The following is a 56760-nucleotide window of genomic DNA, read 5'->3' as shown; positions in this document are numbered from 1 at the left end:
CCCCGCCCGGCGGGTGTCGGAGGGCGTGGGGCCACCCCTGGTCGGGACCGCCCCCAGCACCTACTACAGTTTGTAGTGTTGAACGTAGCGGTGCAGATGAGGAGCGTTCGGTCGTGTCCGGTCAGAGAACGTGCGGGTGCGGGATGAGCAGGCGCCGCCTGCTCGGGACGGCGGGGGCGGCCGCGGCCGTCACGGCCGGTGCCGCGGCCTGCGGTGAGCCGCCCAAGCCGCAGGACGTGCGGCGCGGCCATGTGGTCGGACAGACCACGGACGTCCCGGTGGGCGGTGGCGCGGTCTTCAGTGACAGCAAGCTCGTCGTCACCCAGCCCGAGGAGGGCGACTACCGCGCCTTCAGCGCGGCGTGCACGCACGGCGGCTGCACGGTCCAGGAGGTCACCGAGGTCATCGGCTGCCTGTGCCACGGAAGCCAGTTCGACCTGGTCACCGGGGAGGCGGTCGTGGGCCCGGCCACCGAGCCGCTGGAGCCGTTCACCGTCACCGTCGAGGGCACCGACATCATCCTCGACTAGGGCCCGTTCCTGGCGACGGTCACCGGCGGGGGTTGTCGTTCGGGTGCCCGGACACGGTCCGCAGCCAAGCCAAGGACCCAGAGAACACAGCCCGGGGCGCGCGACGAGCGGTGCCCGGCAGCGCCGCGGGGCCCGGAACACGGACGTGTTCCGGGCCCCGCGGCGCTCGGATCAGCTCTCCTCGGCCTCTTTGTGCTCCACCAGGGCCCTCTCGGCCCTGCGGGCGCTCCCCGGACGGCGGAAGGCCGAGGTGGGGAACCGGGCCGCGTAGTCGGCGTCGTCCCCGCCGGTGACGAACTCGGTGCGCTTTCGGGGCAGGGACTCGGGGTAGTGCTCGACCAGCCAGGCGGCCAGGTGCTCGCGGATCTCGCACGCGATGTTCCACTGGTCGCCGGTGTCGGCGGCGGTGGCGACCACCCGGACCACCACCAGGCCGTCGTCGAGGATGTCCACGACCTGGCAGGACCAGCTGCGGCCGTCCCAGTGCTTGCTGGCGGTGATGAGGCGGCCCGCCTCCTCGCGCAGGGCCTCGACCGGGACCTCCCAGTCCAGCGGCAGCATCACCTTCGCCATGATCTGCGTGCCCTGCTTCGTCCAGTTCTCGAAGACCATGGTGGTGAAGTTGGCGACCGGAACCACCAGGCGGCGCTCGTCCCAGATCTTCACCGTGACGTTGACCAGGGTCAGTTCCTCCACCCGGCCCCACTCGCCCTCGATGACGACGACGTCGCCGATGCGCAGGGAGTCGCTGAAGGCCAGCTGGAGGCCGGCGAACAGGTTGGCCAGGGTGGACTGGGCGGCCACACCGGCGACGATACCGATGATGCCCGCGGAGGCCAGCAGACCGGCGCCGAGCGCGCGCACCTCGTCGAAGGTGAACAGGATCGCGGAGATCGCCAGGACCACGATGATCGAGGTGACCACCCGGCGCAGCAGCCGCACCTGGGTCTGGATGCGCCGGGCGCGGCGGTCGGCGTCGCCGTTGGAGTTCGACAGGCGGGCCAGGATCATGTCCGTCGCGGCGTAGGCCAGACTTATTCCCAGACCGGTCAGCGACGCGATCATGAGGATGACCATCGCGTGCTCGATGGTCCGGTACGTGCTCCATCCGACGTCGCTGGGTGTCGGCAGCGCCAGGTTGGCGCCCACGACCGCGGCGGCGGCGTAGGCGGTGAAGGCCGAGCGCGCCACCAGGAATCGGGCGTGCGGCCAGATCCGGCCCAGCTGGTGGTTGAGCAGCCAGTGGACCACGAAGACCAGCAGCAGGGCGATCGCGACGGCGACACCGATCGCGATCCATTGGCCAGCTGACACGGTGGAGGCCCCCTCATCGTCCAGGTTGGGAAGTTCGTCGATACCCGCCCAACCTAGAGCATCCTGATATCCACTCGTGACGTTTGACCGGTGTGACGTGGGCGGCGCGAGTGGCCGGATGTCCTTCGTACCGACCAGAATGGGGGTATGGCTGCGACTCCTCACCTGCGCCCCGCCCCCGGATCGATCCCGCGCGACCCCGGTGTCTACCGGTTCCGTGACGCCTCGGGGCAGGTCATCTACGTCGGCAAGGCCAAGAACCTGCGCTCGCGCCTGTCCTCGTACTTCCGTGACTTCGCCGGGCTGCACCCGCGCACCCAGCAGATGGTCTCCACCGCGGCCGACGTCGACTGGACGGTCGTGGGCACCGAGGTGGAGGCACTCCAGCTGGAGTACTCCTGGATCAAGCAGTACGACCCCCGCTTCAACGTCAAGTACCGCGACGACAAGAGCTACCCCTACCTCGCGGTCACCCTGAACGAGGAGATCCCCCGCGTCCAGGTGATGCGGGGCGCCAAGCGGAAGGGCGTGCGCTACTTCGGTCCCTACTCCCACGCCTGGGCCATCCGGGAGACCGTCGACCTGCTGCTCCGGGTCTTTCCGGTGCGGACCTGCTCGGCGGGGGTCTTCCGGGGCGCGCGCAACAGCGGCCGCCCCTGCCTGCTCGGCTACATCGGCAAGTGCGTGGCCCCGTGCGTGGGCAGGGCCACCCCCGAGGAGCACCGGGCGCTGGTGGACGACCTCTGCTCCTTCCTGGCCGGGGACACCGGGCGGTTCATCCGCGAACTGGAGGCGCGGATGGGCGAGGCGGCCCAGGAGATGGAGTACGAGCGCGCCGCCCGCATCCGCGACGACATCGAGGCCCTGCGCGCCGCCCTGGAGAAGCAGGCCGTGGTGCTGCCCGACTCCACCGACTGCGACGTCATCGCGATGGCCGACGACCAGTTGGAGGCGGCCGTGCAGATCTTCCACGTGCGCGGCGGACGGATCCGGGGGCGCCGGGGGTACGTGGTCGACAAGGTCACCGACGCCGGTCCCGCCGAACTGATGGAGACGTTCCTCGGCCAGCTCTACGGCGACGCCGGGGAGGCCGCGGACGGCGAGGCCGAGACGGCGGGCCCGGTCCCGCGCGAGGTCCTGGTCTCCGACGCTCCCGTGGACGCCTCCGCCGTCGCCTCCTGGCTCGCGGAGCGCCGGGGCTCGGCCGTCACCGTGCGCGTGCCCCGGCGCGGTGACAAGAAGGACCTCATGGAGACCGTGGCCAAGAACGCCCGCGAGGCGCTGGCCCGCCACAAGACCCACCGCGCCGGCGACCTGAGCACCCGCAGCCGGGCCCTCAACGAGATCCAGGAGGCCCTGGACCTGCCCGAGGCGCCGCTGCGGATCGAGTGCTACGACATCTCCAACCTCCAGGGCGAGCACGTGGTGGCGTCCATGGTGGTGTTCGAGGACGGTCTGGCCCGCAAGTCCGAATACCGCCGGTTCGGTATCCGCGGATCCGGGGCGGGCGGTGCCGAACAGCACGACGTCGCCGCCATGTACGAGGTGATCAGGCGCAGGTTCACCCGCTACCTTGAGGAGAGCGCCCGCGCCGGTGAGGTCGCCCGGATGGGGGAGACCGGTGACCCCGGTGACCGCTCCGCCGGGGACGTGCCCGCTCCCGGCAGGTTCGCCTACCCCCCTAACCTGGTGGTGGTCGACGGGGCCCGACCGCAGGCCGAGGCGGCGCGTCGGGCGTTGGACGAACTCGGGATCGAGGACGTCGCCGTGTGCGGTCTGGCCAAGCGCCTGGAGGAGGTGTGGCTGCCCGACGACGAGGACCCGGTGATCCTGCCCCGCACGAGCGAGGGCCTGTACATGCTCCAGCGGGTGCGCGACGAGGCGCACCGCTTCGCCATCGCCTACCACCGCCAGCGGCGCGCCAAGGCGCTCACGGGCAGCAGACTGGACGACCTGCCGGGCCTGGGCCCGACCCGCAGGTCGGCGCTGATCAAGGAGTTCGGGTCGGTCAGGCGCCTGGCCTCGGCCACGGCGGAGGAGATCGCGGCGGTCCCGGGCATCGGCCCCAAACTGGCCGAGGCCGTCCACGCCCACCTGTCCGGCGGGACCGCCGGTCCGGGCCGCAACGACGACGGGGCACCAGCACAGCAAGGCACCGACGGGGGAGGAGACACATGACGGTCGAACTGGGTGGCGAGCTGCCACCGGAGGTGGTCATCGTCACCGGTATGTCCGGGGCGGGACGGAGTACGGCGGCCAGGGCGCTGGAGGACCTGGGCTGGTTCGTGGTGGACAACCTGCCCCCCGGGCTGCTGCCGACCATGATCGAACTGGCCGGCCGCACCCACGGCGCGGTTCCCCGGGTCGCGGTGGTCGTGGACGTGCGGTCGCTGGCCTTCACCGAGGACCTGCTGTCCACCGTCGAGGAGCTGCGCAAGCGCGACATGACCGCGCGCGTGCTGTTCCTGGAGGCGGGCGACGACGCCCTGGTCCGCCGCTTCGAGGGGGTGCGCCGCCGCCACCCCCTCCAGGGCGACGGCCTGCTGACCGACGGCATCACCCGTGAGCGTGAGACCCTGCGGGCGATCCGGGGGGAGGCCGATCTGGTCATCGACACCTCCCAGCTCAACGTGCACCAGCTCAAGGCGCGCGTGCTCGGGTTCTTCGGTGAGGACGGCGAGGGCCGCGTCCGGGCCAACGTGGTCTCGTTCGGCTTCAAGCACGGTCTGCCGGTCGACGCCGACCTGGTCCTGGACTGCCGTTTCCTGCCCAATCCGCACTGGGTGCCCGACCTGCGGCCGATGAACGGCCGGGACGCGCCGGTGCGTGACTACGTCCTGTCCCAGGACGGGGCCAAGGAGATGCTGGAGGCCTACGCCGAGGTGCTCAAGCTGACCATCGAGGGCTACCAGCGCGAGGGCAAGCACTACATGACCCTCGCGGTCGGCTGCACGGGCGGTAAGCACCGCAGTGTCGCCATGGCCGAGCAGTTCGGCGACCGGCTCCGCGCCCAGGGCGTCGACGTGCACGTCGTCCACCGGGACGTGGGCCGAGAGTGATCCTCGGGCGTCGTCCCGCCCCCGTGCGCGCAGTGGGCGGAATCGCCAAGTGCGGTGTCTTCGCTTAGATTGGCCCGGTCACCGCCGGTACCGGTCTCCCGACCGGTACCCGGCGGTCCTGGGCGCGGATCGACCGCCTGTCCGCCGTACCCGGCGGAGCGGTCGCGGACGCCAGCCGTACACGGGACGAGGGGCAGGCCACAGCCATCATGTCGAACAGCACGGTGCCGTACGGTGACGGGAGCCGCCCACCCCGGGTGGTCGCCCTGGGCGGCGGGCACGGCCTGCACGCGTCCCTCTCGGCGCTGCGCCGGGTGACCACCGACGTCACCGCGATCGTCACCGTCGCCGACGACGGCGGGTCCAGCGGTCGGCTCCGCCGCGAGCTGGGTGTGCTGCCCCCCGGGGACCTGCGGATGGCGCTGGCCGCGCTGTGCGGTGACGACGAGTGGGGGCACACCTGGAGCCAGGTGATCCAGCACCGGTTCCGCTCCGAGGGTGAACTGCACGGTCACGCCGTCGGGAACCTGCTCATCGTCGCCCTGTGGGAGCTGCTGGGGGACTCGGTGGCGGGCCTGGACTGGGTGGGTCAGCTGTTGGGTGCGCACGGTCGCGTGCTGCCGATGTCGTCGGTGCCGCTGGACATCGCGGCCGAGGTCGCCGGGATCGACCCCGACCGGCCCGAGGCGCTGACGACGGTGCGCGGTCAGGTGGCCTGTGCGAGCACCGACGGCCGGGTGCGGTCGATCTCCCTGATCCCGGAGTCCCCGCCCGCCAGCCCTCAGGCGGTCAAGGCGGTGCGCGAGGCCGACTGGGTGGTCTTCGGCCCCGGGTCGTGGTTCACGAGTGTCCTGCCGCACCTGCTGGTCCCCGACCTGGCACACGCCCTGGTCACCACCCGTGCGCGGCGCGTGGTGGCGCTCAACCTGTCGCCGCAGCGGGGCGAGACCGACGGTTTCCGGCCCGAGACCTACCTGGAGGTCCTGCACGAGCACGCCCCCAAACTCGGGGTGGACGTGGTGCTGGCCGACCGGGGCACGGTGGAGGAGATCGAGCCGCTGGAGAGGGTGGTGCGGGGGCTCGGCGGCCGTCTGGAGCTGGACGACCTGGGCCGTGACGACGGTTCGCCCCGCCATGACCCCGAGCACCTGGCGACGGCCTTCGAACGGATCCTCGCCGACTGAACGCGTGAGCGGGGCGCGGTCGGGGAAGATCCGCGGCATGGCTGGTCACGGTGTCCACGTGGAGCGGGTGTACGACGTGGTGCGCGCGCGTGAGGGTCCGGGGCGGACGCGGCCGCCCCGGGGTCGGCTCTTCCTCGTGGACCGGTTGTGGCCGCGCGGTGTGTCCCGGGCCTCCCTGGAGGGCGTCGAGTGGTTGCGTGAGGCGGCGCCCAGCTCCGAGCTCAGATCGTGGTTCGGCCACGATCCCGAGCGGTTCCCCGGTTTCGCCGAACGCTACCGCGCCGAGCTGGAGGCCCGTCCGGAGGCGCTGGCGCCGGTGCTGGCGGCGGCGCGGCGCGGTCCGGTCACCCTCCTGTACGCGGCCCGGGACACGGCGCACAACCACGCGCTCGTCCTGCGCGACCATCTGGAGGAGCGGTTGTCGGAGGAGGCCGGGGGCGGTTGACCGCGTACCGGCACCAAACGCGGCGGGTCCGTGACCGGGGTGTGGGGCGGCTCGCCTCCGGGGCGGGCACGGCCTGCCGGGGGCCGAGGGCACCCGCACCCGCTCCCGCGCCGCGCGCGGGACCCGGCGCCCCCGGGCCCGTCCGGTGCCGAGGTCCCAGGACCCGGGTGTCCGCGGGACGTTCGGGCGGTCTGGGCCGGGAATCCCCATATATTTCGTGATGGGAAGTGGACTCGCCGGTGAATCCCCTCCCCTCGGGGCGGGGAGCGGTCAAGTAGTCTGCCTCGAAGGAAACCGAGCGTGGCGGGGCCGCGTCGGTGCACACCGGTGCCCGGTGCGCGTCACCGGGACGGGCCAGTAGTTCGAGGGGGAGGATCGCGGCGATGGCGATGACCGGCGTGGTGAAGGATGAGTTGAGCCGTCTGGCCATTCTCAAGCCATGCTGCCGCAAGGCGGAGGTGTCCACCATCCTGCGGTTCACCGGGGGGCTGCACCTGGTGGGAGGGCGGATCGTGATCGAGGCCGAACTCGACACGGGTGCCGCGGCGCGTCGTCTGCGCAAGGACATCTCCGAGGTCTTCGGGCACGAGTCCGAGGTGGTCGTTCTGTCCCCGAGCGGTCTGCGCAAGGGCAACCGGTACGTGGTCCGGGTGATCAAGGACGGTGAGTCCCTGGCACGCCAGACCGGGCTGGTGGACAACAACGGCCGTCCGGTGCGCGGATTGCCCCGGCACGTGGTCGCCGGCGGGGCCTGCGACGCCGAGTCGGCCTGGCGGGGCGCGTTCATCGCGCACGGGTCGCTGACCGAACCGGGGCGGTCGATGTCGCTGGAGGTGACCTGCCCCGGGCCGGAGGCGGCACTGGCGCTGGTGGGGGCGGCGCGCCGGCTCAAGGTGCACGCCAAGGCGCGCGAGGTGCGCGGTGTGGACCGCGTCGTGGTGCGCGACGGTGACTCCATCGGTGCCCTGCTGACGCTGCTGGGCGCCCACCAGAGCGTGTTGGCCTGGGAGGAGCGCCGGATGCGTCGTGAGGTGCGGGCCACCGCCAACCGGCTCGCCAACTTCGACGACGCCAACCTGCGCCGCAGCGCCCGTGCGGCGGTGGCGGCGGGTGCCCGTGTGGAGCGGGCCCTGGAGATCCTGGGGGAGGACGCCCCCGAGCACCTGGTGGCCGCGGGGAAGCTGCGCCTGGCGCACAAGCAGGCGTCCCTGGAGGAGTTGGGCCAGCTGTCGGCTCCGCCGCTGACCAAGGACGCCATCGCCGGGCGTATCCGCAGGCTGCTCGCCATGGCCGACAAGCGGGCCAGCGATCTGGGCATCGAGGGGACCGAGGCGAACCTCACTCCGGACATGCTCGTCCCGTGAGCGGCCGGCGCGGTGTGACGACGGTGTGAACGCGAGTTCGTCCGCGGCCTGCCGGATGTTCGGCTTTGTTAACTGCGGAAACCCTCGGATAACTTCCAACAATGGTATAGACCTCTTCGTCGGTCGGTGTCAGTATGGTCGCGAATCCACGAGGGCTGCCGGGGCGGCGAACCAAGGGCCCGTCGCTGTGGGCCGTCGGCGCTCCGCTAGGCTCTCTGACAACACCTGGCGCGTGTTAACCCTGTTCAATGCGGTTGCTCCGGGCCTCCAACCGGGGCGGACGCCGTGGGTGAGGACGAATGCCCGGGTGGAAATGATGTGCGACATATGAGGAGATTGGTTCCGTGACCATCCGTGTAGGCGTCAACGGCTTCGGTCGGATCGGCCGCAATTTCTGGCGCGCGGTCGCCGCTGGCGGCAGCGACATCGAAATCGTCGCGGTCAACGACCTCACCGACGTCAAGACGCTCGCGCACCTGCTCAAGTACGACACGGTGCTCGGCACCCTCGACGGTGACATCGAGGTCGGCGAGGACGTCATCCGCGTCGGCGACAAGACCATCAAGGTCCTGGCCGAGCGCGACCCGGCCCAGCTGCCCTGGTCCGACCTGAACGTGGACGTGGTCATCGAGTCCACCGGCCGCTTCACCAAGGCCGAGGACGCCAGCAAGCACATCAGCGCCGGCGCCAAGAAGGTCATCATCTCCGCCCCGGCCAAGGGCGAGGACATCACCGTCGTCATGGGCGTCAACGACGACAAGTACGACGCCGCCCAGCACAACGTCATCTCCAACGCCTCGTGCACCACCAACTGCGTGGCGCCGATGGCCAAGGTGCTCATGGACGCCTTCGGCATCCAGCAGGGCCTGATGACCACGGTGCACGCCTACACCAACGACCAGGTCATCCTGGACTTCCCGCACTCGGACCTGCGTCGCGCCCGCGCCGCCGCGCAGAACATCATCCCGACCACGACCGGTGCCGCCAAGGCCACCGCCCTGGTCATCCCCGAGCTGCAGGGCAAGCTGGACGGCATGGCCATGCGCGTCCCCGTGCCGGACGGCTCCGTGACCGACCTGGTCGTCACTCTGGACCGCGAGGTCACCAAGGACGAGGTCAACGCCGCGTTCAAGGCCGCCGCCGAGGGTCCGCTCAAGGACGTCCTGGTCTACACCGAGGACCCGATCGTCTCCTCCGACATCGTCGGCACCTCGCCCTCCTGCACCTTCGACTCCAGCCTGACCATGGCGTTCGGCAACCAGGTCAAGGTCGTCGGCTGGTACGACAACGAGTGGGGCTACTCCAACCGCCTGGTCGACCTGGCCAAGCTGGTCGGTTCCAACCTGTAACCACCGGGCACGGGGCTCGCGCCCTCGCCCCGCGGCACCCCTTCGCCACCGCGAGGGGGTGCCGCTGCCTGAGCACCCACCCGATCCCCGCCCGGTGCGACGCCCGGGCTGACCCGACCACCGAGGAGACCAGCATGCGGACGATCGACGACCTCGACGTCTCCGGCAAGCGCGTGTTCGTCCGGGCCGATCTCAACGTGCCCCTGGACGGCGAGCGGATCACCGACGACGGCCGTATCCGGGCGGCCCTGCCCACCATCGAGAAGCTGCGCGAGCGCGGCGCGCGCGTCATCGTCGCCGCACACCTGGGCCGCCCCAAGGGCGCCCCGGACCCGCGCTTCTCCCTCCGCCCCGTCGCCGTCCGGCTCGGTGAGCTGCTCGGTACGGAGGTGGCCTTCGCCGCCGACACCGCCGGTGACTCGGCCCGGGCCACCTGCGCGGCGCTGGCCGACGGCCAGGTCGCCCTGCTGGAGAACGTGCGCTTCGAGCCCGGCGAGACCAGCAAGGACGACGCCGAGCGCGGGGAGCTCGCGGACCGCTTCGCCCAGCTGGCGGACCTGTACGTCGGCGACGCCTTCGGCGCCGTGCACCGCAGGCACGCCAGCGTCTTCGACCTGCCCGGCAAGCTTCCGCACGCCGTCGGCGGCCTCGTGCTGACCGAGGTGGAGGTCCTGCGCAAGCTGACCGCCGACCCGGCGCGCCCCTACGCCGTGGCGCTCGGCGGCTCCAAGGTCTCCGACAAGCTCGGCGTCATCGACAACCTCCTCGGTACCGCCGACCGCCTGCTCATCGGCGGCGGCATGGTGTTCACCTTCCTCAAGGCCAAGGGCTACGAGGTGGGCTCCAGCCTGCTGGAGGCCGACCAGCTCGACACCGTGCGCGGATACCTGGAGCGCGCCGAGCGCGAGGGCGTGGAGATCGTCCTTCCGGTGGACGTCGTGGCCGCGGAGAAGTTCGCCGCCGACGCCCCCCACGCGGCGGTGGACGTGGACGCGATCCCGGCCGACCGGATGGGTCTGGACATCGGTCCCAGGAGCCAGGCGCTGTTCGCGCAGAAGATCGCCGACACCCGCACGGTGTTCTGGAACGGCCCCATGGGCGTGTTCGAGATGGAGCCGTACGCGGGCGGCACCCGCGCGCTGGCCCAGGCGCTGATCGACTCCGACGCCTTCACCGTGGTCGGCGGCGGCGACTCGGCCGCTGCGGTGCGCGCGCTGGGCTTCGAGGAGTCGGCCTTCGGACACATCTCCACCGGCGGCGGTGCCAGCCTGGAGTACCTGGAGGGCAAGGACCTGCCCGGTATCGACGCCCTCGCCTGAGCGTCCTCCTCCGGTGGCCCCCGGTACGGGCCCGTGCCCCGGGGGTTGCCGTTCGGGAGTCGGCAGGGGGCCGCACGACGAGTCGAGCCCCGGGCGAGGACGAGGACGGAGCACCCCTGCCCCTCCGGGCGCCCGAACACGGTCCGAAGCCAAGCGGAGGACCAGAACAAGCACAGCCTAGACGGGAAGTGACGACATGTCCCAGCGCCTGCCGCTCATCGCGGGCAACTGGAAGATGAACAACAACCACCTGGAGGCCATCGCCCTCGTCCAGAAGCTGGCCTTCGCCCTGAAGGACAAGGACTACGACAGGGTCGAGGTCGTGGTCCTGCCGCCGTTCACCGACCTGCGCAGCGTGCAGACGCTCGTGGACGGGGACAAGCTGCGGATCGGCTTCGGCGCCCAGGACATCTCCGCCCACGACAAGGGCGCCTACACTGGGGAGGTGTCCGGCGCGATGCTCGCCAAGCTGGAGTGCTCCTACGTGCTGGTCGGCCACTCCGAGCGCCGTGAGTACCACCACGAGGACGACGCCCTGGTCAACACCAAGGTCAAGGCCGCCTTCAAGAACGACATCGTCCCGCTGCTCTGTGTGGGCGAGGGCCTGGAGGTCCGCAGGGAGGGCCGTCAGGTCGAGCACGTCCTGGCCCAGTTGGACGGTGCGCTCAAGGAGGTCACCGCGGAGCAGGCCGCCAGGATCGTGGTGGCCTACGAGCCGGTGTGGGCGATCGGTACCGGGGAGGTGGCCACCCCCGAGGACGCCCAGGAGGTGTGCGCGGCCATCCGCGTGCGCCTGGCCGAGCTGTACTCCCAGGAGGTCGCGGACGCGGTGCGCGTGCTCTACGGCGGCTCCGTCAAGGGCGACAACGCCCCGGGCATCATGGCCCAGACCGACGTGGACGGCGCCCTGGTCGGCGGTGCCTGCCTGAAGGCCGACGAGTTCGTCAAGGTGATTCGTTACGGCGACCAGTAGGCGCCGGACGTCTCGCGTCCACCCCGTCCACCGTGTCGTTTCGTCCAGGTTCGGTGGACGGGGTGTCCGACGGGGGCTCCCGTCGGGCTAGACTTCGCTGAGGGGATCTGCGTGTATCGCGCAAGTCCCCACCCGTGCCGCCGGCGGCACGGTAAAATCCGAAATCGTCCCGGTCTCCTCCTTCCATGATCCGACCGGTCGGCCAGGTGCCGCGGCGCCGTCGCCGGTACGGGTGGGAAACGGGGGCCGTGGTGTCCATCCCCCCGCTTCGGGGTCGAGCTACGGGTGAGCGTGTGACTCTCGGTCTGTCCATCTTCGTGATGGTTCTCAGTGTGCTGCTGATCTTCCTGGTGCTGCTGCACAAGGGTAAGGGCGGCGGTCTGTCCGACATGTTCGGCGGCGGGGTCACGTCCTCGCTCGGCGGTTCGTCGGTGGTCGAACGCAACCTCGACCGCATGACGGTGGCCGTCGGCATCGTGTGGATCCTTTCCGTCGTCGTCCTCGGCATCCTGTACGGCCGGGCCTAACAGGCGCCCCAGAGGCTTCCCCCGTCCACAGTCACGCTCGCCTGAGTCACCGGTGAGCGCGTTCGCCGAAGGAGTTTTTCGTGGGTAGTGGCAGTGCCATCCGTGGCAGCCGAGTCGGAGCCGGCCCGATGGGCGAGGCGGAGCGCGGCGAGGCAGCCCCGCGGGTCCGGGTTCCGTTCTACTGTGCGAACCTGCACGAGGTCGTGCCCAGCTTCGCGAGCGAGGCAGCCGTCCCCGACGAGTGGGACTGCCCACGCTGCGGTTTCCCCGCGGGCAAGGACAAGGCCAACCCGCCCTCGCCGCCGCGCACCGAGCCCTACAAGACCCACCTGGCCTACGTCAAGGAGCGGCGTAGCGAGGAGGAGGGCAAGCTCATCCTCGACGAGGCGCTCGCCAAGCTGCGTGCCGACCGCGCCGCGGTCGAGGCCCACATGAGGGCCTCCCAGAACTAGGCCGTTCCCGCTCCGGTCCCCGTTCTCGTCGGGCGTCCGGACGGTGGTCCCGTGAGGTCACCCCAGCCGTGACCCTGCCCGAGGGGCCCGTCGCCGTCGCGACGGGCCCCTCGCGGTGTTCGGAGGCGGGCGCGTCTGTGTCGGAGGCGGCGGCTGCGGTGGCGCGGAATGACGTGGTGATCACCCTTCGTGCCGACGTTTCCATCGTGGAATGGCATCGTCCAGCGTGGATGTGAAGGATGGTTGGACTTTCTCATTCCCGGGACTCGTGTGGTTACTGGGAATTACAGTGATCGCCACGCATCCCCAACAGCCCCTCCTGAGGAGATGGTGTCGATGTCAGCATGTCCGACCGGCGGCGAGCACGACTGGATTCTCGGTGACGACCGCAAGTTCCAGTGCGCCAAGTGCGGAGCTCAGAGCGCGCGCAGGTTCTGAGATCCCGGTCCGGGCTGCACCGTGCCCCGTGCGGCCAGCTCCCCACGGTCCAGGGCACGCCAGGTCACCGGTTCGCCCAGGGTCTCGGCCACCCCCTTGGCCCAGCGCTCCAACGGTGCGAACTGGTCGGGCCCCTCCCGCAGGACGGTCCGTCCCTGGTAGGCCACGCCGTCCAGGCAGATGACCTGTCCGTTGGCCCGCAGTTCGGTGTCGTACTCGCGTGCGTTGCGTCTCATGGGGCGAACCCTAGTCCGGGTGTCGCGCCGCCGCCCGGGCTTCGCGTGGATTCCGGTCCGCGTGCGCCCGTGGCGTGTGCGGTCCCGGCGCACCGGGTACCCCGGAGAGTTGGGAGAATGGGGGTCATGGCTTCCCCCGAACCTCCCGACGCCTCCGCACCGGCCCAGGGTGTGCCCTCGGACCTGACCCAGCCGCCCCCAGGGGTGTCGCACCTGCGGCGCTACGTCAGCCTGCGCGGCCCCAACGCCCGGATGTGGATGGCGGTGGCGTACTTCTCCGCGGCCCTGACGCTGGGCTTCCTCGTCGTGGTCGGCTCGCTCGTCTGGACCCTGGTGTCGGGGGACCCGCCGATCGGTGCGGTGGTGCTGTGGGGTACGGCCGCCGTGGTGATGGCCTTCGTCGGCCCCGGCAGCAACGTCGTCGTCGTGCGCGGGCTGCCGCAGCGCATCACCCGCCAGGGCATCAGCGCCGACAGCGACGGGGTGACCGTCCTCCAGGAGCGCCGGTGGTGGTTCCCCGGGGAGGGGACGTTCATCGCCTGGCCGGAGATCCGGCGGATCCGCGAGGTGCACGTCGGGGGCCGCAGGCTGACCTATTTCATCGAGTTCGTCCTCGACACCCACCGCACCGACCCCGAGCTGCCCAGCTGGGCGGAGACCGCCGAGAGCCTGGGGCTGGAGGAGGCCGACGCGCCCACGCAGTTCTACGTCCAGGTCCCCGAGGACGTCAAGGAGCGGATCCTGCGCATGGTCGAGCGCACGGCGCCGCTGCCCTCGGTCGTGCTGCGCAGCGAACCGCTACGGTGAGGCGCGCCGCCCGTCCAGCCTCCGGGTCAGGTCGGCGGCCGCGTCGCGCACCCGCGCGGCGAGCGCCTGGGGGGTGACCGGGCGGGCGCTGGGCACGGTCAGGCTGATCGCGGCCGCGGGCCGGCCGTTGTGGTCGGTGGCCGCCGCCGCCACGGACACGAAACCCTCGGTGACCTGGCCGTCCTCGATGGACCACCCCTGCCTGAGCTCCTCGGCCAGGACGCGGCGCAGTTCGGACGGTGTGGCGGGGCCGCGTCCCGTGCGGTCGGTGAAGGCCGCCGCGTCGGGGTACAGGGCGCGCACCTGGGCGCGGGGGAGCAGGGCGAGCATGGCCCGGCCCGAGGCGGTCAGGTGCGCGGGCAGGCGCACCCCGACCCCGGTGATGAGCGTGGGCGCGTGCGGGGGCTGCTCCTTGAGCAGGTACAGGGTGTCGGCGCCGTGCAGGATGCCCAGGTGGGCGGTGGCTCCCGTGGCCTCGGTCAGCTGGTGCAGCAGCGGCCGGGTCAGCCGTTCGAGCCCGTCGTGGCGCAGGTAGGCCGAGCCGATCTCGAACGCGGCCACGCCCAGTCCCCAGCGGCGCTCCTCGGGCAGGTGGGTCACGAAGCCCTCCTCCGCCATGGCCTCCAGCAGCTGGTAGACGCTGGAGCGGGGCAGGTCGAGCTCGGCGGCGGCGGTCGAGGCCGACACGGGGCCGGGCCGCGAGGCCAGGTAGCGCAGCAGCCGCAGGGCGCGGGTGGCCGCCGGTACGAGACTCATGCCCCGATTGTCCCACCGTCCCGTCATTCTCCTGGTGCGGTCGCTGGGACGACGGCGACGGAGCGCACGCGAACCAGACCGGTCGGCTCCGGCCCACGACAGGTTCGTCCCATGGGTGCCATTCGGATCGCGGGCGTTGCGGGCGAGGTCGGAGACATGCTCACCGCTGAGACCCGACGGGCGGGGCGGTCGCGCGAGGGTTGCGTGCTCGCCACGGGGTCGCCGTCATGACTCGGCGAGGCGTGAGAACACCAGGACGTCGGTTCGGCCGGAGGAGAACGTGAGGAACGAGCGGAGTCGGCCCTCCCGTTCGAATCCGCACCGGGTCAGGACGCTGACCGAGGGGCCGTTGCCGGGCTCCACCCAGGCCTCGACCCGCGCCAGTCCGCTCTCCCCCAGCCCCCACTCGGTCAGCAGGTTCACCGCGCGAGAGGCGTAGCCCCTCCCGCGGGCCTCGGGAACGATCCAGTAGCCGATGCCGGCGACGCCCTTCTGCGGCCTCCGCAGGAGCACCGCGGATCCCACGGCACGTCCGGTGCGCGCGTCGCAGACGGCCAGTGACCAGCCCTGACCTGTCTCGCTCCGTGTCCACTGCCGGGTGATCCAGGCCCGCCCGGCCCCGTCGTCGTAGTCGCGGGGAATGGTCGTGCCCTCCGGGATCACCGCGTCCTCGCCGGCCGCCCGGACGCATGCGAGGTCCGTCATGGCCCAGCGGCGCAGTCGGACCGTGCCGTCCTCGAGCAGTGGCTCCGTGAGCGGGCCAGCCTGAGTGTCCGTCACCTGGTGCTCCTTCGGGTGTCGAGGTGTCGAGTCTACGGAACCGGAGTCCGACGGTCGTCTGAAATACCAGACACAACCCCCGCGTCACCCCTTCACCAACAGGCCCACCAGCGGTGCAATGGGGGCATGACCACAGCAGTTCCCACCGTCACCGTCGGCGGAGCCCCGCTCACGCCGGCCCAGGTCCTGGCCGTCGCGCGCGAGGGCGCCCGCGTCGCCCTCTCCGAGGAGTCCCTCAAGGCGGTCCGGCACGGCCGCGAACGGGTCGAGTCGCTCGCCCGCGGCGAGGTCCCCGCCTACGGGGTCAGCACGGGCTTCGGCGCCCTGGCCACCCGCCACATCGCCCCCGACCTGCGCGCCCGCCTCCAACGCTCCCTCATCCGCTCCCACGCCGCCGGGGCCGGCCCCGAGGTCGAGCGCGAGGTCGTCCGCGCGCTCATGCTGCTGCGGCTGCGCACCCTGGCCTCGGGCAACACCGGTGTGGAGGTCACCACGGTCGAGACCCTGGCCGCGATGCTCAACGCCGGGATCACCCCCGTCGTCCACGAGTACGGCAGCCTCGGCTGCTCGGGCGACCTGGCGCCGCTGTCCCACGTGGCGCTCGCCCTCATGGGGGAGGGCGAGGTCCGCGACGCCTCGGGTGAGCGCGGGGCCGCCCACACCGCCCTGCACGAGGCCGGCCTGCGCCCCGTGGAGCTCGGGGCCAAGGAGGGCCTGGCCCTGATCAACGGCACCGACGGCATGCTCGGCATGCTCGTCCTGGCCTGCCAGGACCTGACCCGGCTGCTCAAGGTCGCCGACATCACCGCCGCGATGAGCGTCGAGGCGCTGCTGGGTACCGACCGCGTGTTCACCGAGGAACTCCAGCACCTGCGCCCGCACCCCGGCCAGGCCGCCTCGGCCGCCAACATCCGCGCCATGCTCGCCGGATCGCCGATCGTCGCCTCCCACCGAGGCCCCGAGTGCACCCGGGTCCAGGACGCCTACTCCCTGCGCTGCGCCCCCCAGGTGGCCGGTGCCGCCCGCGACACCCTCGACCACGCGCTCCTGGTCGCCGGGCGCGAGCTCGACAGCGTCATCGACAACCCGGTCGTCCTCGACGACGGCCGCGTGGAGTCCAACGGCAACTTCCACGGCGCGCCCGTGGCCTACGTGCTCGACTTCCTGGCCATCGCGGTCGCCGACACCGCCTCCATCGCCGAGCGGCGCACCGACCGCATGCTCGACGTCGCCCGTTCCCACGGCCTGCCCGCCTTCCTCGCCGACGACCCCGGCGTCGACTCCGGGCACATGATCGCGCAGTACACCCAGGCCGCCATCGTCTCCGAACTCAAGCGCCTGGCCGCGCCCGCCAGCGTGGACTCCATCCCCAGCTCCGCCATGCAGGAGGACCACGTGTCCATGGGGTGGTCGGCCGCGCGCAAGCTCCGCCGCGCCGTGGACGGCCTGACCAGCGTGCTCGCCGTCGAGCTGCTCACCGCGGCCCGGGCCCTGGACCTGCGTTCGCCGCTGGAGCCCGGACCCGCGACCGGTGCCGTCCTGCGGGCCGTCCGCGAGCACGTGTCCGGGCCCGGCCCCGACCGCCACCTGGCCCCCGAGATCGCCGCCGTCGCCGCGCTGGTGGCCGACGGCACCGTCGTCGGGGCCGCCGAGTCCGTCACCCCTCTCGCCTGACACCCCGAGGAGCCGTCATGAGCACCCCGCGTACCGTCCGCGCCGCACGCGGCACCACCCTGTCCGCCAAGGGCTGGCAGCAGGAGGCCGCCCTGCGCATGTTCCACAACAACCTCGACCCCGAGGTGGCCGAGCACCCCGAGGACCTGGTCGTCTACGGCGGCACCGGCAGGGCCGCGCGCGACTGGCGCAGCTTCGACCGGATCACCGCGTCCCTGCGCGACCTGGAGGGCGACGAGACCCTGCTCGTGCAGTCCGGCCGCCCCGTCGGCATCATGCGCACCCACGAGTGGGCGCCCCGGGTCCTCATCGCCAACAGCAACCTGGTCGGCGACTGGGCCACCTGGCCCGAGTTCCGCCGGCTGGAGGCCCAGGGGCTGACCATGTACGGCCAGATGACCGCCGGTTCGTGGATCTACATCGGCACCCAGGGCATCCTCCAGGGCACCTACGAGACCTTCGCCGCGGTCGCCGCCAAGCGCTTCGGCGGCTCCCTGGCCGGGACCATCACCCTGACCGCCGGACTCGGCGGGATGGGCGGCGCCCAGCCGCTGGCCGTGACCATGAACGGCGGCGTGGCGATCGTGGTGGAGTGCGACTCCAGCCGTATCGACCGCCGGATCGAACACCGCTACCTGGACGTGCGCGCCGACAGCCTCGACCACGCCCTCGAACTGGCGACGCGGGCCCGCGACGAGCGCCGCGCCCTGTCCGTCGGCGTCCTGGGCAACGCCGCCGAGGTCCTGCCCGAGCTCCTGGGGCGCGGTGCCCCGATCGACGTGGTCACCGACCAGACCTCCGCGCACGACCCGCTGGCCTACCTGCCGGTCGGTGTGGCCTTCGAGGACTGGCACGACCTGGCCGCCGCCAAGCCCGAGGAGTTCACCGTCCGCGCCCGCGAGTCGATGGCCGCGCACGTGGAGGCCATGGTCGGGTTCAAGGACGCGGGCGCCGAGGTCTTCGACTACGGCAACTCCATCCGCGACGAGGCCCGCGAGGGCGGGTTCACCCGCGCCTTCGACTTCCCCGGGTTCGTCCCCGCCTACATCCGTCCGCTCTTCTGCGAGGGCAGGGGCCCGTTCCGGTGGGCGGCCCTGTCCGGTGACCCCGCCGACATCGCCCGCACCGACCGGGCGATCCTCGACCTGTTCCCCGACAACGACCACCTGGCGCGGTGGATCCGCATGGCGGGGGAGCGCGTCTCCTTCCAGGGGCTGCCCGCGCGGATCTGCTGGCTGGGCCAGGGCGATCGGGCCGCCGCCGGAGCGCGCTTCAACGAGCTCGTCGCCTCCGGCGAGATCTCGGCGCCGCTGGCGATCGGCCGCGACCACCTGGACACCGGTTCGGTGGCCTCCCCCTACCGCGAGACCGAGGCGATGAAGGACGGCTCCGACGCCATCGCCGACTGGCCGCTGCTCAACGCCCTGGTCAACACCTCCTCCGGCGCGTCGTGGGTGTCCATCCACCACGGTGGCGGCGTGGGTATGGGCCGCTCCCTGCACGCGGGCCAGGTCAGTGTCGCCGACGGCACCGAACTGGCCGCCGCCAAACTCGACCGGGTCCTGACCAACGACCCCGCCATGGGGGTGATCCGCCACGTGGACGCCGGGTACGAGGACGCCGGCCGTGTGGCCGCCGAGCACGGTATCCGGATCCCCATGGCCGAGGGGGAGTAGTCGTGTCGTTCGACCGCCTGTGGGCCGACCTGGCCCCGGTCGGGCGCGCCGCCGACGGCGGGTACCACCGGTACACCTGGGCGGGCGCCGACACCGACGCCCGCGCCTGGTTCACCGGTGCGGCCGCCGCGCGCGGGCTCGACGTGCGCACCGACCGCAACGGCAACCTGTGGGCCTGGTGGGGAACGCCGGGGCCCGGCGCCGTCGCCACCGGCTCCCACCTGGACTCGGTGCCGAGCGGCGGGGCCTTCGACGGCCCGCTCGGTGTGGCCAGCGCACTGGCCGCCGTCGACGAACTGCGCGCCCGCGGCGTGCGGCCCGCCCGCCCCCTCGTCCTCACGGTGTTCGTGGAGGAGGAGGGCGGACGGTTCGGGGTCCCCTGCCTGGGCAGCCGCCTGACGGCCGGGGAGATCTCCCCCGAGCGCGCCCGCGGGCTGACCGACGCCGACGGTGTCACCTGGGCCGAGGCGATGGAGGGGGCCGGACACGACCCGGCCCGGATCGGCCCCGACCCGGACGCCCTGGCGCTGCTGGACGTGTTCGTCGAGCTGCACGTGGAACAGGGGCGCGCCCTGGAGGACACCGTCCATCCCGTGGGCGTGGCCAGCGCGATCTGGCCGCACGGACGGTGGCGGATGGACTTCACCGGCCGCGCGGACCACGCGGGGACCACCCGCCTGGCCGACCGCAACGACCCGATGCTCCCCTTCGCGCACACCGTCCTGGCCGCCCGCGCGCTGGCCGAGGAGCACGATGCCCGCGCCACGGTGGCCAGGTCGGTGATCGTCCCGAACGGCACCAACGCCATCCCGTCGCTGGTCAGCGCCTGGTTGGACGCCCGGGCCGATGCGGAGGGCACGCTCGCGGCCGTGGTCGAGGGGGTGCGTGCCCGGGCCGAGGCCGCCGCGCGCGAGCACGGTGTCGGCGTCGCCATGACGGCCGAGTCGCTCACCCCGCTGGTGCCGTTCGCGCACGGGCTGCGCGACCGCCTGGCCGCCGTCGTCGGCACCCGAGCCCCCGGCCCCCGGGTGCCCGTGCTGCCGACCGGCGCCGGGCACGACGCCGGGGTGCTCGCCGCCCACGTGCCCACCGCCATGCTGTACGTGCGCAACCCCACCGGGGTGTCGCACTCGCCGCAGGAGTGGGCCCGTCCCGACGACTGCCACGCCGGGGTGCTCGCCCTGGCCGACGTCCTCCAGGACCTGCTCGTCCGCCCCGTGCGGGAGGTCGCGCCGTGACCGGACACGGATCCGCCGCGCGGCGGTACTGGTGCGAGTGGGCCTGGCTGGGCGGCGACGCACCCGCCCGCGACGTGCTCATCGAGGTGGCCGACGGGCGGTTCACCTCGGTCCGCGCGGACGCCGCCCGCCCCGGGGACGCCGAGGCCCTGACCGGCCTCACCCTGCCCGGTCTGGCCAACGCCCACTCCCACGCCTTCCACCGGGCCCTGCGCGGCCGCACCCACGCGGGCGGCGGCTCCTTCTGGACCTGGCGCGAGGGCATGTACCGGGTCGCCGAGCGCCTGGACCCGGAGACCTACCTCCGTCTGGCCCGGGCGGCCTACGCGGAGATGGCCCTGGCCGGGGTCACGTGCGTGGGCGAGTTCCACTACCTGCACCACGCCCCGGGCGGTGCGCGCTACGCCGACCCCAACGAGATGGGGCACGCCCTGGTCGAGGCGGCGGCCCAGGCCGGGGTGCGGGTCACCCTGCTCGACGTGTGCTATCTGGCCGGGGGGTTGGACGAACACGGCGCGTACCTCCCGCTGGCCGGGCCGCAGCTGAGGTTCGGCGACGGTGACGTGGCCGGGTGGGCCGAACGCGTGGCGGCCTTCGCCCCGCGGGGCGGCCACGTCAGGGTCGGCGCGGCGGCCCACTCGGTGCGCGCGGTCCCGGCCGGGGGCCTGCCCGAGGTGGCCGCGTTCGCCGACGAGCGCCGGGTCCCCCTGCACGTCCACGTGTCCGAGCAACCCGCGGAGAACGCCGCCTGCCTGGCCGCGCACGGCCGCACCCCCACCCGGGTGCTCGCCGACGCCGGGGCTCTGACCGAACGCACCACCCTGGTGCACGCCACCCACCTGACGGACGGGGACGTGGCCGCGATCCGTGACTCCGGGGCGACCGTGTGCCTGTGCCCGACGACCGAGCGGGACCTGGCCGACGGCCTGCCCCGCACGGGCGACCTCGAACCGGCGCGGCTGAGCCTGGGCACCGACCAGCACGCGCAGCTGGACCTGTTCGCCGAGGCACGCGGCGTCGAACTCCACGAGCGGCTGCGCACGCACCGGCGCGGCACCCTGGGCGGCGGCGCGCTGCTGCACGCGGCCACCGCGCACGGCCACCGCTCCCTGGGGTGGACCGGCCGGGCCGGACGCGCCGACGCCGGGGAACTGCGCACCGGAGCCAGGGCCGACCTGGTCAACATCCCCCTGGAGGGGGTCCGGCTCGCCGGAGCCGACCCCGCCCGGGCCACGGACGCCGTGGTCTTCGCCGCGACCGCCGCCGACGTGCGCCACGTGATGGCCGACGGGCGGTGGACCGTCCGCGACGGCCGCCACACGCGTGTGCCCGGCGTCGCCCACGACCTCGACACGGTGATCAAGGAGCTGCACTCATGACCGACACACCTCGCGCCGTCCTCGTCGACGACATCGCGACGCTGGTCACCAACGATCCCGGGCTCGGGCGCGGTCCGGTGGGCGAGATCGCCGACGCCGCGCTGGTGATCGAGGACGGGCGGGTGGCCTGGGCCGGACCGCGTGGCCGGGCACCGGACGCCGACGCCCGGGTCGACGCGGCCGGGCGCTGCGTCCTGCCCGGTTTCGTCGACAGCCACTCGCACATCGTGTTCGCCGGCGACCGCAGCCGCGAGTTCGCGGCGCGCATGAGCGGTCGTCCCTACTCCGCGGGCGGCATCCGCACGACCGTGGCCGCCACCCGTGCCGCGAGCGACGCCGAACTCCTGGGGAACGCCCGCCGCCTGGTGCGCGAGGCCCACGCGCAGGGCACCACCACCCTGGAGGTCAAGTCCGGGTACGGGCTCACCGTCGCCGACGAGGAGCGCAGCCTGGCCGTGGCCTCGCGGGTCACCGACGAGGTCACCTTCCTCGGCGCGCATGTGGTCGCCCCGGAGTACGCCGACGACCCGCAGGGCTACGTCGACCTGGTCACCGGGCCCATGTTGGACGCGTGCGCGCCGCACGCGCGGTGGGTGGACGTGTTCTGCGAGCGCGGTGCCTTCGACGAGGAGGCCTCGCGGCGGGTGCTCACCGCGGGTGTCGAACGCGGTCTGCTGCCCCGGGTGCACGGCAACCAGCTCGGTGAGGGGCCGGGCGTGCGGCTGGCGGTGGAGACGCGCGCCGCCTCCGTCGACCACTGCACGTACCTGACCGCCCAGGACGTCGACGCGCTGGCACAGGCGGCCGTGCGGTCCGACCCGACCGTGGCCACGCTGCTGCCGGGCGTGGACTTCTCCACCCGTCAGCCCTACCCGGACGCGCGGGCGCTCATCGACGCGGGGGCGCTGGTCGCCCTGGCCAGTGACTGCAACCCCGGGTCGTGCTTCACCTCCAGCCTCGCCTTCTGCGTGGCCGTCGCCGTGCGCGACATGGGCATGACCCCCGACGAGGCGGTGTGGGCGGCGACGGCGGGCGGCGCCCGGGCGCTGCGCCGCACGGACGTGGGCCACCTGGCGCCCGGCGCGCGCGCCGACCTGACCCTGTTGGCGGCGCCCAACCACCTCTATCTGGCCTACCGGCCGGGGGTCCCGCAGGTCGCGGCGGTGTGGAAGGACGGTGAGCTCGTCTCGGGACGTCCCTGACCGGTCCCGTCCCCGGCGCGCGCGGAAGACGCCGTATCACGCGCGTGCCGGAAACCTCCCACGGAACTCAACGGACGCCTAACGTCCCCGAAACGTGCGCCCCCGACTCTGGAACCACGTCGGTGCGCGTCCCGTCGTCGCGGTCCAGCGCCGTACCGCGGCGACGGGAGCACCTTCACCCGAGGGGGGACACTGTGGGCCTGTGGCGGATCAGGACGGCGGTCGAGGACCGGCCCGGAGGGCTCGCCGCGGTCGTCGGGGCCCTCGCGCGACACGGGGGCAACATCGTCGACCTGTCCCTGCACACCGACGTGGCGGGCGTGGTCGACGAGTTCGTCGTCGACGTGCCCGGAAACCACGCCCGGGCCGTCCGCGAGATCGCGGAGCTGAGCCCCTCCGGCACGGTGACGGCCGTTCCCGCCCACAGGCGCGAGGTCGGGGACGACGTCACCCGTGCGCTGCTGCTGACCGCACGGCTGCGGGCGCACCCCAACCGGTTGCCGGAGGCGCTGGCGGAGCTCCTGCTGGCCGACGACGCGTGCTGGACCAACCTCACCCGGGTCGAGGAGGTCGGCGCCGCGGACGGAGGCAGGACCATGCTGGTTCCCGTCGGTCCGCTGCGCGGGGTGCTGGTGCGCCGCGCCTCGCACCCCTTCACCTGGACCGAGTCCAGCCGGGCGGACGCACTGGTGCGCTCGGTGATGCCCTCGACGGGCCCGGTCCCCACCGACCGGGTCGTGCGTACCGGGGAGGGCGCGGTGCTGTCCCTGCGGCAGGTGCGCGACAGTGACGCGCCCGCCCTGAGCGACCTGCACCGCCGCTGCTCGGAGGAGACGGTGCGCAACCGCTACTTCACGGGGATGAGTGAGCTGAGTCCGCACATGCTGCGGGTGTTCTGCGATCCCGAGCGCGGGCTGACCCTGGCCGTGCGGCCGCGCGGGGAGGAGGCGCCCGTGGCGCTGGGGCACCTGATGTACACGCTCGACCCGGGCGTGGGCGAGATCGCCTTCCTGGTCGAGGACGCCTGGCAGGGCCGGGGCGTCGGTACCGCCGTGGCGCGGGCGCTGACGGTCGCGGCCGCCGACTGGGGGCTGGCCGAGGTGCGTGCGGAGACGAGTCTGGCCAACACGGGCATGCTGCGGATCATGCGCCGGTTGGGGGCGTCGGTGCAGAGCCAGGGCGGTACGTACGTGCACGCCCGCCTGCCGGTCGCCGAGGCGGTGCAGGCGGGCGTGGGCGGTGAGGTGCGCCGCGGCGGTCAGGTGGCACGGCTGATGGGCCAGGACTGATCCGTCAGGAGACGCGGGGGTCGGAGGCCACTGGGGGTGCCGCCGACCCCCGCCCGTCGTGCGGTGGCGGGCGGGGGCCGGGAGAGGCGGGGCGCAGTAGGCGTCCGTTGAGGGTGCCCGCACCGCCGCGAAGCGGCCCTCGGGCGGCGGCGGGCCTACTCCTGGTCGGAGCCGCTGTCCGCGGCGGCGTCGCCGTCGTCGGCGGCCGGGGCGGCCGACTTCTTGGGGGCGCGGCGCTTCTTCACCGGGCGGGAGTAGTCGACGAGGGGCTCGTAGCGGGACTCGTGCTCCTTGGCGCACTCGTCGCAGGCGTCGACCTCGCGGACGGCGCCCTCCCAGGCGAACTGGACGACCTCAGTCGCCTCGACCTTCTCCTCGCGGACGGCGTGGGGATCGCAGTACTTGCGCGTGAAGACCTCGGTGACCACGGCGGGGATTTCCCTTCGGTATCGCGTGAATAGGGCGGACCCCGTAATCATACACCTGTACGAACACGAGAAAGCCGAGGTATGTCGGTTTCCGTGATGGGTTCGGGGTCGCCCCGAAGCCTAGCGAAGACCGGGTGCTGTCCGCGCCCGCACACGGCGCGTACGCGCTGGAAGGGCGGGTGGCGCCGGTGACGGCGGGGGCCCCGCGGGAGGTCCTCCGCGGTTTGGCGCCGACTGCTGGATTGCGCACCGCTTCGTCCGGTTCGCCTGATCGGCGCGCGTCGTTCGCGGCAGCCGATTTGTGAGTTTGGCGAACACGGCCCCGTTCTCCTGGCTATCGTATTGCCCACTTCGCGAAGCACGTCCGCGCACGCGCGGTGGCGGCGGAGGAGCCGGTTGGCGCCGGTACGGCGCGCACCGGTAAACGGCGGGTGCCGTGGGGGAGCGGAATCCGTAGGAGAAACGCAGGGGGAGGACCGTGGTCGAGTATATGGAGGGCGCGTACGGAAGGCGTGTCGACGGGCGAAAGGAGCCTTTTCGTCCACGGGGGCGCAGGTCGGCGGTGGCGCGGCGGAGGGCGCGGGCCGATGTGGCGCGCACCTGCGAGCGCATGTCGGTGGACCCGAGTTTCGTGAAACTGCGAAGGAGGTTCGCGCTTCAGGCCGGTCTCCTGGTGTCCGGATTCCTCATCAGTTACCTGACCTATCTCCTGCTCTCGGCCTATGCCCGGGAATTCATGAGCACTCCGGTCCTCGAACCGGTCAACGTCGCCCTGCTGATGGGAATCGGCCAGTTCGCGCTGGTGTTCGTGCTCGCCTGGGCCTTCGGTCGTTTCTCGGCACGCGCGATCGACCCGCTCGCCGAGCGGATCCGTGAGCGCGCGCGCGAGGAGGAGTCCGTGTCCGGGCGGGTGATCCGTTGATGATCGCCTTGTCCGATCTCACGTTCGGGACCGCTGGCGGTGCCGACACGGGGGGCGGCGCCGCCCCCGACCACGCCGCCGGTGCGGTCGACCTCGCCGGCGTCCTCGGTGGCCGGTTCGGTGCCGCACACGGCTGGACGCTCGTCCTGTGCGCCGCCTTCGTCCTCGTCACGCTGGCCATCACCGTCCGGGCCCGCCGGACCACGCGCGGGGCGGTCGACTACTACGCCGGAGGGCGGGGGTTCTCCAGTACCCAGAACGGCCTGGCGCTGACCGGGGACTACCTCTCGGCCGCCTCGTTCCTCGGTATCGCCGGGATGATCTCCCTCCAGGGCTACGACGGCTTCCTGTACTCCATCGGCTTCCTGGTGGCCTGGCTGCTCGTGCTGCCCATGGCCCAGCTGATGCGCAACACCGGCCGCTTCACCATGGCCGACCTGCCCGCCTTCCGCATGCGCCGGATGCGGGTGCGGCTCGCCTGCACCGTGTCCACCGTGACCGTGTGCGTGTTCTACCTGGTCGCGCAGATGGTCGGGGCGGGGGCTCTGGTCGCTGTCCTGCTCGGCCTGCACGAGGGGGACACCTTCCTCGGCCTGAGCGCGGGCCAGGCGCGCTCCGGCGTGATCGTGCTCGTGGGCGTCCTGATGATCGTCTACGTCATGTACGGCGGGATGAAGGCCGCCACCTGGTTGCAGATCATCAAGGCGGTCGTGCTGTTGGGCGCCACCGGGCTGCTCACCGTCCTGGTCCTGGCCCAGTTCTCCTTCGACCCCCGCGCGCTGCTGGCGGAGGCGGCCCAGTCCAGCGGGCACGGCCGGGCCTTCCTCGAACCGGGGCTGCGCCTGGGGGTGGAGGTGCCCGGCGACCCCACGCGCACGATGTTCAACAAGCTCGACCTCATCAGCCTCGGGTTGGCGCTGGTCCTGGGAACGGTCGCGCTGCCGCACATCCTCGTCCGCTTCTACACGGTGCCGGACGGGCGTGCGGCGCGCACGTCGGTCAACCGGGCCATCGTCATGGTGGGGGCGTTCTACCTCATGACCCTCGCACTGGGTTTCGGCGCCGCCGCTCTGGTGGGATCCGACCGCATCCTGGGTCTGGACCCCTCGGGCAACAGCGCGGTCCCGATGCTCGCCGAGGAGCTGGGCCGCCTGGCCGCCGGGCCGGTGGGCGCGGCCGTGCTGCTCGCGCTGATCTCGGCCGTGGCGCTGGCCACGATCCTGGCCGTGATCGCCAGCCTCACCCTGGCCTCGTCGTCCTCCATCGCCCACGACCTGTTCGGGCACATCCTCATGTGGGGGCGCCCGCGCGAGTCGCAGGAGGTGGGGGTGGCGCGCTTCGCGGCGTGCGCGGTCGGCGGAACGGCCATCGTGCTGGCCATCCGGGCGCAGGATCTCAACGTGGCCTTCCTCGTGGGCCTGGCGTTCGCCATCGCGGCCGCGGCCAACCTGCCGGTCATCGTGCTCACGCTGTTCTGGCGGCGGTTCAACACCCGCGGTGTCGAGTGGGGGATCTACGGCGGCCTGTCCTGCACGCTGGTGCTGATGCTGTTCTCCCCGGTGATGTCGGGCAGGACGCACCCCGTCACCGGGGAGAACCTGTCGCTGCTGCCCGCGTGGATCGACATCCAGCTCATCCCGATGGAGAACCCCGCGCTGTTCGCCGTGCCGGTCGGGTTCCTGTGCGCGGTGGTCGGCAGCCTGCTCTCGGACGAGCGCGACACCTCCCGCTACACCGAACTGCGGGTCCGCTCGCTCACGGGCTGGGGTACCGAGACCCCCTCCTGAGCGGGGCCGCGGGGCCGGGCACCGGGGCGCTCGGCGGCCCCGGGGCTCCGACGGGGCGCGGGCTCAGGGGCGGCGGGCGACGACCAGGGTCACGGCGCGGACGGGGGCGGCGACCACGGTGGCATCCCGGAAGCCGGTGCCGGCGAGCCGTCGCACGACCTCCTCCGGTGGCCACGCGGCGACCCCGTTGCGCGCCATCCGCCACCGGAGCACCGCCTCGCGGGTGCTCCCGCCCTCGGCCGAGCCCAGCGCCGTCGCGCCGACCAGCCACGCCCCCGGGCGCAGCGCGGCGTGGACCCGGGGGAGTGCCGCGCCGGCCGCTTCGGGGGACAGGACGGACAGCGGCAGCCAGGCCAGGTCGAAGGCGTGGGTGTCGGTGAGCTCGGCGACGTCGAGCGGCCGCAGGTCGACGCGGTCGCGCAGACCGCGCCCGGTCAGGTGGCCCTCCGCCAGCCGCAGGGCACGCGGATCGGGGTCCAGACCGACCGCACGGGAGCCGGGCACCCGCTCCAGGACGGTCGCGGCGACGGCACCGATCCCCGTGCCCACGTCCAGGACGTCCAACCCCTCCGACCGCATGAGGCGGGAGAACTCGGGGACGCTCGCGGACAGCAGGTCCAGGAAGGCTCCCACGCGGGTGCCGGAGGCCACCCCCTCGGCGAGGAAGGCGGCGTCGTCCTCGGCGGGGGCGGGGCGGCCCTCGATCGTGTCCGCGGCCTGGCGGAGCTGACGGGCCACACGCCGGACGAAGGCCGTCGAGTCCGGCTGCGCGGCCAGGGTCGCACGGTGGGAGGGCAGGAGCCGCCAACCGTCGGGGCCGTGCTCGGCCAGTCCGGCCGAGCCCAGCAGGGCTCCGTGCTCGTCGGGCAACGGCGCGCCGTCCTCACCGCCGAGGCCGTCGGCCGCCGCCGCGAGCGCGGCCAGCACCCAGACACCGTCGGTCAGCTCCTCGACACGTCGAGCGAGATCGAATCGGGTGTTCACCATGGGGTGAGTCTGTCACCCTCCGCCACGTCCGCGCATCAACCCTGGTCGCGGCCGGTCGACGCGAAAAACATGAAACCTGCCATTGAACAATGCCGCGGAATTCTTCGGTATGGGTGATGACATCCGGGAGCTCCGTGAGATAGGAAGGCATTTGCACGAGGCAGATCCGTGCGTAGGGAACGACTGCGAAGGAGTCGAACATGGCTTGCGCGGGATATGATTGGGCCGCTCCTCTGGAGCCCACCGAGGACATCACGATGGCCGTCGAGGAACTCGACGAGGAAACCGCGGAATAGCGGTGCCGGGTTCGACTTGGGTCTCCGCGGCCGGGGCGTCGGGCGTCGACCGTCGCCGTTCCGGCCGCGGGGCCGTTCCCCGGGCAGTTCCCTCCGAGCGCGAACTGTCCCTGGAGGAGGCCGAGGCCCAGGCCGGGGCCGACACCCGCGCCCTGGGCTGGCAGGCGCGCTACCGGGTGCTCGACGACCGGGACCCGACGGCCGTCCAGTGCGGACTGTGGCGTGCCGACGGCACCGAGGTCCCCTTCGGTCTGGGCGCGGGCAAGGGGGCGGCCGGGGCCGCGCGGGTCGGTGCCTGGTTCGAGGCGCTGGAGCACGCCTTCACCGGACCCACCGTGCTCGACTCCCTGCCCCTGAACCTGGTCGACGCCGCCGACCTGCGGGAGGGTCCGTTCGCCGCGGACCGGGCGGTGCGCGACGTGGCCGCCCAGGACGGCGCACGTGTGGCGTGCGTGCGCCACGCCGCGCTCGACGGCGGCTCCAACGTGCACGTGCCCGTGTTCCTGTGGGCACCGTGGTACCCGGTGCCGGACTCGGAGACGACCGCTCTGCGGCGCGGTCTCGGGGACACCGCCGACTACCGCGCGGCGCTCTCCTACAGCGTCAACTCCGGTTGCGCGATCGGCGCGACCCGCGACGAGGCGCTCCTGCACGCCCTCAACGAGTGGGTGGAGCGCGACGCCTTCTCCCTGTTCCTGCTCAGGACGGTGTACGACCGCGGTCCCATGCCCGCCGTTGTGCCGGACGCACACCTGCCCGACCGGCTCCGCGCCCAGATGGACCGTGCCCGTGACCTGGTCGGCGGGCCCGTCGTCCTGCTGGACCTGACCACCGACCTGGGAGTGCCCGTGGCCATGGCCTACGCGCCCGCCTCCGGCGGCCCGGCGGCCGCGTCCCGCTACGGGCTCGGCGCGTCCCTGTGGGGGGAACTGGCCGCCGAACGCGCGGTGACCGAGTTCGTCCAGGGCGAGCTGCTGGGCCGGGTCGTGGCCGAGCAGGCGGCGTCGGCGGACGCCTCGGCGCCGTTCGCCCGGCTGGTGGCCGACCACCACACCGGGCCGGCCGTCCGCGCCAGGCTCTCCGGCCACCCGGGCCTGCTGGCCTGCGCCATGCTCGACTTCGCCGACCGGCTCGACGAGTCACCTCCCGGGGCGGTGCCGCCGGACGCGGCTCCGTCGGGGGCGGGCGTCACCGAGCAGCGTGCGGAGGTCGTGGCGCGGATCGCCGGGGCCGGGCACCGGGTCGCGGCGCACACCCTCGCGGGGCTCGCGCACGGAACGTTCGTGGTCCAGGTCCAGTGCCCCGGGCTGGAGCGGTTTCACCTGGTGACCCAGGGGCATCTGGCCCTGCCCGGCGCCCGCGGCCGCCGATTTCGCCGGCGCGGAGCCTTGCGCTGATGGGACGGCCAGGTGGGCCGTGCTTTTCTCGGATTATGGTCAAACCTTGAATGACATTATCGATTTCTCACGTACCGGCATCGCCCCGTGCCCATGGTCGATCTTGCCGGTTGCGGGGAATTCCTTCTCGGGCCGCCCGGGAACCTCCGTTGGAGTACCCCGACACGCCGACTTCCCCATGCGCCGGGCGTGCGGTCAGTTCCCGGGTGCCGCGGCCATCGCCCGGGCCACGTCGCGCAGGTAGTCGGGCAGGTGCCGCGCCGTCGCCGCGACGCGGTCCCAGGAGTCCCTGACCCCCTCCAGCCGCTCGCGCGGGCTCACGACCTCCGTGGCGCGGCCCCGTCGCCCGCGCCGGGCCTCCCTGCGGAAGGACCCGCGTACCGCCCAGACCACCAGGGCCACCAGAGGTCGGGCGACCAGGCCCCGGCCGCGGACGTCCAGCACCGCCGACACCTCCCACCGGCCGTCGTCGCGGACGGTGGGGGAGAGCCATGCCTCGACGTCGGCCAGCGCGTGGGTCGCCGACAGCCGGACCGGGGGCTCCGCGGTGGCGCCGTCCAGGGCGGCGTACCAGGCCCCGGTGTCGACGGTGAGGGTGCCGTCGGCCCTGCGCCACCGGGGGAGGCGGCCGGGCAGTCGGATCCGCATCGTCGCGGTCAGGACGCCCGACGCCTCGTGGGCCACCGTCCCCGACGTCACCGCGGGCTCGCCCGTGCCGACGGCGTCGGGCATGGCGTACTCCAGGGCGCACAGGCCCGTCTCGTCCCAGGATGTGACGGTCAGCCCCGTGCTGCTCCACCCCTGTTCCTCGTAGCTCGGCTCCAGCGGTACGCCGTCGGCGGTCAGTTCGGCGACCAGGTAGTGGCTGCGGGGCGCCAGGTGTCGTCCCGACTGGAGCTGGAGCGCGGTGGTGGTCGGGCGCTCCGCGGTGCCGGCGCCCTCCTCGCCCGTGTGCTCCGCCGCTGGGGTCCGCTCCCGCCCCCCGGCCCCCTCGCGGGCGGTGAACCCCAGCTCCTCGGCGCGCCGGGCCAGCCGCTCGCGGGTGGCGGCGTCGGGGGTGCGCAGCCATCCCCGGCCGTCGAACCGGCACGATCGGACGACCTCGTGCACGGCGGCGACCGACCGCGTGACCACCTCCCTGTCCACGGGTGCGAGGTCGAGGTCGTGGCTCAGACGAGGCAAGGCATCTCCGAAGGGCGGCCGGACGCGAGGGCGCCTGTGGCGGTGGGTGCGCTGACGGGGACCAGGGTACGCGTACGCCGGGTGGGCGCGGTCGGGGTCGAAAACTTGTGCGAACCGTTTCCTCCGCGTGAGAATGGCGCGCATGACGAGGTACGTCGCGCTGCTGCGCGGAATCAACCTGGGCGCCCACCGCCGTATCGCCATGGCCGACCTGCGGGCGTTGGTCGCCGACCTGGGCCACACCGACGTCGCCACCCACCTCCAGAGCGGCAACGTGCTCCTGTCCGCGCCGGATGACGACCCCGCGACGGTGGCCGCGCGGATCCACGAGGCGATCCACCGTGCGACGGCCATGGACGTCCCGACGGTCGTGCGCACGGCCGAGCAGCTGCGGGCCGCGGTGGCCGCCAACCCCCTGGACGTCCCCGACCCCGCCCGGTTCCTGGTCCTGTTCTGCTCGGGCCGCCTGGACGTGGCCGCCCTGCGCGCGCTCGACCTGTCGGGCCTGCCCGAGGAGCGCCTCGCGGTGACCGCGACCGAGGCCTACACCGACCACCGCCGGGGCGTCCGCCACGCCAGGGTGCCCGACCTCGTCGCCCGGCACGCCGACGGATTCCTCACGGGCCGCAACTGGCGTACCGTGCTGCGTCTGGCGGAGATGGCGAAGGGCTGACCGTTCCCCGCCCCGCCGAGTGTCCGAGAGACGTCCCCGGTGAACCGAGGACGGCGCGGACCCGTCGCCGTCACGACCACAGGAGAAGGGGTGGTGCCCGTGCCGAGACGCTGGACCGTGATCCTGCGCGACCTGGCGGACACCGCGCGGCCGATCCGGCCCGAGGACTGCCACGGACTGCTCAACCACTGGTGGCCGCAGCCTCCCGAGGAGCACACCGCCGCCAAACGGTGGTCGATGAACGGGTGGCCGGTACCGCTCGGAGACCGGCTGCACCACTGGACGCTCACCTGGTTGGACGACGCGGTTCCGCCCCCGGTCGACCCCGAGGGGCTGGTCGGCCAGCCGCAGCGGATCGGTGACCACCTGCTGGAGCCGCTGTCGGCGACCCGCACCTTCGACGTCTCCTACGCCCGGATGCTCACCGCCGCACGCGGGCCGTCCGCCGTGCGCTCGGCGCAGGTTCGCAGCCGGACACCCATCGTCATGACCACGCGCGACGCCACGGGGGAGCGCATCCCGCACGTGTGGCCCAACCCCCGGCGCCTCTTCGGTGCGGTGCACAGGTCCGGCGGGGGGATCGTCGGCGGGAGCGGTGCCGTCGGCGCCGTCGCCCGTTTCGCCCCCACCGCGTTGGCCGAACCGTGGCTGGACCTCGTGCTCGGCGGGTTGGCGCGGGTCCGGCGCCTCCCCCTGCCCGGAGAGGACGTGCGTCTGGCCGAGCACCACCACGCCGACAACCGCGCCGTCCTGGGCTGGGAGGGCGGACTGCGGCTGGACCTGGTCGGCGGTGAGCGCCGCCACGCCGACGCCTTCGCCGCGCTCCTGGAGCTCGTCGAGCTGACGGGCGTGGGCAAGTACACCGCCCAGGGTTTCGGCGCGGTCCGTGTGGACACGGTGACCGGTGCGGCGGCCCGGGTGCCGACCCAGCGTTCGGGCCGTGCCACCGGCCGGGCGGGGCGTCGGACGCCCCCGCGCGTGGGCGACACGCGGCCCCGGGCCGTGGCCGAGGAGTTCAGCGGAACGCTGTTCGACTGATCCCGCAAGCGCCGGTTCCCGCCCGAGGACGGTGGGCGGGGGCCGGTCCTCTCCGCGCGGCGGGGACACCGCGGCGGCTCCCACCCCGTGGACGGGGGCGGGAGCCGTCACGTGCGGGGCCTGACCGGCGGCGGTGACCACCGGCCGCGATCCGTCCGGACGGCGAGCGCCGTGCGGGCCGTGTCGGTGCCGATGGTGTGTCGGGACGCGTGATCCGGACCGGGGGTGACCGCCGTGGCCCGCCACCGTGAACCGGGCCACGACGGACGCCCCCGTCGCCCGACCCCTCAGGCGCGCGGGGGCCGGTCCGGCGCACCTTCGCGCGTACCCCTCTCCCGCAGCGTGCGCGCCAGCCCCCTCAGGTGGGGGACCAGGTCCTGGGCGGTCAGCGGTGCCGGGACGGTCGGTGCCGGAGCCGGGGAGGGCCGGGCGGGCGCCGTGGGTTCCGGTACGTGCCGGGTCATGGTGGGACCTCCGTGAGGGGGAGCGGGGATGCGCATCCAGCTCTCTCGGACACTGCGCCCGGGGCGGTACCGCTGACCGGAACGTGCCAACCGGGGAGGCGCCGGTGACCGGCGGGTGCCGTTGCTGGTATCGCTGGGGAGCGTCGTCCGCGGCCCGACCGGCCCCGTCCGAGAGAGGTCAGCAGGACGCCCGCACGTTCGGACCCGAGCCATGCCCGCCCCGAGGGAGATCCTCCACGGTGACTTCGCGCGACCCCCGACCGACCCCGGCGGCGCGGCCCCTCCCGGCCAGCGGCGTGGTGGTCGGCGTCGACCTGCGCGGCATCCAGTCCTTCGTGTTCAGCGGGCGGCGCATCCTCGACGCGGTCGGGCGCGCGGCCCTGGTCGCGGAGCTGACCGACACCTCCGACACCCGCAACGGCGTCGCCGACCTCCTGCCGCCCGACCACGTCGTCCTGCGCGACGCGGGCGGCGCGCTCACCGTGGTCCTTACCGACCTTCCGGCCGCGCGCGACTTCACCGGCCGCTACACCCGGCGGCTGCGCGACCTCGCCGGTCAGCTCACCCCCGTGGTCGCCCTGGTCCCCTACGGCCGCGCGACCGCGGCAGGCCGGGGCACTCCGGAACCGGCGGGGGTGGACGAGGCCCTCGCGGTCCTGCCCGCGCGGCTGCGGGAGGCGCGGCGCCGCATGTCGGCGCTGCACACCCCCGCCCACGGCTACGGGATCACGGCGGTGTGCGCGGTCAGCGGAGGTCCGGCCGAGGTCGTGGACAGCAGCCGCGCCGAGGACGAAGACGCGGGCGTGCACGAGCGGGTCACGGCCGACGTGGCGCGGGCGCGCGGCGTCGGGCGCCGCTGGCACCGGGCCCTCGGGGACGCGTGGCTGGACGGGGCGGTGACCGCCACCGGATCCCCCGAACTCGCGCTGCCCATGGAGGTGGACCGGCTCGGCCGCGACCACGGGGACGTCAGCCGCCTGGCCGTCGTGCACGTGGACGTCAACGGGTTGGGGGTCATCCTCGGCGACTACCGCGAGCGTGTCGCCGACCCCGCGGTTCCCGGGTCGGGCGCCATGGCCCAGCGGCGCCTGTCCACCCGTATCGCGGGTCTCACCGAGGGGCTGGCCCGCGCCCTGGTGCGCGCGGTGGCCGCCACGGTGCACGCCGAACCGGGACGACGACCGTACATCCCCGGGGTGGGAGCCGCTGGTCCGGTGTCCCTCTTCCAGGATGCGTCCGGCCGGGTCCGGGTGCCGGTGCGCCCGATCGTCGTGGCGGGTGACGACCTCACCGTGCTGTGCGACGCCCGCCTCGCCCTGAGCCTGGCCGGCTACGCCCTGGACTGGCTGGACGCCGACCCCGCGCGGATCGCCGACCCCCGCGATCCCCGGGTGGCACTGCACCGGGTGCTCTCCGACGCGCACGGCGGAGCCCCCGGGGGCGGACGCCCGGTCACCGCGCCCTGCGGCGGCGTCCACACCACGTTCGTGCCCACGGTCGGGGTGGGGATCGCGGTCCAGCCGGTCGGGGCCCCGCTCGCACTGGGCTACGACCTGTGCGAGGCGATGTGCCGCCGCGCCAAGCGGTACCGGGTCGACCGCGCCGAAGCCGACCCCACCGCCCCCGACGACCACGTGATCGCCTGGACCACCCGGTTCGACGGTGTGGAACGCGTCCTGCGCAGCCTCGACCGGGCGGCCCTGGCACCCCGTCCGCGTACCGGGCTCCCGCTGACCGGCTCCGGTTTCACCCGCTTCGTGGACCGCTACCTGTCCGGTGCCCCGGGGAGCCTGCTCGCCGACGGCGACACCCGCCACCGGGGGTGGCTGCTCTCCGCCCTCGTACCGCTCCTGGAGTCGGGCGCCGACCCCGCTCCCGAGCTCGACCGCCGGGCCCGGGTGACCGGCGCCGCCGTCGAACTTCCCCCGGGCTGGACGCCCGAGGGGCTGCTGGACGCGGTCGGGATCATGGACCTGCACCTGGACCCCCGGCTGGCCGAGGCCCTGCCGCCGCACCTGCCCCAACCCCGCGGCCGCCGCGGCGCGGTCCCGACGGTGAAGGGCCCGCCGCGGTGAGCCGCCCCGACCGCGTCACCGTGCACCTGGCCTCACCGGCCCTGTTCGTCGGCGCCAGCGCGGACGGGACGGGCGCGGACACCGACGTGGTCACCGACGACCACGGCCTTCCCTACCTGCCCCGGCACCGCCTCGCCGCCCGCCTGCGGGCCGGAGCGGACAGCGCCCTGACCGTCGCCCCGGAACTGTCCGGAGCCGCCCGCGACGTCCTGGGACGGGAACGGTCCCACGGCGCCGACCGCATGCTCCGCGTGGGCCACGCCGTCCTCGGCGGCGGTGTGCGCGCCGCCGTCGCCCGGGCCCTGGCCGGGCGCGACGAGCCCCTGCGCACCGCTCTGCGCCGGGCGGTCACCGACGCCTACACCACCCTGGAGTCGGGGGTCGAGGTCGGTCCCGACGGCGCCCCGGAATCCGGGCGACTGCGCACCCACCGCGTCCTGTCGCCGGGACTGACCCTCACCGCCGCGCTGACCTGGGCCGAACCACCACAGGAGGAGCACTGGCGGATCCTCGCCCGCGCCTGCCTGGCCACGACCCGGATCGGAGCGAGGGGCGCGCGCGGCCGCGGTCGCGTCGACGTCCGGCTCGCCGGACCCGGCACGGAGGACCCGTGCGCCACCACGCTGCGGCTGGCCGCCCCGGCCGTTCCGGTACCCGGCGGGACGGGGGCGCCCCGGTGACCGACGGCCGCGCTCCCCACAGCGCCTACCTGCCGCTGCGCTACGTCCTCACCGACACCCTGGCCGTGCGCACCTCCCACGACCCGTTGAGCTTCGACTCCGACCACGTCATCAGCGGCCGGGCCCAGCGCGGTATGCTCGCCGCCGCCCTCCGCCGCGCCGGGCGCCACGAGGACCTGGACGCCTGGGTGGCCCGGGGCGACGTCCTGCGCTTCGCCCCCGCCCACCCCCGGCTGGAGCCCGGCGGCGACCCGGCCGCCGGGCGTCTGCACCGCGCGGCCGCCGCCCTTCCGCCGCCCGCCCACCTGTACACCCCGGGCAAGAACGGGGACACCACCGTCGACGTCTTCGGCCCCACCGATCCCGCCACCCCCTACCGTGCGCTCCGCGACCCGGTGACCCCCGACCGCGCACTCCGCGCCCAGGTGCGCACGACCGCCGAACAGTACCTCGGGCGGGCCCGTACGGGGGCGGGCCGCCAGGGCGTCCCCTTCCTCGTCACCACCCTCGACCCGGGCCAGGTCTTCGAGGCCCGCTGGCAGCTGCGGGCCCCCGATCCCGACTCCCTGTACGCCCTCGCCGAACGCGTGGCGGCCGCCCTGGCCGAGGCCGACGGCACCCTGACGCTGGGGGCGGGCGGCACCCGCGCCCACGGCGGTGTCCGCGTCACCCCCGTCGACCCCGACCACCTGCTCTCGCCCGACCGGGTGGACCCTCCGTGCCCCGACCGGTCCTGGTCCGCCCGATCCCCGGTCGACCTCGTCCTGCTCTCGCCCGCGCTCGTGGTGGACGCCTGCGGCCAGCACCGCCCCCAGGCCCTGGTCCCCTCGGTGCTCGACCTGCTGGCCCGGGTCCTGCCCGACACCCGTGCCGAGGTGCTCGCCAGCCACGTGGAGGCCGAGGCGGTCGGTGCCTACCACCGGGGCTACCGGGGGCCGATGGCGCAGCGCTGGGCGGCCCGCCCCGGCTCCGTCGTCCGGTTGCGCCTGGACCGGGACCTGACCACCGGGCGGGCACGGCTGCTGGAGGCGCACACGCTGGGGGAGCGGGCGGTCGACGGACACGGCCAGTTCACCCTCGCCGCCCCGCCGTCCGGGCCGGAGCCCCTCGCCCCCGCGGCCGTGCCGCTGGCGGCGGGGGCCGCCCCCGCCCCTCCCGACCCCGAGGACGACGGCCAGCTGCGCGCCCTCGTCGACGACCTGCTCTGGAACGCCGCCGCCCCACCGGTCCGCGACCACGCCAGAGCGCTCGCCCAGGGGGCGGCGCACCTGCTCACACCGCTCACACCGAGCCTGCTGGGCCGCCTGCGCGAGGTCGTCGTCCACCCCCACCACACCCCCGAAGCCGCCCTGGCCGCTCTCGGGCGCACCCTCGCGGACCGTTCCCGGCGCGACCCGGAGGACGACCCCTCCGGAGCGCGCGGGGTCCTGCGCGACCGAGCCGTGCGCGCCCTGGAACGCGCCCGCCTCGCCCGCCCCGACCGGCCCGGCACCGTCACCGTCCGCGCCTGGCTGGAGGGTCTCTCCGACGGCACCGCCGCCTGGTGGGCCGACAACCGGCCCGACCCCGGCCACGACCCCGCCTACGCCGAGGCCGTCGCCGCCGTGGACCTGACCCTGTCCGACGGTCTCCCGCCGCGGAACCACCCGAGCGGCCTGTCCGAGTCCGCCCTGGCCTGGGAGCGCCGCGCGTCGGCGCGCCTGTGCCTGCTGCTGGTCTCCTCCTGGCTGGCCGAGACCGCCCGCGCCGTGCGCCCCGTGCCCGACGGCGCCCCGCCCCGGGAACGGGGAGGCCGACGGTGAACGCGGGCTCCGTCCCGCCTCCTCCGACCCCGCCCGTACTGGTCTGGGAGGTCACCGCACGCCTGCGCCTGCTCTCCGACACCCATGTCGGCGCCGCCCAGGCCACTCCGCGCCACGCCGCCGAGACCGACGTCGACCTGCATCTGGACCGCGACCCGCGCACCGGGCTGCCGCGCCTGCGCGCCACGACCCTGGCCGGGATCCTGCGGCACGAACTGGTCGGCCGCACCGGTGACCCCGACGGGGTCCGAGCGCTCCTCGGCTCGTCGGAGCCCCGGAGCGGGGTCGGCCAGGAGGTGCCCCCGCCCGTCCCCAGCGCCCTGGACCTGGACGACGCCCCGGCCGAACTGCCGGAGGGGGCCGCGGTCGCGGTCCGCGTGGGCACGCGCGTGAACCCGGCGACCGGGGCCGCCTTCCCCGGGCGGACGTGGCAGTGGGAGGTCCTGCCCGCCGGGACGCTCCTCACCGCGCACCTGCGGCTGGCCGTTCCCGCCCCGGCGGACGAACCCCGGCTGTTGGCGCTGCTCGTCCTGGCCGCCGGAGGTCTCGACGGTGCGGGGGCCGGAGCGAACGTCGGCAGCCGCACCGGGCGCGGGTACGGGGCGGTGCGGGCCGTCCGCTGGTCCGTACGCCGCCACGACCTGTCCGACGAGCGGGGCTGGTTCGCCTACCACGCGCGCACGTGGTCCGAGCGCTGGTCGCGGGACAGCGCGGCGGACGCGGACGCCGCCGACCTGGCGACCGCCCTTGGCGCGGCGCTGGCCGACCGCGGACGCGACGCCGCCGTCGCCGAACTGGCCTCCCGGTCCGCCGTGGCCGACCGCCGGCACCGGGCCGAACTCCACCTGACCCTGGCCGTCGCCGAACGTGCGGCGCCGCCCTCGGGGGACGGGGCCGGGCACGGCCGGAACGGCTCGTGCGACACCGGTCGCCGCGGGCGGGGCCATGTTCCCCCGGCGTGCGCGGGCGGTGACGCCGCACCCCGGGCGGACTCGGAGGATGACCGGGCCGATGCCGGGGGTCAGGCCGCGTCCCGGGGGCACGACACGGGAACGGATCCGCGCCCCGGTCTGCTCATGGTCGGGGACGTGCCCGTCGGCGACCGGATCGGGGAGGTGGACCGCGCCCACCGGTACCGGCCGGCCGTCACCGACCCGGACGGTCCCACGGGCCCCGCGGGTCCCACCACCGCGCGCCTGGTCCCCGTCCTCGGTGACACCGCCCTGTTCTCCCTGTTCAAACGCATCGCCGCCCGTCTGGTGCGCGACACCGCCGAACACCTGGGCGGTCCGTCCCTCCGATGGCGCCGCTGGCACGCCCACTGGTGGGGCGCCGACACCGAACGCGACGCCGGGAGCGGCACCGCCGCCCCCCGCCCCTCCCGTGTACGGCTGCGCTCCGCCCCCGTCCTGTCCGGCGGAGCGCCGCTGACCACCACCCGCCTGACCGTGGACGCCCTGTTCGGCGACGCCGTCGACGGACACCTGTTCACCACCGACCTCCACTGCGGGGGCACCGCCGACGTCGTCCTGGACGCGCGCGACCCCGACGACGCCCTCCTCGGCCTGCTCGCCCTGGTCGTCCGGGAACTGGCCACGATCCCCTTCGAGACCCTCGGCGCGGGCTCCGGAGGCGGCAACGGCCGCCTCACCGCCACCCGCGCCGCCGTCACCGTCCACCCCGGCGACGGCGGCCCACCGCACACGGTCGACCTCCTGTCCGCCGTGTCCGATCCGAACAGCCCCGAGGCGGCCGCCGCCCGCGGCTGGCTCGCCGCCCTGCACGACCGGCTCGCCCCCGACGGGCCGACCGGGGGTGACGGGTGAGCGACCATCCCCCGCAGCCCGCGGGCCTGACCGTCCGCACGCTCACCCCCGAGCAGATCCACGGCGTCCTCAGCGACGTGTTCGCCCGCGCCGCACGGTGCCGCCTCCTGGACACGGGTGCGGACGGTTCCCCCGCGCCGCCGGACCGCCCCCAGTGGCTGCTCGCCGAGCTCGGCGACGTCCGCGTCACCGGCGCCTGCCCCCGCGACCGCTGGTACCGGTCCGACACCCTTTCCGGCACCGCGTCCGGCGCGGCCCCGGCCCCGCCGCCCCTGGACCCGGACACCGACCGCTGGCGGATCCTGGAGGTCCTGGTCTTCGGCCCCCGCGCGCAGATCCGCATCGGTGAGGGCGCCGAGGCGGGCTGGATCAGTGCCGACGCCCCCGGTGAGCTCCCGGCGCAGCTGCGTCCGCGCGACCGTTCGTTCCTGCTCCAGGGCTGGAACGGGTCCGGGCACAGCCGTACCGTGGACACCCGCGCGCCCCTGTCCGTGACCACCGAACCCGGTGGCGCCGAGGCCGTGCTCCCCGTGGAGTGGACCGACTTCACCGGCCGCCACCGGCCCGCCCCGGGCGGACGCACGGCCCTGGAGAGCCGGGGCACCTGGCTGACCGTCCGGGAGTACTGGGCGAGCGACCCCGCCACCGGTGCCGTCGGGGTCGCCTTCCACCGTCTCACCGGCCTGTCCGCCGGGCCCAAACCCACGGGGCCGGAGATCGACGTCGGTTCCGGGGACGAGATCACGGGGACGGCGCGCTGATGGGCGCGCCGCACGGGTCCGCCGCGTGCGGTGGCGGCGGAGGGAGCGGCCAACCCCCGCCGCGCGGGGCGGGGCCCTACCACGCCACGGCCCCCTACGGCCTCGTGCGGTTGGCCGACACCCCCATGCCCGCCGCCGACCTGCACGCGGGGCTGGCCACCGACGAACTCCTGCGCAGCCACGACCGGACCGTCGAGGGCACCCACTCGGGCTGGATCGAACTGACCCTGACCACCCTCACCCCCACGTTCGTCGGACAGACCCTCGACCGGGGCGCGGTCAACGTCTCCACCCGCTTCCCGCACGGCGACGGCACCCTCCCGGCCATCCCCGGGCCGACCCTGCGCGGTCTGGTACGCAACACCGTGCGCATGTTCACCAGCGGTGAGACCGGGCCGGTCAACACCCCCATGCTGTTCTTCCGCGCCCCCGTGCGCATCGACCCCGACAGCGCCGACAGCACCCTGTCCACCCGGGCCCGCCAGGTCATGTCCCACCAGCACGCCCACTACCGCAAACGCCGCGCCGGCCTGCGCACCAAGCAGGGGTTCCTCTTCCGCTCCCCGGTCGAGGACCGGTGGTACGTCGTCGAGGTCCCGGCCACACCGATCACCGCCGAGGCCGGGCAGGCGCTGCGGGTCTCCTTCGACGTTCTCCGACAGAGTCTGCGGACCTGGGACTTCGGGGTGTCGGACTTCCCCGACCCGCCTCGCTCGGGCACCTACGTCCCCACCGCGCACGACCAGCACGGCCGGCTCCAGTACCGCTGGGTGCACGCGGTCCACCTGCCGGGGGAGCGGCGCGTCGCCGCTGTGGCCCCCACCGCGCACGAGGCCCGGCGCTACCTCGACTCCCGCTCCCCGCACCCGGTGGGCGGCGACCGGGGCGGGACCGTTCCCTGCCTGACCGTCCTGACCGGTGTCGCCGCGGGGGAGCGCCGCAACGCCTACCTCTTCCCCCGGCCGCCGGACCTGCGCGGCGGACGGACCCCGGTGCCCGACGCCATGGTGGCCCTCTTCGAGTCGGCCGAGCAGATCACCGGTTACCAGCGCGTGGCCTTCCCCGACGGCCTGGGCGTGGGCACCGGGGCCCCCGGCCGGCCCCCGGTGGCCGGGGCCAGCGGCGGAGGGCTGCCCCGCAACGGCCTCGAACCGGTCTGGTACGATGTCGACCTGTCCGGTGCCGTCGTCTCCTTCGGCCGGTCGGGCGGTTACCGGATCGCGGTCAGCGACGACAACCCGGTCCGCCGCGCCGTGCCCGCCCCCGTCCTGGGGCCCCAGCACGGCGACCCCGACCGCGCCGCCCGGGCGGGTCGGCCCGTGGACGTGTGCCGTGCCCTGTTCGGCGACACCGACACCTTCGCCGGTGAGTCCGGCGCCTCGAAGGGCCGGGTGTCCTTCGGACACGCGCTCAGCACCGACCCCGACCCGGACTACCCCGACGGTGCCGCGCTGCGCGTGCGCCTGCTCTCCCCGCAGCGCGGCTGTTTCGCCAACTACCTCGTCCAGGGCCCCGACTCGGCCTCGGGGGACCGGCCCGACATCGTCACCTGGTCGCACGAGGGCCGCGTCCGACTCGGGGGGTACAAGACCTACCTGCACCGGCACCGCTCCGACCTGGGCCGCCCGGTGCGCTACGACGCCCGCGCCCAGGAGGAGCTGGGCCTCACGGTCCTGACCCGGGACTGTCGGGCCGGGCCGGTCCGCGAGACCCAGCGCGACGTCGTTCCGGTGCGCGACGGGCTCACGTTCCGCTCGCGACTGACCTTCACCAACCTCACCGACGGGGAGCTCGGAGCACTGCTGCGCGCCCTGCTGCTCGACAACCCCGCCGACGGGGGCGATCCCGCCGACCCGGCCCACGCGCACAAGATCGGTATGGGCAAGTCACTGGGGATGGGGAGCGTGCACCTGCGTCCGGAGCTGTACCTGGTCGACCGGAGGGCGCGGGCGGTCTCGCTCGACCCGGCCGCCGGGGTCACCCGTGCCGGACCGGAGCGGGTCCAGGGGTTCCTGGACGCGTTCGGCGCGGCGCTGGCGGCCCGCAGGCTGCCCGGTGAGCCGCGTCCCGAACGGTGGCGCGAGGTCGACCAGGCCGTGGACGTGTGCCTGGCCAGCCGGTGGCGCGACCGCCTGCCGTGGGAGCACACGGCGGTGATGTCGCTGCGTGAGTTCGCCGAGTACCCCGTCCTGCCTCCGCTGACCGTCCGGTTCGGTGCGGTCGGGCACCGGGACGGGACGCGGTGAACGGTTCCCGGGTCACCGGAGGCGGTCGGTGCCGTCCGCCGTCACCGCCCGGCACGCCCTCACCCCCCGATCGTCTCGGCCAGCGCCTCCAACAGGTCGGCCCGCAGGTCGGGGTCGTCCTGGGCGCCGGACCAGCGCCCGGGCACCCCGGAGCCCTCCTCCAGCAGCGCGCGCAGCAGGCCGTCCAGGGCGCCGGGCGGGTCGGCGTCGAACACGGCGCGCTCGGCCTGGGCGCGCCCGGCCAGTTCCCGGCCGGCCTCCTCCAGCCAGCTCCGCTCCGCCGGGGTGAGCACCTCGCGGCGGCCGGTGGCGTCCTCCGCGTCGACGGGGGAGTCGGGTACGGGGGAGTAGGGGGCGCTGCGGGCGCGGCCCCGCGCGCTCTGCACGAGGCGGAAGTGGACGGGCATGTCCACCGCCATGCGCCCCAGGACCCCGGTGAGGCGGCGGGCGACGTCCTCACCGCTCAGCCCGGGCAGGACCTGGCGCAGGTGCAGCCGACGCCGCTGGTCCGGGGTGCGGCCCCGGTCCGCGTCGCGTCCGGCGGCCAGTTCGGCGAGCTTGCGCAGCAGGTAGTCACCGGTCGCGGTGGACACCAGCGGTGGTTCCTTGGCTCCGGTGACCGAGCGGCCGTGCAGGTCGGCGACGGGCACGGCGCTGCCGTCCTCGGTGAAGGAGACGGTGTCGCCCGGGTGGATGTCCTCGGGCAGGTCGGCGGCGGGGTTGCCCCACCCCGCGGTCAGCACCAGCAGCGCCAGCGCCTCCTGGTCGATCACGTCGGCGGCCACCCGGGCGACGTCGCGGCGCTGCGCCCAGCGACGGGGGCGTTCGGAGAAGGCGCACCGGTCCCGCCCGTCCGCCGACGGCTGCGGGTAGACGCGGCGCAGGTTCTTGTACGAGCGGTCGCGGCGCACGTCGTCCAGGGCGTCGCGCAGCCGGTGGGCGGCGGTGCGGTCGACGCCGGAGGCCGTGGGCACGGCGCGTGCCATGCGCACGGCGATGACACCGGCCGGGTCACCGCCGTGCACCGGGCACGGGCAGTGCTCGGCGCACAGGTCGATGTAGTCACAGAACTGCTCGGAGTGACCGGCGCAGCCCTGCGCGGTTCCGTCGGCGGAGCAGGGCCCGCACCCCACCACGCGGGTGAACGCGCGCAGGAAGGCGGCGGAGCCGAACAGCTCCCAGGCGGAGCAGTGGTGCGTGCTCACGAACTCTTCTCCCCGGGTGGTCCGGGGCCGGGTCGCTCTCCCAGCCCTCCGGGAAAGCGTGTGTCAGAGTCGGTGAGGCCGTGGCTGACACCCCCGCGTCAACGGGAGGTCTGACCACAAAGTAAGGCGGTTTCGCGTGGAGTGTCAATGGTCGGGCCCGGTCCCGAAGGCCCCTCTCCGCCACCCCGGCTCATATACCGGTCACCAGTCCCATCCGTCACATGTCCGGTCGCGTCGGAACGTCCCCGCAGGGCGCGCCGGTGTGTCCGAGAGAGTGCGGTGAACGCCCCGACCGGGGTGCGACACGGCCTCCGCGACCGGGCTGGGGCCGTCGCGGAGCGAGAGGAACGGAGGTCGCCGGATGTCGGTGGTCAATCTGACGCCGCATGTGGTGACAGTCGTCGACGAGCGTTCACGCGTGATCCGGAGCTGGCCCCGGGCGGAGCGCCCGGCGCGCGTGGAGGCCGTCCGCGTGCCGATCCCCGGGGCGGACGGCGTACCCGCGGGGGTGCCCCTCGTGGCGGAGCGGCGTACCCGCGCCGACCTGCCCGAACCGCGGGAGGGGGTGTGGTTCATCGTCTCCTCGGTCGTCGGCTCGGCCCACCCCGAGCGCCATGACCTGCTCGTCCCCTCCGACCTCGTCCGGGACGGGCGCGGAGTGGTCACCGCCTGCCGGTCGTTCGTCGTCAGCGGTTCACCGGTGCCCGCGCGGGCGGAGCTGGCGGTCCGGTGAGAGCCCGTCCGCACCGTCGCTCCCCGGCGCCGTGTGTTCTTCCCGAACCGCGTCCCGTCACCGTTCCCTGGAGGATCGGACCCGCCTGGTCTAGCGTGGAGGTCCCAGGAGCACCCGTCGGAGAAGGACGTCGTGGACACTCCCCGTACCGCTGTCGTCCTCGTGGGCCGCAACCCCACTCCCGCGCTCCTGTCCTGCCTCACCCTCCCCGCCGACCACCTCGTCCTGCTGTGCAGCGACGGGACGCGGTCGACCGCCCTGCGGGTCGCGGCCGCCGTCGGGCGGATCGCCGCCCCCGCCTCCGTCCGGGCCCTGAGTGTGGGGCCCGACCCCCACGACTTCTCCGCCGTCACCGCAACCCTCGCCGCGCTTCACCGGGACCGCGGCGGGCGGCCCTGGTTCCTCGACTACACCGGCGGTACCAAGGTGATGAGCGTGGCCGCCGCCCTCTTCCACGAACACGCCCTCCCCCGCTCCGGCCGCTGGCGCCACTACCTCGACGCCGCGGGCGACGTCCTGCGCACCGCCGACACCGCCCGCCCCGGACTGCCCCTCTCCACCGCCGGTGTCGACCTGCGCACCCTGGCCGGGGTCCACGGCGCCCGCTGGCTCCACGACCGCGACCCCGAACCCGTCCGCCTCTTCACCCAGGGCGGCGCACAGGCGCTCATGGCCCGCTACCCGGACATGTCCCCGTCCGTCCGCCGCGGGGTGGTCGCCGAGGGGCGCGTCCTGTCCCACCTGCGACGACACCTGCGGCGTCAGCCCGAAACCGAGGTCCTGGGCGCCCGGCAGGTCGCCGACCCCGTCCGCCCCACCGGCTCCGTCGCCGACTTCGACGCCGTGGTCCGCCACCGCCACCGGGTCCTGTGCGTGGAGGCCAAGACCAGGCCCGGCGACGTCGTCGCCCGCGCCGGGTGGACCGTCGCCAAGGCCCGCCGGGTCTTCGGCGCCGCCGCCCAGGTCCTGTTCGTCTACACCGGCCCCGTCGTCCCCGGGCTGCGCGAGAGCATCACCGACTACAACCCCGCCCTCTCCGCCCGGCTCGTCCACGTGTGGAACCTCGACGACCTGCTGCGGCGGCTCACCTCCTTCGACGACCTGCGCAAGGCGTTCTTCCCCACCCCGCGCGGCCGCGCGGGGTGGGGGCTGGCGCGGGACGATCCCGCCCACCCCACCGCGTCGCCAGACGCGCCCCCTCCACCCCGCCACCCCGGACCGGAGGAGCGCCCCGTCCTGGTCACCTCCCTGGGCGGCAGCCGACTGGGCACCCTGACCGCCGTCCACGCCCACCGGCCGGCCCGCGCCCTGGTACTGCCCTCGGCGCAGAGCCTGCGCGACCGCGTGCGCGTGTCCGCCGCGCGCGCCCTGCACGCGGCCGAACACCCCGGGGCGGCGCCCGCCGACCCCGACCACCTGAAGGAGACGGGGTACCGCGACCGGGTGCGCCTGACCTCCGACCCGGTCGACGGTTCCGACGCCGAGGCGGTCGCCGCGATCGCCCACGACTGGATCGCCAAGGAGACCGCCGACACCGTCCCCGCGCCCCCGGTGGTCGTCGACATCACCACCGGCACCAAGGCGATGAGTCTCGGGCTGGCCCTGGCCGCCCTTCGCTCCGGCGCGTGCGTCACCTACCAGCTGCCCGCCGACCGCGCGGTGGTGTGCCGCACCCACGGGGTGCTGCCGCTCACCGGCCGTGCCGCCGTCGACTGGCCCCTCGTCCTGCCCGGGTACGTCCCGCTCGACGGGCCGCTCACCACCCGCGCCTGCCGGGCGGCGCGCGGCCAGGTGGACACGCTCCTGGTCGACGCGGCGCGGGCGGCGCTCGTGCGCGCCGCCAGCGGTGCGGTGGGGGTGTGGATGGACGCCACGCTCACCGACCCGCAGGCCTGCCTGACCGCGCAGGAGCGGCCGAGCCTGGTGCTCACCTTCGACGACCGCGCGGTCGGCCTGGCCGCGCCCGCCTGGCGGCGGCGCCGCGCGCACGACGGCCGGTCGCACGGGGTCACGCCGGGCGGGTGGGCGCAGAGCGTGTTCGCGGCCACCGTGCACCTCCAGCTGCGGTGCGACGTGGCGGGTGCGGTGGTGGCGCTGACCCGGCCGGGCGGGGACGTGGGGCGGGCCCGTGAGCTCGTGGCCTGGATCGCGCACGCCGATCCGGGGGAGGACGGCGGGGACGTCGGCCTGGCGTTCGGGGAGCCGCTGTGCCCGGTGGTCGTCACGGCGTCGCCCGACGCGCTGCCGCCGCTGTTCGACACCGACGTCAGCCGCCTGTGAGCCCGGGCGCCGTGTGGCCGGATCCGGTCATCCGGGAGTGTTCGGCCGCTGTGCGCGATAGGAAGTCCACGGATGCGCGCCACAGTGGGCGCGGTGTTCTCTCCGGTACGAAGGGCGGGGCCGCACGATGAGCCGCTGGTTCGTCTTCGTGGTCGTCTCCGCGGCCCTTTTCCTGTGCGGCTCGGCGCTGCACCAGCGCCATGACGGATACGAGCTGCGCGTGGCCCTGGCCGTGCTCATGCTCGGATCGCTCGTCGTCGTGCTGTCGTCGCCCAGGTCTCACCCTGTCCCGGATCCCGGGGGATGGTTTCTTCCCGTCCTCATGTTCGTCTGCGTGGTCCCGCTCTACGGTGGCTACCTCGTGGAGATGACCGCCACGGGTGCGTCGGCCGGGGTGTGGGTGCTGCTGCTCTCCGGCGCGGCCGCCGCCGGGTACGGCTTCCTCGTCCGGGTTCGGGAGGCGGTCTCGACCCGGCGGAAGGGACTGGTGCAGGGTGAATCCGACGGCCGGTGAGAGCTTTCTCGGGGTTCCCCTGTACCTGCTCCTTCCGTCGAACTGTTCGTTGCACCTCCTGGTGGCGGCGCATCTGTACGACGCCTACGCCCGCGAGGGGCGCACGGTCAGCCTCGTCCTGTTCGCGGTGATGCTCGTACTGGTCGTTGCGCAGTTGTCGACCGGGTTGACCTCCGCGCGCGTCCGCCCGACCGCGCCGGGGCCCCTGTCCCTGCTGGCCGGGTCGACGTACTTCCTGTTCGTGGCCGCCCTGGGGGTGTTCGTCGCCTTCCCGGCGATGGTGGGGCCCGCGAGCGCCCTGTCGCCGGTGATCGGGTGTATCGGGGCTCTCTTCCTCGCCCTGGCCGCCTACCGCCTGGGGATGTGTCTGCGCGGTCGCGGGAGTCACCGGAAACCGACCCCGCCGACGCCCGGCGCCGGGGTCGGCTGACATGGGGATGCTGATCAACGTGTTGGCGTTGGTCGTGGCGGTCGCAACACTGGTGTATTCGATCGTGGCCATGAAGACGGGTCCTCCGCCGAGGATCCTCACGGTTTCGCTGCTCGTGCTCGCGCCTCCACGCTCGCGGTGCCCCTGCTGCGGCTCTACGGCGTGTATCCCCCCAGAGCGCTGAGGGGCCTTTGCGGCGCTTCCTTCCGCCCCCTGTGTCGGGCGTCACGACCCCCCGGTGGATATTTCTCGCAACCGGAACCGGGTTCGGTCCGTCCCATCCCCCGTGCGCCGGTACGGAGGACACCGAACGGCGCGCCACGGAGCTGAGCATCGCCGCGTCGAGTCCGACGCGTGGACAGAACGGAGCCGCGGGTGCGGTGGGGAGTCCCGGCCTTGGGTGCCGGAACGGTGGCGGCGGTGACCGCCCTGGTCTCGGGGTGCGTCCCGACGGGGAACGGGCCGGAGGCGGCGGAGACGGAGAGCGTCACGGCCGCCTTCGCCGGTCAGGAGATCGACTGGTCGGCCTGCTACGGCGAGGAACAGGTGGACGAACTCGTCGAGTGGGGCTCGGAGCCCGACTGGGTCGAGGCCCTGGAGTGCGGAACGGTCACCGTCCCGCTCGACTACGACGAGCCCGGCGGTGAGACCCTCGACCTCGCCGTGGTCCGGGCTCCGGCGCGGGGAGACGCCGACCAGCGCGTCGGGTCGTTGGTGGTCAACCCGGGCGGCCCCGGCGTGACCGGGCTCGACATGCTGGACTACCCGCTGTTCTCCGACCAGATCCGGTCCTCCTTCGACCTGGTCTCCTTCGACCCGCGCGGCGTGGGGGAGAGCGGCGGCTTCGCCTGCGGGAACTGGAACGCCATGGTCGAGGCCCGACAGGGGTTCGGGGACACCGACCCCGCCGACCTGACCGAAGCGGACCTCCAGCCCCTGGCGGAGACCGCCCGGACCTATGCGGACGACTGCGTCGACACGGTGGGCGAGGAGTTCCTCGCCCACATCGGCACGGTCAACGTCGTCCGCGACCTCGACACGCTGCGTGACGCCCTGGGCGACGAGCGGCTGACCTACGTCGGCTACTCCTACGGCACCTACATCGGCGCGCTCTACGCCGAGATGTTCCCGGAGCACGCCCGGGCCCTGGTCCTGGACGGCGCCGTGGAGACCGACCGGCCCAACGCCGAGGTCGCCTACGACCAGGCTCTCGGCTTCCAGGGGACGTGGGAGCTGTTCGCCGGGGACTGTGCTGCCACCAGGGACGCCTGCCCGTTCACCGGGTCCGACGACGCCGACGCGGCGATGGCGGACATCATGGCCGCGCTCGACCGGGAGGCACCCGTGGTGGAGGGCGTCACGGTCGACGGCGCCACCCTGGTCTCGATGATCGGCATGGAGCTGTACTACGAGGAGAGCTGGGGCTACCTCGCCGACCTGCTCATGGCGATCGACGGCGGCGACGCCGAGAACACCGGGTACTACCTCGACTACCTGTACGAGAACACCTACGGCCTCTACGAGGACGAGGAGCCCGTGCAGCCCAAGCCCGGTGAGGAGGAGTTGGACACCGAGGCCGCGCTGACCGCGATCAACTGCGCCGACCGGAACGATCCGACGGACATCCTCGCCTACCGGGACGCCGTGGACCGGGCGGGCGACGCGTCACCGCTGTTCGGCGCCGACCTGGTGTGGGACCAGTTGCCCTGCGCGTACTGGCCGGACACCGAGGAGGCGCCGACCGGCTTCACCGCCTCCGGCGCCCCGCCCGTGGTGGTCATCGGCACCGTCGGCGACCCGGCCACCCCGTACGCCTGGGCCGAGGAGCTGGCCGGTCAGCTGGAGACCGCGACCCTGGTGACCTACGAGGGCGCCGGGCACACGCTGTACGGCAACGACAAGAGCGGGTGCGTGGACGACCCGGTGGACGCCTACCTGCTCACCGGCGAGGAACCCGAGGCGGACCTGTCCTGCCCCGGCGTCCGTTAGGCACCGCCCTTCGGGGTCGGCCGGGTCCGGCCCCGAAGGCCTCCCCGGGTGAGGTCGTCGCCATCCGCATGGAGGACGGGACCACGGTGGTCGTCGGCACCCCCGTGGGCCCGCGGAGCCCGGACGCCGACGGGACTGACGCGGACCCGCCGCCATCGAATCCCTCCGTCACGGACTGGATGCAGGGGACCGGAACCGTGGTGGCGGGCGCGGGTGTCCTCGCGAGCGGTTCCCTCTGGCTGTTCGAGAAGGCGCGCAAGCGCACCCGGAACAGGCGCCGGGCGCGTTCCTGACACCGACGTGCCCTATCCGGGCGCGGCCCGGCCGCGGCCGTCGCGCCGACTCCCGGCGCGGGCTCCGTCGGCCAGCACGCTGCTCACCCTCCTCAGATAGGCGGAGTACTGGCGCGTGGCCATCCTGCTGAGCCGCCGTCGCCCCAGCAGTCCTGGCGGACGCATCCGCATCACGACCTCCAGGCCCGACACGAACGAGGCCGTCGCGGCGGGGGGCCGCCGGGCGCGCTCGTACCCGCGCAACGCGGCACCCGGGTCGGCGGCCGCGCCCGGCGCCCCGAGCGCTTCCGTGAGCGCCCACGCGTCCTCCAACGCCTGATTGGCGCCTTGCGCGGTGGACGGCGGGAAGGCGTGCGCGGCGTCGCCGAGCAGCGTGGCGCCGCGCACGCCCCACACCTTGGGAACCCGGTGCTTGACGTGCGGGAACATCGCCAGGTCAGCATCGTCGGCGTGTTCCAGGATCGTGCGCACGTCCGGGTCGCGCCACCCGTCGAACCTCTCCCGCAGCATCGCGGCCGGGGACGGGGACGGGGGCGCCGGGTCGCCGGGGGCGCGCCGCACGTCGAACCACCACTGCACCAGCCCGTCACCGGCGGGCATCACGCCGCACATGCCCTCGCGGCCGACCGCGGTGAAGGCGGTGGTGCCCCGAGCCAGTGCGATCGGCACCGGGGTCAGCGCCTGCCAGCTCACCCAGCCCGACGGCCGCGCCGGATCCGAGCCCCACAGGACCCGGCGCGGCACCGAGCGGACCCCGTCAGCGCCCACCACCACGTCCCCTTCGGCACCGGATCCGTCGGCGAAGACGGCGCTCGGTCGTTCGCCCGCACGCACGTCCACGCACTCTCGTCCGAATCGGACGGTCCCTTCGGGCAGGCCCTCGGCCAGCAGTTCCAGCAGGGAACGCCGGGGGACGGTTCGGCACTCCCGTCCGAACCGGTCGCTGACAGCGGCCAGGTCGACGGTGAGCCGTACCCGCCCGGCGGGATCGCGCGACTCCAGACCCGTCAGACGCCGACCGATCCGAGTGACGTCAACGCCCAGCGCGGCCAGCGCGGCGGTGCCGTTGCTGTAGATGCCCAGGCCGCCGCCACCGGTCCGCAGTTCCTCGCCGCGTTCGTACACCTCGACCTGGATTCCGTTCGCCAGGAGTCCGCGCGCGACGGCCAGACCTCCCACACCGGCACCGATGATGACAGCTCGCACAAGCTCCACCCCGTCCCTCGTCCGTCTGGGTCCGACGTTACGAACGGGGGCGCGGAACCCGGATCCGGGGTGCCCTTGGTGCGGGTTCCTGGGTGAGCCCCGAGGGGCCTGTCGCCCCCGCTACCCCTGGTGGATGATCTGGATCAGGTTGCCGCAGGTGTCGTCGAACACCGCCGTGGTGACCGGGCCCATCTCCACGGGCTCCTGGGTGAACCGCACACCCAGGTCCCGAAGCCGAGCGAACTCCGCGTGGACGTCGTCGACGGCGAACTGCGTGTAGGGGATGCCGTCCGCGACCAGGGCCTCCCGGAAGGGCTTGACCGCGGGGTGGCCGCTGGGTTCGAGGAGCAGTTCGGTGCCGTCCCGGTCCTCGGGGGACACGACCGTCAGCCAGCGATCCTCACCGAGCGGGACCTCCTGCTTCTTCACGAAGCCCAGCACCTGGGTGTAGAAGCGCAGGGCCTTGTCCTGGTCGTCCACGAAAACGCTGGACAGGTCGATCCTCATGAGTCCTCCGGTGGTGTGTCGCGCCTGATCCACCGCTCGGCGATGTGCTCCAGCGGAGCCGTGTTCAGGTCGTGGAACTTGTTGCGCCCCTCGCGTCGGCTCTCGACGAGTCCCGCCGCCTCCAGCACGGCGAGGTGCTGGGAGATCGCCTGACGGGACATGGTGATCTGGTGCTTCATGGTCAGGCGCGAGCAGATCTCGAACAGCGTCTGCCCCCGCCGCTCGGCGAGTTCGTCGAGGATCGTCCTGCGAGTGGGATCGGCCAAGGCTTTGAAGACGTCGTCGGCCATGCCGCCACTATAGGCAAGTATTCACTTGCATATCAAGTTCTGAAATGGGGTGTCATGGTCGATGTATGGGTTTGGCGAGTGTCCTCGGCCACGGCCGCGGCGGCACGGACGAGCGCCGCCGTGGCCGTCGAACGGGACTGCTGGGGCCAGGCGATGACCAGGACCACCGGCGGTGCGTCCGAGACCGGCCGACAGACGACCCCCGGGCGGGGGTAGCGGGCGGCGACGGAGGCGGGCAGCAGGGGGGTGGCCTCGCCCAGCCCGACGAGCGCGAGCAACTGGGCGAGGTCGCGGGCCCTGCCGCGGGTCTGGTCGAGGTGGCGGTGCAGATCCCCGGGACGCAGACCGAGGTCGGCCAGGGTGAGGTGGCCCCGGGCGGCGAGCGGGCTGGTCGCGGCGAGGGCGGCGACGCGTGGTTCGACCGCCACCGCCTCGGTGTCCAGGCCGGTGCGGTCGAAGGGCTCGTGGACCAGGGCCGCGTCGGCCTCGCCCCGGCGCAGCAGACGTGGCTGTTCGCCCCAGCCGCACAGCCGGACGCTGACCGGTAGGGCGGCCGGTTCGGAGGCGAACCGCGCCAGGATCGGTTCCAACAGCCCCGCGTCCCCGTCGGCCTTGACGGCCAGCACCAGTTTCGCTTCCTTCTCGGCAGCGCGCTGGGCCCGCCTCTCGGCGGCCCGCAGGGCGTCCAGCGCGATCCTCGCCTCCGCGAGGAGCACCGTTCCGGCCGGGGTCAACGTCACGTCGTGGGTGGTCCGCTCGAAGAGGGTGACGCCCATCTCGGTCTCCAGGCGGCGTATCGCGCGGGAGAGGGGCGGCGGGGAGATCCCCAGCCGTTCGGCGGCACGGGTGAAGTTGAGCTCCTCGGCGACGGCGACGAAGTAGCGCAGCGGGCGGGATTCCACGGTCTCCCCCTCGGTTCGGTATGACCCTGAGGGTAACGAGCGCGAGCGGATCGATCCTTCAGTTCGGGCGCGCCACACAGCAGGCTCGTGGTCGTCAGATCGACCACCCCTCCTGGAGTTGCCCATGATCGTCGTCACCACCCCGACCGGCCGGATCGGCCGACAGGTCCTCGACCGCCTCCTCGACGCCCCGGACCGCACGGCGGGGATCCGGGTGATCGCCCGCGACCCCGCCCGCCTTCCCGCACGGGTGCGCGAACACGTCGAGGTCGTACGCGGATCGCACGCCGACCCCGCCGTTCTGGCGAAGGCGTGCACGGGCGCCGACCGCGTGTTCTGGCTGGTGCCCCCGACCCCCTCGGCCGACAGCGTCGAGGGCCACTTCCGCGAGTTCACCGAGTCACTGTGCGAGGTGATCGCAGGTTCGGGCCTGGAACGGGTCGTCGGCGTGTCCAGCCTGGGCCGCGGAGTGGCGAAGAACGCCGGGCAGATCTCGGCGTCGCTGGCGATGGACGAGGCCATCGCGGCCACGGGTGTTCACTACCGGGCGCTGTGCCCGCCCTTCCTCATGGAGAACCTGCTGGGTCAGGCCGGGGCGATCCGCGACTCCGGTGTGTTCTCCCTGGCACTGACGCCGGATCGGGTCCTGCGCACCTGCGCCACCCGGGACATCGCGGAGACGGCGGCGCGGCTGCTGCTGGACGGCTCCTGGACCGGGCGGGACGACGTACCGCTGGTCGGCCCGGACGAGCTGTCCCCCGAGGGGATGGCGGAGGTCGTGTCCGAGGTGCTGGACCGTCCCGTCGGCGTCCGACGGGCCAGCGGTGCGGACTACAAGGCGACGATGTCGCGCTTCGGGGCGAGCGAGGCCTGGGCGGAGGGCCTGGCCGACATGGTCGAGGCCATGGACGCCCAGGGCTTCTACGGTGCCTCCGAACCGAGCACCCCCGAGTCCGCGCCCACGGGTTTTCGCACGTGGTGTGAGGACGTGCTCAGGCCAGCCGTCCTGACCTGATCCGTACCGGGCCGTGTGCCCCCGCGTATCCTGGCCCGCCGGGAAGGGGGCACGCGTGGGCGTCTACGTATCGGTCAGAGGGTGGCTGGAGTGCGACGAGGGGCAGCTCGTCGCGGTCCGGGAGATCATCTCGTCCCATGAGGACGGCCACTACTCCGACGGTTGGGGCCTGCCGCGCCAACACGTCAACTGGACCCGCTACGTCTTCTACGGCGCCGACGTCCGGGCCTCGGCCCTGGACCGGCTCGCCGAGCAGATGAGGGAGATCGCGCGGATTCCGGCCTCCGACGGTGACGGCGACCGCGTCACGGGCCTGTTCCTGGTCAGTCATGAGGTCGACGGCATGGCCCAATGGCAGGTCCGGGACGGTCGACTCGTCATCTCGTCGGGCGATGACAGGTACCGATACCTCGACGAGTGACCCGGCCAACGGCGAACCCCCGGACGGGGAACATCCGGGGGCACGCTCGTGTGTGGTCTCAGGCGTCGAAGTCGAACTCGCCCGCGCGGACGCCCCGGGTGAAGGCGGTCCACTCCTCGCGGGTGTAGACGATGTAGGCGCCCTCGGGGTGGTGGCTGTGTCGGACGGCCACCCGGCCAGAGCCGTCCCGAAGCACCCCGGCCTCGACACATGTCGCACCACCGTTGGGGCTGTAGGTGCTGATGCGCCAGTCGACGGTGTCCCGTTCCTCGCTGCTGAGGTGCTGGAACGTCGGCTCGGGGGTCACGATGGCTCCTCGCTCAGCGCCGAGATGAACTCGACGGACGTGGCTTCCGGTAGGGACTTGTCCCACAAACGATCATATCGACCGGCTACTTGCTCGGTGTCTGGCTCCTCGATGTAGACCGCCCCCTTGGGCGTCTCGGCATACACCAGGTCGGGATAGGGCTCATCCATGACGAAGTACATGAACCCGCCGGTTGGATTCTCGTGTGCTCCGACGGAGAACGGCAGGACGCGCAGGTTGACTGAGGGAAGCTCGGCGCACTCCAAGAGATGGGTGAGCTGCTCGCGCATAACGTCAGGAGAACCGACGCACCTCCGCAGAACGGCTTCGTCCAGGACGGAGCGGATCTTTGGAGGTGTCTCGCGGGTGAGAAGCTTCTGTCGCTCCAGTCGTACTTCCAGCCCGCGCTCGATGTGCTCCTCGGGTTTGTCGAACTCCGCTGCGCGAATAGTGGCCTCGGCGTAACGTTTGCTCTGGAGGATTCCCGGGATCACGGAGCTGTCGAACAGGCGTTGCTCGGTGGCCTGGGCCTCCAGCCAGATGAAGTCCGTGAACTCGGTGAACTCGTCCGGATAGCCGTCCCACCAGCCCGTCTGCCACACACTTTCACTGAGGCGCATCAGGTTCTCGCGGTGGCTCGGCTCGCTCACCCCATAAAGGTCGAGCATCGCCATCATGTCCGGGCGGCGTACAGGATAGATGCCGTTCTCGAAGCGGCTCACGGTTCCCATGTTGCGCTGTAGGTACTCGGCCACCTCCTCGATGCTCATCCCGGACGCCTCACGGAGTTCACGGAGCCGACGGCCCAGCCAACGGCTCCGAAGGGTCGCGCTCCTTGCCCTCGCCATCTCGCAACTCCCGTCGCTCTACAAGTTCCTTCATGTCATCTGGCTGACAAGCTTGTGCATCGCTTGGACATGTGCAAGCCTAACAGAAGGTGATGCGACCATCACAGAATGATGTCGGATTGGTGGTGGTCTGCGCCGATTGTCGGAAACGAAGGCGGCCCGGGCGGTTTGTTCCTACGCTCCCCGTCCGGGCCTGGCAAGCCACGGAAGGGAACCCTATGCAGGCACACCCCAACCCCGACTCGAACTCTGTCTACCAGAACGTCCCCGAGCCCGCCCTCCCCCGAGCCTTCTTTGTGGACATCTGGGACGAGGACACCGACACCATGGAGCACGCCTACTACGGCGTCACCGCGCCCGGCGGCCAGGGCGGTATGGCGCGGCCCGTCAACGGGAGCGGATTCCACAGCATCCGCAGCGCGGAGGCGTTCGCCGACCGGCTCTGCGGGGAGCTCGTCTGGCTCTGACCCGGGAAACCGCTCCGCCCGGACGCCGCGTCCGGGCGGACCGGTCAGGACGCGGCGGCGGCCCCCGCCCGGTACCGCCCCGGCGAGGTGCCGAACTCCCGCTTGAACGCGTTGGCGAACGCGAACTGCGACCCGTACCCCACCCGCGCCGCGATCGCGCTGATCGGGGCGTCCGACTCCCGGAGCAGTTCACGGGCCCGGGTCAGCCGCCACCAGGTGACGTAGGCCAGCGGCGACTGCCCCACCATCGCCGTGAACCTGCGGGAGAACGCCGCCCGCGACAGTCCGGCGCGTTCACCCAGTTCCGCCACGGTCCACGGGTGCGCCGGATCCTCGTGGACGGCGCGCACCGCCGCGCTCACCACCGGGTCGCGCAGCGCCCCGACCCACCCGCACGCCGCCTCCGGCCGGTGCTCCTCCAGGAACGCCCGCAGGATGTACATCAGCAGGATGTCCAGGAGCGCCGGGACCACCGTGTCGCCGCCGTGGTGCGAGGTGTCCAACTCCCTCCCCAGCAGGTCCACGGCGGAGGAGAGCTCCGGGTGCTGCCCCACCCGGGCGGGCAGGTGCACGACCCGGGGAAGCTCCGCGAGCATCGGGTGCGGTCGGGTGGCGTGGGTCCGGTAGGACCCTCCCACGGTCACGCACGAGGGCGGATCCCCGCCCGGTGAACCAAGTGAGGCCGAGTCGAAGCGGGGGCGCGGCCGGGCGCCCCGGGCGTCGCACACGAACTCACCGACCGGCGCGCCGCCCCTGCGCCCCTCCAGGGCCGACACGCACGACAGCTCGTCGACCGGG

53 protein-coding genes (1 of these 53 running past the window's edge) are annotated in these 56760 nt (G+C 73.6%); 37 read left to right on the top strand and 16 right to left on the bottom strand.

Annotated features, from left to right (window positions below; all coding sequences use genetic code 11):
- Nucleotides 1-143: 143 nt before the first annotated feature.
- Nucleotides 144-530, top strand: a complete 387-nt coding sequence (locus ACTVAJ_RS11740; RefSeq protein ID WP_470388174.1) for a Rieske (2Fe-2S) protein — start codon at nt 144-146, stop codon at nt 528-530.
- Between the two features lie 171 nt (nt 531-701).
- Here ACTVAJ_RS11740 and ACTVAJ_RS11735 read toward each other — a convergent pair whose 3' ends face one another.
- On the bottom strand, nt 702-1844 hold the full coding sequence (locus ACTVAJ_RS11735) for a mechanosensitive ion channel family protein (protein WP_470388149.1): 1143 nt from the start codon (nt 1842-1844) through the stop codon (nt 702-704).
- A 147-nt stretch (nt 1845-1991) separates the two neighbouring features.
- Here ACTVAJ_RS11735 and uvrC point away from each other — a divergent pair, with 147 nt between their 5' ends.
- The 10 genes from uvrC (at nt 1992) to ACTVAJ_RS11685 (ending at nt 12516) form a co-directional block, all read left to right on the top strand.
- Nucleotides 1992-4022: an excinuclease ABC subunit UvrC gene (gene uvrC / locus ACTVAJ_RS11730; RefSeq protein WP_470388148.1), complete on the top strand. Its 2031-nt coding sequence runs from the start codon at nt 1992-1994 to the stop codon at nt 4020-4022.
- Nucleotides 4019-4903: an RNase adapter RapZ gene (gene rapZ, locus ACTVAJ_RS11725; protein WP_470388147.1), complete on the top strand. Its 885-nt coding sequence runs from the start codon at nt 4019-4021 to the stop codon at nt 4901-4903. Before uvrC ends, rapZ begins: the two co-directional genes overlap by 4 nt.
- Before the next feature lie 209 nt (nt 4904-5112).
- Nucleotides 5113-6087 (top strand): gluconeogenesis factor YvcK family protein, encoded by a 975-nt coding sequence (locus ACTVAJ_RS11720; RefSeq protein WP_470388146.1) that lies wholly within the window; start codon nt 5113-5115, stop codon nt 6085-6087.
- A 37-nt stretch (nt 6088-6124) separates the two neighbouring features.
- Nucleotides 6125-6532, top strand: coding sequence for a DUF488 domain-containing protein (locus ACTVAJ_RS11715; protein ID WP_470388145.1), 408 nt, complete (start codon nt 6125-6127; stop codon nt 6530-6532).
- Nucleotides 6533-6915: 383 nt separating this feature from the next.
- Entirely contained in the window at nt 6916-7896 is a 981-nt protein-coding gene (gene whiA, locus ACTVAJ_RS11710) for a DNA-binding protein WhiA (RefSeq protein WP_470388144.1), read from the top strand.
- Between the two features lie 344 nt (nt 7897-8240).
- Nucleotides 8241-9245 (top strand): type I glyceraldehyde-3-phosphate dehydrogenase, encoded by a 1005-nt coding sequence (gene gap, locus ACTVAJ_RS11705; RefSeq protein WP_470388143.1) that lies wholly within the window; start codon nt 8241-8243, stop codon nt 9243-9245.
- A 134-nt stretch (nt 9246-9379) separates the two neighbouring features.
- A complete protein-coding gene (locus tag ACTVAJ_RS11700; protein ID WP_470388142.1) occupies nt 9380-10564 on the top strand; it encodes a phosphoglycerate kinase in 1185 nt (394 codons plus the stop codon).
- 196 nt (nt 10565-10760) lie between these two features.
- The gene (gene tpiA, locus ACTVAJ_RS11695) at nt 10761-11537 is read left to right on the top strand and encodes a triose-phosphate isomerase (RefSeq protein WP_470388141.1); all 777 of its coding nucleotides are present in this window, start codon (nt 10761-10763) and stop codon (nt 11535-11537) included.
- Nucleotides 11538-11830: 293 nt separating this feature from the next.
- Entirely contained in the window at nt 11831-12064 is a 234-nt protein-coding gene (gene secG, locus ACTVAJ_RS11690) for a preprotein translocase subunit SecG (RefSeq protein WP_075924865.1), read from the top strand.
- Between the two features lie 80 nt (nt 12065-12144).
- Nucleotides 12145-12516 (top strand): RNA polymerase-binding protein RbpA, encoded by a 372-nt coding sequence (locus ACTVAJ_RS11685; protein WP_357764081.1) that lies wholly within the window; start codon nt 12145-12147, stop codon nt 12514-12516.
- A gap of 416 nt (nt 12517-12932) precedes the next feature.
- On the opposite strand, the gene ACTVAJ_RS11680 is transcribed toward ACTVAJ_RS11685, so the two are convergent.
- On the bottom strand, nt 12933-13190 hold the full coding sequence (locus ACTVAJ_RS11680) for a hypothetical protein (RefSeq protein ID WP_470388140.1): 258 nt from the start codon (nt 13188-13190) through the stop codon (nt 12933-12935).
- Between the two features lie 126 nt (nt 13191-13316).
- Between ACTVAJ_RS11680 and ACTVAJ_RS11675 the strand changes: the two genes are divergently transcribed.
- Nucleotides 13317-13997: a hypothetical protein gene (locus ACTVAJ_RS11675; protein ID WP_470388139.1), complete on the top strand. Its 681-nt coding sequence runs from the start codon at nt 13317-13319 to the stop codon at nt 13995-13997.
- Here the strand turns inward: ACTVAJ_RS11675 and ACTVAJ_RS11670 are convergent.
- Together ACTVAJ_RS11670 and ACTVAJ_RS11665 are read right to left on the bottom strand one after the other, a co-directional pair.
- Nucleotides 13989-14753: an IclR family transcriptional regulator gene (locus tag ACTVAJ_RS11670; protein WP_470388138.1), complete on the bottom strand. Its 765-nt coding sequence runs from the start codon at nt 14751-14753 to the stop codon at nt 13989-13991. The genes ACTVAJ_RS11675 and ACTVAJ_RS11670 overlap by 9 nt on opposite strands.
- 225 nt (nt 14754-14978) lie before the next feature.
- On the bottom strand, nt 14979-15533 hold the full coding sequence (locus tag ACTVAJ_RS11665; protein WP_470388137.1) for a GNAT family N-acetyltransferase: 555 nt from the start codon (nt 15531-15533) through the stop codon (nt 14979-14981).
- A gap of 126 nt (nt 15534-15659) precedes the next feature.
- Between ACTVAJ_RS11665 and hutH the strand changes: the two genes are divergently transcribed.
- The 6 genes from hutH to ACTVAJ_RS11635 all read left to right on the top strand — a co-directional run bounded on the left by hutH (nt 15660) and on the right by ACTVAJ_RS11635 (nt 23991).
- Nucleotides 15660-17207, top strand: coding sequence for a histidine ammonia-lyase (hutH, locus tag ACTVAJ_RS11660; protein ID WP_470388136.1), 1548 nt, complete (start codon nt 15660-15662; stop codon nt 17205-17207).
- A gap of 17 nt (nt 17208-17224) precedes the next feature.
- Nucleotides 17225-18883, top strand: a complete 1659-nt coding sequence (hutU, locus tag ACTVAJ_RS11655; protein WP_470388135.1) for a urocanate hydratase — start codon at nt 17225-17227, stop codon at nt 18881-18883.
- 2 nt (nt 18884-18885) lie between these two features.
- Complete coding sequence (locus ACTVAJ_RS11650) at nt 18886-20121, top strand: allantoate amidohydrolase (RefSeq protein WP_470388134.1); 1236 nt, start codon at nt 18886-18888, stop codon at nt 20119-20121.
- Nucleotides 20118-21500, top strand: coding sequence for a formimidoylglutamate deiminase (locus ACTVAJ_RS11645; RefSeq protein WP_470388133.1), 1383 nt, complete (start codon nt 20118-20120; stop codon nt 21498-21500). Before ACTVAJ_RS11650 ends, ACTVAJ_RS11645 begins: the two co-directional genes overlap by 4 nt.
- Nucleotides 21497-22702, top strand: coding sequence for an imidazolonepropionase (gene hutI / locus ACTVAJ_RS11640; protein ID WP_470388132.1), 1206 nt, complete (start codon nt 21497-21499; stop codon nt 22700-22702). The genes ACTVAJ_RS11645 and hutI overlap by 4 nt, the downstream gene beginning before the upstream one ends.
- A gap of 194 nt (nt 22703-22896) precedes the next feature.
- Nucleotides 22897-23991 (top strand): GNAT family N-acetyltransferase, encoded by a 1095-nt coding sequence (locus tag ACTVAJ_RS11635; RefSeq protein WP_470388131.1) that lies wholly within the window; start codon nt 22897-22899, stop codon nt 23989-23991.
- 155 nt (nt 23992-24146) lie between these two features.
- Here the strand turns inward: ACTVAJ_RS11635 and ACTVAJ_RS11630 are convergent, their stop codons facing one another.
- Nucleotides 24147-24419, bottom strand: coding sequence for a hypothetical protein (locus ACTVAJ_RS11630; protein ID WP_470388130.1), 273 nt, complete (start codon nt 24417-24419; stop codon nt 24147-24149).
- A 631-nt stretch (nt 24420-25050) separates the two neighbouring features.
- Between ACTVAJ_RS11630 and ACTVAJ_RS11625 the strand changes: the two genes are divergently transcribed.
- Both ACTVAJ_RS11625 and ACTVAJ_RS11620 read left to right on the top strand, forming a co-directional pair.
- Nucleotides 25051-25341 (top strand): DUF485 domain-containing protein, encoded by a 291-nt coding sequence (locus ACTVAJ_RS11625; protein WP_470388129.1) that lies wholly within the window; start codon nt 25051-25053, stop codon nt 25339-25341.
- Nucleotides 25341-27128: a solute symporter family protein gene (locus tag ACTVAJ_RS11620; protein ID WP_470388128.1), complete on the top strand. Its 1788-nt coding sequence runs from the start codon at nt 25341-25343 to the stop codon at nt 27126-27128. Before ACTVAJ_RS11625 ends, ACTVAJ_RS11620 begins: the two co-directional genes overlap by 1 nt.
- 63 nt (nt 27129-27191) lie before the next feature.
- Here ACTVAJ_RS11620 and ACTVAJ_RS11615 read toward each other — a convergent pair whose 3' ends face one another.
- A complete protein-coding gene (locus ACTVAJ_RS11615; protein WP_470388127.1) occupies nt 27192-28115 on the bottom strand; it encodes an SAM-dependent methyltransferase in 924 nt (307 codons plus the stop codon).
- Nucleotides 28116-28413: 298 nt separating this feature from the next.
- On the opposite strand from ACTVAJ_RS11615, the gene ACTVAJ_RS11610 reads away from it, so the two are divergent.
- Nucleotides 28414-29808, top strand: a complete 1395-nt coding sequence (locus tag ACTVAJ_RS11610) for a YcaO-like family protein (RefSeq protein ID WP_470388126.1) — start codon at nt 28414-28416, stop codon at nt 29806-29808.
- A 195-nt stretch (nt 29809-30003) separates the two neighbouring features.
- Here the strand turns inward: ACTVAJ_RS11610 and ACTVAJ_RS11605 are convergent, their stop codons facing one another.
- Nucleotides 30004-30990 carry a hypothetical protein gene (locus ACTVAJ_RS11605; RefSeq protein ID WP_470388125.1) on the bottom strand — a complete coding sequence of 329 codons (987 nt, stop codon included), beginning with the start codon at nt 30988-30990 and terminating at the stop codon, nt 30004-30006.
- Nucleotides 30991-31123: 133 nt separating this feature from the next.
- Here ACTVAJ_RS11605 and ACTVAJ_RS11600 point away from each other — a divergent pair, with 133 nt between their 5' ends.
- Both ACTVAJ_RS11600 and ACTVAJ_RS11595 read left to right on the top strand, forming a co-directional pair.
- Nucleotides 31124-31663 carry a DUF1697 domain-containing protein gene (locus ACTVAJ_RS11600; RefSeq protein WP_470388124.1) on the top strand — a complete coding sequence of 180 codons (540 nt, stop codon included), beginning with the start codon at nt 31124-31126 and terminating at the stop codon, nt 31661-31663.
- Between the two features lie 90 nt (nt 31664-31753).
- Complete coding sequence (locus ACTVAJ_RS11595; RefSeq protein ID WP_470388123.1) at nt 31754-32701, top strand: CRISPR system precrRNA processing endoribonuclease RAMP protein Cas6; 948 nt, start codon at nt 31754-31756, stop codon at nt 32699-32701.
- Nucleotides 32702-32988: 287 nt separating this feature from the next.
- On the opposite strand, the gene ACTVAJ_RS11590 is transcribed toward ACTVAJ_RS11595, so the two are convergent.
- The gene (locus ACTVAJ_RS11590) at nt 32989-33165 is read right to left on the bottom strand and encodes a hypothetical protein (RefSeq protein WP_470388122.1); all 177 of its coding nucleotides are present in this window, start codon (nt 33163-33165) and stop codon (nt 32989-32991) included.
- Between the two features lie 239 nt (nt 33166-33404).
- Here ACTVAJ_RS11590 and ACTVAJ_RS11585 point away from each other — a divergent pair, with 239 nt between their 5' ends.
- From ACTVAJ_RS11585 to ACTVAJ_RS11560, 6 genes are read left to right on the top strand one after another with little or no spacing between them, the layout of a single operon-like run.
- The gene (locus ACTVAJ_RS11585) at nt 33405-35240 is read left to right on the top strand and encodes a hypothetical protein (RefSeq protein WP_470388121.1); all 1836 of its coding nucleotides are present in this window, start codon (nt 33405-33407) and stop codon (nt 35238-35240) included.
- Complete coding sequence (locus ACTVAJ_RS11580; protein WP_470388120.1) at nt 35237-35920, top strand: hypothetical protein; 684 nt, start codon at nt 35237-35239, stop codon at nt 35918-35920. The genes ACTVAJ_RS11585 and ACTVAJ_RS11580 overlap by 4 nt, the downstream gene beginning before the upstream one ends.
- Nucleotides 35917-37722, top strand: coding sequence for a hypothetical protein (locus tag ACTVAJ_RS11575; RefSeq protein WP_470388173.1), 1806 nt, complete (start codon nt 35917-35919; stop codon nt 37720-37722). The genes ACTVAJ_RS11580 and ACTVAJ_RS11575 overlap by 4 nt, the downstream gene beginning before the upstream one ends.
- On the top strand, nt 37719-39548 hold the full coding sequence (locus ACTVAJ_RS11570) for an RAMP superfamily CRISPR-associated protein (RefSeq protein WP_470388119.1): 1830 nt from the start codon (nt 37719-37721) through the stop codon (nt 39546-39548). Before ACTVAJ_RS11575 ends, ACTVAJ_RS11570 begins: the two co-directional genes overlap by 4 nt.
- Complete coding sequence (locus ACTVAJ_RS11565; RefSeq protein ID WP_470388118.1) at nt 39545-40309, top strand: hypothetical protein; 765 nt, start codon at nt 39545-39547, stop codon at nt 40307-40309. The genes ACTVAJ_RS11570 and ACTVAJ_RS11565 overlap by 4 nt, the downstream gene beginning before the upstream one ends.
- Nucleotides 40309-42555 carry a TIGR03986 family type III CRISPR-associated RAMP protein gene (locus ACTVAJ_RS11560; protein ID WP_470388117.1) on the top strand — a complete coding sequence of 749 codons (2247 nt, stop codon included), beginning with the start codon at nt 40309-40311 and terminating at the stop codon, nt 42553-42555. The genes ACTVAJ_RS11565 and ACTVAJ_RS11560 overlap by 1 nt, the downstream gene beginning before the upstream one ends.
- 59 nt (nt 42556-42614) lie before the next feature.
- On the opposite strand, the gene ACTVAJ_RS11555 is transcribed toward ACTVAJ_RS11560, so the two are convergent.
- The gene (locus ACTVAJ_RS11555; RefSeq protein WP_470388116.1) at nt 42615-43760 is read right to left on the bottom strand and encodes a hypothetical protein; all 1146 of its coding nucleotides are present in this window, start codon (nt 43758-43760) and stop codon (nt 42615-42617) included.
- Nucleotides 43761-44121: 361 nt separating this feature from the next.
- Between ACTVAJ_RS11555 and ACTVAJ_RS11550 the strand changes: the two genes are divergently transcribed.
- The 5 genes from ACTVAJ_RS11550 to ACTVAJ_RS11530 all read left to right on the top strand — a co-directional run bounded on the left by ACTVAJ_RS11550 (nt 44122) and on the right by ACTVAJ_RS11530 (nt 49706).
- Complete coding sequence (locus ACTVAJ_RS11550) at nt 44122-44493, top strand: hypothetical protein (protein ID WP_470388115.1); 372 nt, start codon at nt 44122-44124, stop codon at nt 44491-44493.
- 132 nt (nt 44494-44625) lie between these two features.
- The gene (locus ACTVAJ_RS11545; RefSeq protein ID WP_470388114.1) at nt 44626-46773 is read left to right on the top strand and encodes a PDDEXK family nuclease; all 2148 of its coding nucleotides are present in this window, start codon (nt 44626-44628) and stop codon (nt 46771-46773) included.
- A gap of 127 nt (nt 46774-46900) precedes the next feature.
- Nucleotides 46901-47287 carry a hypothetical protein gene (locus tag ACTVAJ_RS11540; protein WP_470388113.1) on the top strand — a complete coding sequence of 129 codons (387 nt, stop codon included), beginning with the start codon at nt 46901-46903 and terminating at the stop codon, nt 47285-47287.
- 61 nt (nt 47288-47348) lie between these two features.
- The gene (locus ACTVAJ_RS11535; protein WP_470388112.1) at nt 47349-47717 is read left to right on the top strand and encodes a hypothetical protein; all 369 of its coding nucleotides are present in this window, start codon (nt 47349-47351) and stop codon (nt 47715-47717) included.
- Between the two features lie 396 nt (nt 47718-48113).
- On the top strand, nt 48114-49706 hold the full coding sequence (locus tag ACTVAJ_RS11530; protein WP_470388111.1) for an alpha/beta hydrolase: 1593 nt from the start codon (nt 48114-48116) through the stop codon (nt 49704-49706).
- Between the two features lie 305 nt (nt 49707-50011).
- Here the strand turns inward: ACTVAJ_RS11530 and ACTVAJ_RS11525 are convergent, their stop codons facing one another.
- From ACTVAJ_RS11525 to ACTVAJ_RS11510, 4 genes are all read right to left on the bottom strand, one after another.
- A complete protein-coding gene (locus ACTVAJ_RS11525; RefSeq protein ID WP_470388110.1) occupies nt 50012-51205 on the bottom strand; it encodes an FAD-dependent monooxygenase in 1194 nt (397 codons plus the stop codon).
- 120 nt (nt 51206-51325) lie between these two features.
- Nucleotides 51326-51712: a VOC family protein gene (locus tag ACTVAJ_RS11520; RefSeq protein WP_470388109.1), complete on the bottom strand. Its 387-nt coding sequence runs from the start codon at nt 51710-51712 to the stop codon at nt 51326-51328.
- Complete coding sequence (locus tag ACTVAJ_RS11515) at nt 51709-52002, bottom strand: ArsR/SmtB family transcription factor (RefSeq protein WP_470388108.1); 294 nt, start codon at nt 52000-52002, stop codon at nt 51709-51711. Before ACTVAJ_RS11515 ends, ACTVAJ_RS11520 begins: the two co-directional genes overlap by 4 nt.
- 32 nt (nt 52003-52034) lie before the next feature.
- Nucleotides 52035-52904, bottom strand: a complete 870-nt coding sequence (locus tag ACTVAJ_RS11510) for a LysR family transcriptional regulator (RefSeq protein ID WP_470388107.1) — start codon at nt 52902-52904, stop codon at nt 52035-52037.
- A 124-nt stretch (nt 52905-53028) separates the two neighbouring features.
- Here ACTVAJ_RS11510 and ACTVAJ_RS11505 point away from each other — a divergent pair, with 124 nt between their 5' ends.
- On the top strand, nt 53029-53919 hold the full coding sequence (locus ACTVAJ_RS11505; protein WP_470388106.1) for an NAD(P)H-binding protein: 891 nt from the start codon (nt 53029-53031) through the stop codon (nt 53917-53919).
- Nucleotides 53920-53974: 55 nt separating this feature from the next.
- A complete protein-coding gene (locus ACTVAJ_RS11500; RefSeq protein ID WP_470388105.1) occupies nt 53975-54340 on the top strand; it encodes a hypothetical protein in 366 nt (121 codons plus the stop codon).
- 58 nt (nt 54341-54398) lie between these two features.
- On the opposite strand, the gene ACTVAJ_RS11495 is transcribed toward ACTVAJ_RS11500, so the two are convergent.
- Both ACTVAJ_RS11495 and ACTVAJ_RS11490 read right to left on the bottom strand, forming a co-directional pair.
- A complete protein-coding gene (locus tag ACTVAJ_RS11495; protein ID WP_470388104.1) occupies nt 54399-54647 on the bottom strand; it encodes a DUF397 domain-containing protein in 249 nt (82 codons plus the stop codon).
- Entirely contained in the window at nt 54644-55495 is an 852-nt protein-coding gene (locus ACTVAJ_RS11490; RefSeq protein WP_470388103.1) for a helix-turn-helix domain-containing protein, read from the bottom strand. Before ACTVAJ_RS11490 ends, ACTVAJ_RS11495 begins: the two co-directional genes overlap by 4 nt.
- A gap of 218 nt (nt 55496-55713) precedes the next feature.
- Here ACTVAJ_RS11490 and ACTVAJ_RS11485 point away from each other — a divergent pair, with 218 nt between their 5' ends.
- Nucleotides 55714-55962: a hypothetical protein gene (locus ACTVAJ_RS11485; protein WP_470388102.1), complete on the top strand. Its 249-nt coding sequence runs from the start codon at nt 55714-55716 to the stop codon at nt 55960-55962.
- Between the two features lie 44 nt (nt 55963-56006).
- Here the strand turns inward: ACTVAJ_RS11485 and ACTVAJ_RS11480 are convergent, their stop codons facing one another.
- A protein-coding gene (locus tag ACTVAJ_RS11480; protein ID WP_470388101.1) for an AraC family transcriptional regulator crosses the window boundary here: on the bottom strand, nt 56007-56760 show its 3' portion. Its footprint extends 242 nt past the window's final position; only the last 754 of its 996 coding nucleotides appear in the window; the start codon falls outside the window, past its right edge — the gene reads right to left on this strand; its stop codon occupies nt 56007-56009.

The sequence above is a fragment of the Nocardiopsis sp. KDC1DS13DA1 genome, from assembly GCF_055632325.1.
Note: the sequence above shows the minus strand (reverse complement) of the source record. Positions and strands in the feature narration are given on the sequence as shown.

Coding starts and splice junctions, on each gene's coding strand:
- ACTVAJ_RS11740 (WP_470388174.1), top strand. CDS start 144: ATGAGCAGGCGCCGCCTGCTCGGGACGGCGGGGGCGGCCGCGGCCGTC.
- uvrC (WP_470388148.1), top strand. CDS start 1,992: ATGGCTGCGACTCCTCACCTGCGCCCCGCCCCCGGATCGATCCCGCGC.
- rapZ (WP_470388147.1), top strand. CDS start 4,019: ATGACGGTCGAACTGGGTGGCGAGCTGCCACCGGAGGTGGTCATCGTC.
- ACTVAJ_RS11720 (WP_470388146.1), top strand. CDS start 5,113: ATGTCGAACAGCACGGTGCCGTACGGTGACGGGAGCCGCCCACCCCGG.
- ACTVAJ_RS11715 (WP_470388145.1), top strand. CDS start 6,125: ATGGCTGGTCACGGTGTCCACGTGGAGCGGGTGTACGACGTGGTGCGC.
- whiA (WP_470388144.1), top strand. CDS start 6,916: ATGGCGATGACCGGCGTGGTGAAGGATGAGTTGAGCCGTCTGGCCATT.
- ACTVAJ_RS11700 (WP_470388142.1), top strand. CDS start 9,380: ATGCGGACGATCGACGACCTCGACGTCTCCGGCAAGCGCGTGTTCGTC.
- tpiA (WP_470388141.1), top strand. CDS start 10,761: ATGTCCCAGCGCCTGCCGCTCATCGCGGGCAACTGGAAGATGAACAAC.
- ACTVAJ_RS11680 (WP_470388140.1), bottom strand. CDS start 13,190: ATGAGACGCAACGCACGCGAGTACGACACCGAACTGCGGGCCAACGGA.
- ACTVAJ_RS11675 (WP_470388139.1), top strand. CDS start 13,317: ATGGCTTCCCCCGAACCTCCCGACGCCTCCGCACCGGCCCAGGGTGTG.
- ACTVAJ_RS11670 (WP_470388138.1), bottom strand. CDS start 14,753: ATGAGTCTCGTACCGGCGGCCACCCGCGCCCTGCGGCTGCTGCGCTAC.
- hutH (WP_470388136.1), top strand. CDS start 15,660: ATGACCACAGCAGTTCCCACCGTCACCGTCGGCGGAGCCCCGCTCACG.
- hutU (WP_470388135.1), top strand. CDS start 17,225: ATGAGCACCCCGCGTACCGTCCGCGCCGCACGCGGCACCACCCTGTCC.
- hutI (WP_470388132.1), top strand. CDS start 21,497: ATGACCGACACACCTCGCGCCGTCCTCGTCGACGACATCGCGACGCTG.
- ACTVAJ_RS11620 (WP_470388128.1), top strand. CDS start 25,341: ATGATCGCCTTGTCCGATCTCACGTTCGGGACCGCTGGCGGTGCCGAC.
- ACTVAJ_RS11615 (WP_470388127.1), bottom strand. CDS start 28,115: ATGGTGAACACCCGATTCGATCTCGCTCGACGTGTCGAGGAGCTGACC.
- ACTVAJ_RS11600 (WP_470388124.1), top strand. CDS start 31,124: ATGGCGCGCATGACGAGGTACGTCGCGCTGCTGCGCGGAATCAACCTG.
- ACTVAJ_RS11590 (WP_470388122.1), bottom strand. CDS start 33,165: ATGACCCGGCACGTACCGGAACCCACGGCGCCCGCCCGGCCCTCCCCG.
- ACTVAJ_RS11560 (WP_470388117.1), top strand. CDS start 40,309: ATGGGCGCGCCGCACGGGTCCGCCGCGTGCGGTGGCGGCGGAGGGAGC.
- ACTVAJ_RS11550 (WP_470388115.1), top strand. CDS start 44,122: ATGTCGGTGGTCAATCTGACGCCGCATGTGGTGACAGTCGTCGACGAG.
- ACTVAJ_RS11540 (WP_470388113.1), top strand. CDS start 46,901: ATGAGCCGCTGGTTCGTCTTCGTGGTCGTCTCCGCGGCCCTTTTCCTG.
- ACTVAJ_RS11520 (WP_470388109.1), bottom strand. CDS start 51,712: ATGAGGATCGACCTGTCCAGCGTTTTCGTGGACGACCAGGACAAGGCC.
- ACTVAJ_RS11515 (WP_470388108.1), bottom strand. CDS start 52,002: ATGGCCGACGACGTCTTCAAAGCCTTGGCCGATCCCACTCGCAGGACG.
- ACTVAJ_RS11505 (WP_470388106.1), top strand. CDS start 53,029: ATGATCGTCGTCACCACCCCGACCGGCCGGATCGGCCGACAGGTCCTC.
- ACTVAJ_RS11490 (WP_470388103.1), bottom strand. CDS start 55,495: ATGGCGAGGGCAAGGAGCGCGACCCTTCGGAGCCGTTGGCTGGGCCGT.
- ACTVAJ_RS11485 (WP_470388102.1), top strand. CDS start 55,714: ATGCAGGCACACCCCAACCCCGACTCGAACTCTGTCTACCAGAACGTC.